At 70.7% G+C, this 55,965-nt stretch carries 54 protein-coding genes and 2 pseudogenes (2 of these 56 running past the window's edge); 31 read left to right on the forward strand and 25 right to left on the reverse strand.

The features are described 5' to 3' along the window. Positions 1 to 95 carry the beginning of a copper resistance protein CopC gene (locus ACIA8K_RS02945; protein ID WP_396054258.1) on the reverse strand. It extends 499 nt beyond the left edge of the window, so 95 of the gene's 594 nt are visible here — the first part of the coding sequence; the start codon lies at positions 93 to 95; its stop codon lies beyond the left edge, outside the window. A 177-nt stretch (positions 96 to 272) separates the two neighbouring features. Here ACIA8K_RS02945 and ACIA8K_RS02950 point away from each other — a divergent pair, with 177 nt between their 5' ends. After that, positions 273 to 911: a hypothetical protein gene (locus tag ACIA8K_RS02950; RefSeq protein WP_396054260.1), complete on the forward strand. Its 639-nt coding sequence runs from the start codon at positions 273 to 275 to the stop codon at positions 909 to 911. Here ACIA8K_RS02950 and ACIA8K_RS02955 read toward each other — a convergent pair. The 3 genes from ACIA8K_RS02955 to ACIA8K_RS02965 form a co-directional block, all read right to left on the reverse strand. After that, entirely contained in the window at positions 894 to 1,808 is a 915-nt protein-coding gene (locus tag ACIA8K_RS02955; RefSeq protein WP_396054262.1) for a diacylglycerol/lipid kinase family protein, read from the reverse strand. The genes ACIA8K_RS02950 and ACIA8K_RS02955 overlap by 18 nt on opposite strands. A gap of 196 nt (positions 1,809 to 2,004) precedes the next feature. Further along, positions 2,005 to 2,769 carry an ABC transporter permease subunit gene (locus tag ACIA8K_RS02960; protein ID WP_396054264.1) on the reverse strand — a complete coding sequence of 255 codons (765 nt, stop codon included), beginning with the start codon at positions 2,767 to 2,769 and terminating at the stop codon, positions 2,005 to 2,007. Further along, positions 2,766 to 3,674 carry an ABC transporter ATP-binding protein gene (locus ACIA8K_RS02965; protein WP_396054266.1) on the reverse strand — a complete coding sequence of 303 codons (909 nt, stop codon included), beginning with the start codon at positions 3,672 to 3,674 and terminating at the stop codon, positions 2,766 to 2,768. The genes ACIA8K_RS02960 and ACIA8K_RS02965 overlap by 4 nt, the downstream gene beginning before the upstream one ends. An 84-nt stretch (positions 3,675 to 3,758) precedes the next feature. On the opposite strand from ACIA8K_RS02965, the gene ACIA8K_RS02970 reads away from it, so the two are divergent. The 3 genes from ACIA8K_RS02970 to ACIA8K_RS02980 are packed head-to-tail and all read left to right on the forward strand — an operon-like array spanning position 3,759 to position 5,816. Further along, on the forward strand, positions 3,759 to 4,517 hold the full coding sequence (locus tag ACIA8K_RS02970) for a putative protein N(5)-glutamine methyltransferase (protein WP_396054268.1): 759 nt from the start codon (positions 3,759 to 3,761) through the stop codon (positions 4,515 to 4,517). Between the two features lie 9 nt (positions 4,518 to 4,526). Further along, positions 4,527 to 5,006: a GNAT family N-acetyltransferase gene (locus ACIA8K_RS02975; RefSeq protein ID WP_396054270.1), complete on the forward strand. Its 480-nt coding sequence runs from the start codon at positions 4,527 to 4,529 to the stop codon at positions 5,004 to 5,006. An 18-nt stretch (positions 5,007 to 5,024) separates the two neighbouring features. After that, positions 5,025 to 5,816 (forward strand): MBL fold metallo-hydrolase, encoded by a 792-nt coding sequence (locus tag ACIA8K_RS02980; protein WP_396054272.1) that lies wholly within the window; start codon positions 5,025 to 5,027, stop codon positions 5,814 to 5,816. 31 nt (positions 5,817 to 5,847) lie between these two features. On the opposite strand, the gene ACIA8K_RS02985 is transcribed toward ACIA8K_RS02980, so the two are convergent. Beyond that, positions 5,848 to 6,660 (reverse strand): hypothetical protein, encoded by an 813-nt coding sequence (locus tag ACIA8K_RS02985; RefSeq protein ID WP_396054274.1) that lies wholly within the window; start codon positions 6,658 to 6,660, stop codon positions 5,848 to 5,850. 135 nt (positions 6,661 to 6,795) lie between these two features. Here ACIA8K_RS02985 and ACIA8K_RS02990 point away from each other — a divergent pair, with 135 nt between their 5' ends. After that, positions 6,796 to 8,010 (forward strand): molybdopterin molybdotransferase MoeA, encoded by a 1,215-nt coding sequence (locus ACIA8K_RS02990; protein ID WP_396054276.1) that lies wholly within the window; start codon positions 6,796 to 6,798, stop codon positions 8,008 to 8,010. A 39-nt stretch (positions 8,011 to 8,049) separates the two neighbouring features. Here the strand turns inward: ACIA8K_RS02990 and ACIA8K_RS02995 are convergent, their stop codons facing one another. Further along, entirely contained in the window at positions 8,050 to 8,466 is a 417-nt protein-coding gene (locus ACIA8K_RS02995) for a DUF2000 family protein (RefSeq protein ID WP_396054278.1), read from the reverse strand. Between the two features lie 50 nt (positions 8,467 to 8,516). Here ACIA8K_RS02995 and ACIA8K_RS03000 point away from each other — a divergent pair, with 50 nt between their 5' ends. Continuing rightward, positions 8,517 to 9,338 carry an AraC family transcriptional regulator gene (locus ACIA8K_RS03000; protein ID WP_396054280.1) on the forward strand — a complete coding sequence of 274 codons (822 nt, stop codon included), beginning with the start codon at positions 8,517 to 8,519 and terminating at the stop codon, positions 9,336 to 9,338. Between the two features lie 27 nt (positions 9,339 to 9,365). Here ACIA8K_RS03000 and ACIA8K_RS03005 read toward each other — a convergent pair whose 3' ends face one another. Next, positions 9,366 to 10,625 carry a serine hydrolase domain-containing protein gene (locus tag ACIA8K_RS03005; RefSeq protein WP_396054282.1) on the reverse strand — a complete coding sequence of 420 codons (1,260 nt, stop codon included), beginning with the start codon at positions 10,623 to 10,625 and terminating at the stop codon, positions 9,366 to 9,368. A 532-nt stretch (positions 10,626 to 11,157) separates the two neighbouring features. On the opposite strand from ACIA8K_RS03005, the gene ACIA8K_RS03010 reads away from it, so the two are divergent. From ACIA8K_RS03010 to ACIA8K_RS03020, 3 genes are all read left to right on the forward strand, one after another. Further along, entirely contained in the window at positions 11,158 to 12,081 is a 924-nt protein-coding gene (locus ACIA8K_RS03010; protein WP_396054284.1) for a helix-turn-helix domain-containing protein, read from the forward strand. 61 nt (positions 12,082 to 12,142) lie between these two features. After that, positions 12,143 to 12,328, forward strand: a complete 186-nt coding sequence (locus ACIA8K_RS03015; protein ID WP_396054506.1) for a DUF397 domain-containing protein — start codon at positions 12,143 to 12,145, stop codon at positions 12,326 to 12,328. Positions 12,329 to 12,500: 172 nt separating this feature from the next. Beyond that, complete coding sequence (locus tag ACIA8K_RS03020; RefSeq protein WP_396054286.1) at positions 12,501 to 12,695, forward strand: DUF397 domain-containing protein; 195 nt, start codon at positions 12,501 to 12,503, stop codon at positions 12,693 to 12,695. 45 nt (positions 12,696 to 12,740) lie between these two features. On the opposite strand, the gene ACIA8K_RS03025 is transcribed toward ACIA8K_RS03020, so the two are convergent. Together ACIA8K_RS03025 and ACIA8K_RS03030 are read right to left on the reverse strand one after the other, a co-directional pair. Beyond that, complete coding sequence (locus ACIA8K_RS03025; protein WP_396054288.1) at positions 12,741 to 13,298, reverse strand: TetR/AcrR family transcriptional regulator; 558 nt, start codon at positions 13,296 to 13,298, stop codon at positions 12,741 to 12,743. 54 nt (positions 13,299 to 13,352) lie between these two features. Beyond that, positions 13,353 to 13,616, reverse strand: coding sequence for a hypothetical protein (locus ACIA8K_RS03030; RefSeq protein ID WP_396054290.1), 264 nt, complete (start codon positions 13,614 to 13,616; stop codon positions 13,353 to 13,355). 202 nt (positions 13,617 to 13,818) lie between these two features. On the opposite strand from ACIA8K_RS03030, the gene ACIA8K_RS03035 reads away from it, so the two are divergent. From ACIA8K_RS03035 to fabF, 5 genes and pseudogenes are all read left to right on the forward strand, one after another. Next, a complete protein-coding gene (locus tag ACIA8K_RS03035) occupies positions 13,819 to 15,063 on the forward strand; it encodes a PucR family transcriptional regulator (RefSeq protein WP_396054292.1) in 1,245 nt (414 codons plus the stop codon). A gap of 98 nt (positions 15,064 to 15,161) precedes the next feature. Further along, positions 15,162 to 16,094: pseudogene (locus ACIA8K_RS03040) on the forward strand (ACP S-malonyltransferase); the annotation flags it as partial. 13 nt (positions 16,095 to 16,107) lie between these two features. Beyond that, positions 16,108 to 17,052 (forward strand): beta-ketoacyl-ACP synthase III, encoded by a 945-nt coding sequence (locus ACIA8K_RS03045; protein WP_396054294.1) that lies wholly within the window; start codon positions 16,108 to 16,110, stop codon positions 17,050 to 17,052. Positions 17,053 to 17,096: 44 nt separating this feature from the next. Further along, a complete protein-coding gene (locus ACIA8K_RS03050) occupies positions 17,097 to 17,342 on the forward strand; it encodes an acyl carrier protein (RefSeq protein ID WP_396054296.1) in 246 nt (81 codons plus the stop codon). Next, positions 17,339 to 18,565 carry a beta-ketoacyl-ACP synthase II gene (fabF, locus tag ACIA8K_RS03055; protein WP_396054298.1) on the forward strand — a complete coding sequence of 409 codons (1,227 nt, stop codon included), beginning with the start codon at positions 17,339 to 17,341 and terminating at the stop codon, positions 18,563 to 18,565. Before ACIA8K_RS03050 ends, fabF begins: the two co-directional genes overlap by 4 nt. Before the next feature lie 53 nt (positions 18,566 to 18,618). On the opposite strand, the gene ACIA8K_RS03060 is transcribed toward fabF, so the two are convergent. After that, the gene (locus ACIA8K_RS03060) at positions 18,619 to 20,367 is read right to left on the reverse strand and encodes a glycoside hydrolase family 3 protein (RefSeq protein WP_396054300.1); all 1,749 of its coding nucleotides are present in this window, start codon (positions 20,365 to 20,367) and stop codon (positions 18,619 to 18,621) included. 97 nt (positions 20,368 to 20,464) lie between these two features. Then, positions 20,465 to 20,956 carry a DUF3145 domain-containing protein gene (locus ACIA8K_RS03065; RefSeq protein ID WP_396054302.1) on the reverse strand — a complete coding sequence of 164 codons (492 nt, stop codon included), beginning with the start codon at positions 20,954 to 20,956 and terminating at the stop codon, positions 20,465 to 20,467. A 225-nt stretch (positions 20,957 to 21,181) separates the two neighbouring features. Here ACIA8K_RS03065 and ACIA8K_RS03070 point away from each other — a divergent pair, with 225 nt between their 5' ends. The 3 genes from ACIA8K_RS03070 to ACIA8K_RS03080 all read left to right on the forward strand — a co-directional run bounded on the left by ACIA8K_RS03070 (position 21,182) and on the right by ACIA8K_RS03080 (position 24,901). Beyond that, a complete protein-coding gene (locus ACIA8K_RS03070; protein ID WP_396054304.1) occupies positions 21,182 to 21,508 on the forward strand; it encodes a hypothetical protein in 327 nt (108 codons plus the stop codon). Positions 21,509 to 21,647: 139 nt separating this feature from the next. Continuing rightward, the gene (locus ACIA8K_RS03075) at positions 21,648 to 22,628 is read left to right on the forward strand and encodes an alpha/beta fold hydrolase (protein WP_396054306.1); all 981 of its coding nucleotides are present in this window, start codon (positions 21,648 to 21,650) and stop codon (positions 22,626 to 22,628) included. Between the two features lie 155 nt (positions 22,629 to 22,783). Further along, complete coding sequence (locus ACIA8K_RS03080) at positions 22,784 to 24,901, forward strand: HelD family protein (protein WP_396054308.1); 2,118 nt, start codon at positions 22,784 to 22,786, stop codon at positions 24,899 to 24,901. A 1,528-nt stretch (positions 24,902 to 26,429) separates the two neighbouring features. Here the strand turns inward: ACIA8K_RS03080 and ACIA8K_RS03085 are convergent. Continuing rightward, positions 26,430 to 27,362, reverse strand: coding sequence for an SMP-30/gluconolactonase/LRE family protein (locus tag ACIA8K_RS03085; protein ID WP_396054310.1), 933 nt, complete (start codon positions 27,360 to 27,362; stop codon positions 26,430 to 26,432). Positions 27,363 to 27,503: 141 nt separating this feature from the next. On the opposite strand from ACIA8K_RS03085, the gene ACIA8K_RS03090 reads away from it, so the two are divergent. The 3 genes from ACIA8K_RS03090 (at position 27,504) to ACIA8K_RS03100 (ending at position 31,861) form a co-directional block, all read left to right on the forward strand. Further along, entirely contained in the window at positions 27,504 to 30,017 is a 2,514-nt protein-coding gene (locus ACIA8K_RS03090; RefSeq protein ID WP_396054312.1) for an ABC transporter permease, read from the forward strand. Between the two features lie 516 nt (positions 30,018 to 30,533). Further along, on the forward strand, positions 30,534 to 30,863 hold the full coding sequence (locus ACIA8K_RS03095; RefSeq protein WP_396054314.1) for a MerR family transcriptional regulator: 330 nt from the start codon (positions 30,534 to 30,536) through the stop codon (positions 30,861 to 30,863). An 86-nt stretch (positions 30,864 to 30,949) separates the two neighbouring features. Further along, entirely contained in the window at positions 30,950 to 31,861 is a 912-nt protein-coding gene (locus tag ACIA8K_RS03100) for a cation diffusion facilitator family transporter (RefSeq protein WP_396054316.1), read from the forward strand. Positions 31,862 to 31,865: 4 nt separating this feature from the next. Here the strand turns inward: ACIA8K_RS03100 and ACIA8K_RS03105 are convergent, their stop codons facing one another. After that, positions 31,866 to 33,011 carry a cellulose-binding domain-containing protein gene (locus tag ACIA8K_RS03105; protein WP_396054318.1) on the reverse strand — a complete coding sequence of 382 codons (1,146 nt, stop codon included), beginning with the start codon at positions 33,009 to 33,011 and terminating at the stop codon, positions 31,866 to 31,868. A gap of 149 nt (positions 33,012 to 33,160) precedes the next feature. On the opposite strand from ACIA8K_RS03105, the gene surE reads away from it, so the two are divergent. Beyond that, complete coding sequence (gene surE, locus ACIA8K_RS03110) at positions 33,161 to 33,961, forward strand: 5'/3'-nucleotidase SurE (protein ID WP_396054320.1); 801 nt, start codon at positions 33,161 to 33,163, stop codon at positions 33,959 to 33,961. Positions 33,962 to 33,987: 26 nt separating this feature from the next. Here the strand turns inward: surE and ACIA8K_RS03115 are convergent. Continuing rightward, positions 33,988 to 34,716 (reverse strand): annotated as a pseudogene (locus ACIA8K_RS03115) (serine/threonine-protein kinase); the annotation flags it as partial. A 91-nt stretch (positions 34,717 to 34,807) separates the two neighbouring features. After that, complete coding sequence (locus ACIA8K_RS03120) at positions 34,808 to 35,167, reverse strand: STAS domain-containing protein (RefSeq protein WP_396054322.1); 360 nt, start codon at positions 35,165 to 35,167, stop codon at positions 34,808 to 34,810. 715 nt (positions 35,168 to 35,882) lie between these two features. Here ACIA8K_RS03120 and ACIA8K_RS03125 point away from each other — a divergent pair. The 5 genes from ACIA8K_RS03125 to ACIA8K_RS03145 all read left to right on the forward strand — a co-directional run bounded on the left by ACIA8K_RS03125 (position 35,883) and on the right by ACIA8K_RS03145 (position 38,143). Beyond that, the gene (locus ACIA8K_RS03125) at positions 35,883 to 36,296 is read left to right on the forward strand and encodes a hypothetical protein (protein WP_396054324.1); all 414 of its coding nucleotides are present in this window, start codon (positions 35,883 to 35,885) and stop codon (positions 36,294 to 36,296) included. A 120-nt stretch (positions 36,297 to 36,416) separates the two neighbouring features. After that, positions 36,417 to 36,683 (forward strand): transcriptional regulator, encoded by a 267-nt coding sequence (locus tag ACIA8K_RS03130; RefSeq protein ID WP_396054325.1) that lies wholly within the window; start codon positions 36,417 to 36,419, stop codon positions 36,681 to 36,683. Positions 36,684 to 36,716: 33 nt separating this feature from the next. Continuing rightward, a complete protein-coding gene (locus ACIA8K_RS03135; protein WP_396054327.1) occupies positions 36,717 to 37,523 on the forward strand; it encodes an ABC transporter ATP-binding protein in 807 nt (268 codons plus the stop codon). A gap of 54 nt (positions 37,524 to 37,577) precedes the next feature. After that, positions 37,578 to 37,877: a type II toxin-antitoxin system Phd/YefM family antitoxin gene (locus ACIA8K_RS03140; protein ID WP_396054329.1), complete on the forward strand. Its 300-nt coding sequence runs from the start codon at positions 37,578 to 37,580 to the stop codon at positions 37,875 to 37,877. Further along, positions 37,874 to 38,143: a Txe/YoeB family addiction module toxin gene (locus tag ACIA8K_RS03145; protein WP_396054331.1), complete on the forward strand. Its 270-nt coding sequence runs from the start codon at positions 37,874 to 37,876 to the stop codon at positions 38,141 to 38,143. The genes ACIA8K_RS03140 and ACIA8K_RS03145 overlap by 4 nt, the downstream gene beginning before the upstream one ends. Positions 38,144 to 38,151: 8 nt before the next feature. On the opposite strand, the gene ACIA8K_RS03150 is transcribed toward ACIA8K_RS03145, so the two are convergent. Further along, complete coding sequence (locus ACIA8K_RS03150; protein ID WP_396054333.1) at positions 38,152 to 39,474, reverse strand: MFS transporter; 1,323 nt, start codon at positions 39,472 to 39,474, stop codon at positions 38,152 to 38,154. Positions 39,475 to 39,586: 112 nt separating this feature from the next. Between ACIA8K_RS03150 and ACIA8K_RS03155 the strand changes: the two genes are divergently transcribed. Then, on the forward strand, positions 39,587 to 40,201 hold the full coding sequence (locus tag ACIA8K_RS03155) for an allophanate hydrolase subunit 1 (protein ID WP_396054335.1): 615 nt from the start codon (positions 39,587 to 39,589) through the stop codon (positions 40,199 to 40,201). Then, on the forward strand, positions 40,198 to 41,058 hold the full coding sequence (locus ACIA8K_RS03160; RefSeq protein WP_396054337.1) for a biotin-dependent carboxyltransferase family protein: 861 nt from the start codon (positions 40,198 to 40,200) through the stop codon (positions 41,056 to 41,058). The genes ACIA8K_RS03155 and ACIA8K_RS03160 overlap by 4 nt, the downstream gene beginning before the upstream one ends. Here ACIA8K_RS03160 and ACIA8K_RS03165 read toward each other — a convergent pair. Then, positions 41,036 to 41,929: an AraC family transcriptional regulator gene (locus tag ACIA8K_RS03165; RefSeq protein ID WP_396054339.1), complete on the reverse strand. Its 894-nt coding sequence runs from the start codon at positions 41,927 to 41,929 to the stop codon at positions 41,036 to 41,038. The two genes, ACIA8K_RS03160 and ACIA8K_RS03165, sit on opposite strands and share 23 nt — an antisense overlap. An 89-nt stretch (positions 41,930 to 42,018) precedes the next feature. On the opposite strand from ACIA8K_RS03165, the gene ACIA8K_RS03170 reads away from it, so the two are divergent. After that, positions 42,019 to 43,044, forward strand: a complete 1,026-nt coding sequence (locus ACIA8K_RS03170; RefSeq protein WP_396054341.1) for an acyl-CoA dehydrogenase family protein — start codon at positions 42,019 to 42,021, stop codon at positions 43,042 to 43,044. Here ACIA8K_RS03170 and ACIA8K_RS03175 read toward each other — a convergent pair. From ACIA8K_RS03175 to ACIA8K_RS03190, 4 genes are all read right to left on the reverse strand, one after another. After that, positions 43,041 to 43,457, reverse strand: coding sequence for a hypothetical protein (locus ACIA8K_RS03175; RefSeq protein WP_396054343.1), 417 nt, complete (start codon positions 43,455 to 43,457; stop codon positions 43,041 to 43,043). The genes ACIA8K_RS03170 and ACIA8K_RS03175 overlap by 4 nt on opposite strands. Before the next feature lie 44 nt (positions 43,458 to 43,501). After that, the gene (locus tag ACIA8K_RS03180) at positions 43,502 to 44,251 is read right to left on the reverse strand and encodes a TIGR03089 family protein (RefSeq protein WP_396054344.1); all 750 of its coding nucleotides are present in this window, start codon (positions 44,249 to 44,251) and stop codon (positions 43,502 to 43,504) included. Between the two features lie 12 nt (positions 44,252 to 44,263). Beyond that, the gene (locus ACIA8K_RS03185; protein ID WP_396054346.1) at positions 44,264 to 44,959 is read right to left on the reverse strand and encodes a GntR family transcriptional regulator; all 696 of its coding nucleotides are present in this window, start codon (positions 44,957 to 44,959) and stop codon (positions 44,264 to 44,266) included. A gap of 100 nt (positions 44,960 to 45,059) precedes the next feature. Continuing rightward, positions 45,060 to 45,251, reverse strand: a complete 192-nt coding sequence (locus ACIA8K_RS03190) for a hypothetical protein (RefSeq protein WP_396054348.1) — start codon at positions 45,249 to 45,251, stop codon at positions 45,060 to 45,062. Between the two features lie 17 nt (positions 45,252 to 45,268). On the opposite strand from ACIA8K_RS03190, the gene ACIA8K_RS03195 reads away from it, so the two are divergent. Then, complete coding sequence (locus ACIA8K_RS03195) at positions 45,269 to 45,931, forward strand: hypothetical protein (protein WP_396054350.1); 663 nt, start codon at positions 45,269 to 45,271, stop codon at positions 45,929 to 45,931. A gap of 58 nt (positions 45,932 to 45,989) precedes the next feature. Here ACIA8K_RS03195 and ACIA8K_RS03200 read toward each other — a convergent pair whose 3' ends face one another. Beyond that, positions 45,990 to 48,731, reverse strand: a complete 2,742-nt coding sequence (locus ACIA8K_RS03200) for a cellulose binding domain-containing protein (protein WP_396054352.1) — start codon at positions 48,729 to 48,731, stop codon at positions 45,990 to 45,992. Positions 48,732 to 50,018: 1,287 nt separating this feature from the next. Next, complete coding sequence (locus ACIA8K_RS03205) at positions 50,019 to 50,441, reverse strand: hypothetical protein (protein WP_396054354.1); 423 nt, start codon at positions 50,439 to 50,441, stop codon at positions 50,019 to 50,021. A gap of 189 nt (positions 50,442 to 50,630) precedes the next feature. Here ACIA8K_RS03205 and hrpA point away from each other — a divergent pair, with 189 nt between their 5' ends. Continuing rightward, on the forward strand, positions 50,631 to 54,572 hold the full coding sequence (gene hrpA, locus ACIA8K_RS03210) for an ATP-dependent RNA helicase HrpA (RefSeq protein ID WP_396054356.1): 3,942 nt from the start codon (positions 50,631 to 50,633) through the stop codon (positions 54,570 to 54,572). Positions 54,573 to 54,578: 6 nt separating this feature from the next. Here the strand turns inward: hrpA and ACIA8K_RS03215 are convergent, their stop codons facing one another. Further along, a complete protein-coding gene (locus ACIA8K_RS03215) occupies positions 54,579 to 54,836 on the reverse strand; it encodes a hypothetical protein (protein ID WP_396054358.1) in 258 nt (85 codons plus the stop codon). Positions 54,837 to 54,868: 32 nt separating this feature from the next. Beyond that, positions 54,869 to 55,965: the 3' portion of an adenylosuccinate synthetase gene (locus tag ACIA8K_RS03220; RefSeq protein WP_396054360.1), read on the reverse strand. Its footprint extends 253 nt past the window's final position; 1,097 of the gene's 1,350 nt are visible here — the last part of the coding sequence; its start codon lies off the right edge, out of view; its stop codon occupies positions 54,869 to 54,871.

Consider the following 55,965-nt stretch of genomic DNA (forward strand, 5'->3'; position numbering starts at 1 on the left):
AACGAGTTGTGGGCGAGGGCGGGCGACGCACCCACCATCGCGCCCAGCAGCCCGGCGCAGACCGCGAGCGCCCAGCGCATGCCCCTGTGACCCATGAGATACCTCCAGCTGGTTACGATGCGGCGGCCGATCAAGGATTTCCCCCGGTTGGTCGGCCGCGAGTCGCAGATGGTTCCAATTCCGGCCAATACCGATGCACCATTGTGCGTGTCCTGCGAACTCTAGATGGATAGGCACCACAGGGGCCTCGATCCGACGGAACGGCGGGTTTCATGGTCACAGCGAACGTGCGGCGGCTCGGGACGGCACTTCTGCTGATCGTGACCGCGCTGCTGGCGAGCCCGCTCCCGGCGCTCGCCGACGACGCGGCACCCACCGCGGTGGTCCTCTCCGGCGACGATCTGACGGAACCGATCGAGGTCACCGCCGCGGACGAGGGCGACGAGTTGTTCGCCGGGATGCTCAGCCAGGTCAGCTGGCTCACCGGGAACAGCGGCCGGTCCCCGGTGCCGGACGAGTCGAAGCTCGGTCCGAAGTACACGGTCGTGGTCCGGTACGGCGACAAGGACCGGTACTCGTACGACCTGTATCCGCTGGCCGAGGGCGGTCCGCGGGTGTTCCGCCCGGCCGAGCAGCCGGACGGCAGGACGACCGCAGCCTGGTTCTTCGGCCGGCTCAACATGACGAACGCGTTGCGGCTGGCCGGCGCGCCGCTGCCGGACACCACTGATGTGATGACCGGCGGCATCGGCGGCGGCGAGCGGATCAACGCGCAGGAGCCGGTGGACCCGGCCGGTGACCTGTTCAAGGGCATGGGCGGGCTTGGCGGCATGCTGCTGATCAACGTGGGCGTGCTGGTGCTGATCACCGGCGGGCTGGCCGGGATCGCGTTTCTAGCCCGCCGTCGCTGAGTCCTCCTCCTTCTCCTTCGGCACCCGGACCGTCACGCCGCCCGGTACCACCGTGACCTTGAGCTTGCGGGTCATCTCCCGGTCGCCGCCGTCCAGCTCATAGAGCGTCGGCTCGGCGAACGTCACCTCGACCCGCTTCGCGCGGGTGATCTGGACGAACGGCGACGAGTCCGAGCGGCCGAACGCCATCCGGCCCAGCGTGCGGGCCCACTCGATCGCGTTCTGCGAGGTGGCGACGCCGACCTCGATCCAGCCGTCGTCCGGCTTCGCGTCATCGAACGCGTGGATGCCGCCGGTAATCGTGCTGACGTTGCCGAACAGCACGCAGCTGGCCTCCCCCTCGAACCAGGTGTTGCCGTCCACCTTGATCTTCGTGGGCGACGGGTCGTCCTGGATGTGCCGCAGCCCGGTCCAGACATAGGCGAGCTTGCCCATCTGGTCCTTCGCGCCCCGGTCCGCCTCGGCGATCAGGTGACCGTCGAAGCCGGCGCCGGCCATCACCGCGAAGTGCTCGCCGTTGATCCGCCCCAGGTCCAGCTTCTTCTTCTTTCCGTGCAGCCCGATCCGGACCGCCTCCGGCAGATCCTCGGGAATGCCGAGGTTGGTGGCGAACAGGTTCGCGGTACCGGCCGGGAGGATGGCCATCGTGGTGTCCGTGCCGGCGAGCGTGTCCACCGCGCGCTGCACCATGCCGTCCCCGCCCCACACGAAGATCGTCTTGGCACCCTTCTTGAGCGCCTTCCGGATCATCTTCGGCGACTTCTTGCTCTTCGGGACCTCGTACCAGATCAGCTCATCGGAGATCTCGTCCGTGAGCAGCTTGCGCAGCTCGTCGAGCCCGCCGCCGAGCACCTTCCGCTGATGCGCGATCACCGCCACATCACTCTTTTTGGCCATGCGAGGTTCCATACCCGGATGTCGGTGGCCGCCAATCCTCGTCCATGTCAGCCGTCATCTTCCGCCGGGTCTGGCCCTGGCGCCCACGGCACCGGCTCCGAGCGACGTGCGGAGCGCCAGCGGAGCCCGGCGCGAGGTTTGCCCGCGGGAGCATGCGGGCTGCACCCCGGCGGGAGCGGGAAGATGATCTGAGGGTTTAGGCCGCCTCGGTGCCGACGTCGCGCTTGTGGAAGCCGTGAACGGCGACCGCGAGCAGCGCGGCGGTCAGCGCGATCATCAGGAGTTCGTAGCTGCCGGGCCGGAGCGGGTGGGAGCCGGCGCCGCTCAGGTGATGGTCGAGTGGGGAGAGCCAGCGCATGGCGCGGGCCTCGCCTGCCGTGCCGGCCAGCGCGCGGAGGCTGAAGGCGACAGTTGCCAGGCTTCCGGCCAGCATCAACGCGATCGCGCGGTCGCCGGTGAAGGCGCCGGCGGCGAAGGACATCGAGCCGAAGAACAGGCCGAGCAGGACGATGCCGGCGCAGGCGGCGGCCACGTCGGCGGCGTCGATGCGGAGTCGGCCGATGAAGACGAACCACTGCACGGCGGCCCAGATGATCAGGCCGACCACGGTGATCGAGAGGGCGAAGCCGGCATAGCGGGTGAGCACCAGCCGGCGGCGGTCGATCGGGCCGGCCAGCAGCAGTTCGAGTTCGCCGCTCTCCTCCAGGCCGGCGACGGCCCGGGCGCCGAGCCCGATCGCGCACAGCACCACCAGGAGCGGTGGCGTCAGCCCGTAGACGGTCGTCTCCAGGTAGCTGGTCGTGGGCACCTCCACCAGGTGCCGCATGTTCGGCGTTTTCCGTATAGCTACCGTGAAATCGCTATATATCCGCACATAGCCGAGGGTGAAGATGCCTGCCACCACGGCCCAGCCCAGCGTCCGCCTGTGGAATTCGGCGAGCGTACGAAGCAACAGGCTCACGCGACCGACCCGAACGCCTGGTGGGTGGCGGCGTAGTAACGGTTGATCAGCGCCTCGCTCGGCGTCGGCTCGGTAATGATCATGTCGATGACGGCGTGCCGCGCGGCCGCCTTGATCAGCGGGTCAAGCGGGCCGTCCACCATGCACCAGAGCACCCGGCCGTCCAGCCCCAGCTCGGTGACGCCGGGCAGGCCGAAGAAGTCCGCGCGCGGCACCGGGTCCGCGAAGTGCACCTGCACCCGGCGCGGCGGGCGGCGCGCGGTCCGCTGCTCCACCCGCTCCACGCCCACCAGGCGGCCCTCGTGAAGCACGCCGACCCGGTCCGCCACCTCCCACGCCTCGGTCGCCTGCCGCGCGCAGAGCAGCACCGTGCGGCCTTCCGACCGCGCCTGCCGGATCAGGGAGACCAGCTCGGCGCGCCCGGCCGGGTTCAGCGCGGACGCGGGCTCGTCAAGCAGCAACAGCTCCGGATCGTGCATGAACGCCTGGACCAGCGCCAGCCGGCGGCGGTTACCGGGCGACAGCGTGCGCACCTTCCGCCCGGTGTCCAGGCCCAGACGATCAGCGAGGGTACGCATCCGCGCCGCATTCCGCCCGCCGCGGGCGCGGTCCAGCCCGCGCAGCAACGACAGCACGCTCTCCCTGCTCTCGAACACCACGTCCGCGGGCACGTAGCCGATCCGTGCCCGCACCCGCGCGGAGGACGGCGACTCGCCAAGCACCGTCACCCGCCCGGCGGTCGGCCGGACCAGGTCAAGCAGCATGCGAAGCGTGGTGGTCTTGCCCGCGCCGGACGGGCCGAGCAGGCCGAACACCTCGCCGACCGGCACGGACAGAGTCAGGTCGTGGACGCCCCGCAGGTCCGCGAACTGCTTCGTCAGGTGTTCGGTCTCGATGGCCCCCATGCCTGACAGGATGCGTGCCGGACCGGCACCCCGCACAGGCGGAAATGCTGGGCGTTTGCTGGCAGTTTCCGGTACCGTCCGCGCGTGATCGACCTGGTGGGGCGGCTGCGTGCGGCCGGATGCGTGTTCGCAGAGGACGAGGCCCGGCTGCTGAGCGGCGCGGCCGGCACACCTGCTGAGCTGGAGACGCTTGTCGCACGCCGGGTGGCCGGGGAACCGCTTGAGCACGTGGTCGGCTGGGTGGAGTTCGCCGGGCAGCGGTGGGCGGTGGACCCCGGCGTGTTCGTGCCCCGGCAGCGCAGCGAGCTGCTCGTTCGTACCGCGGCGGCAGAGGTTGTGAAGGACTCGACGATTCTTGACCTCTGCTGCGGTTGTGGCGCGCTCGGTGGCGCGGCCGCGCTCGCGATGCCCGGATCCCGGCTGGTCGCGGCCGACATCGACCCGGTTGCGGTGGCCTGCGCCGACCGCAATCTCGCGCCGCTCGGCGGTACCGCCCACGCCGGTGACCTGTTCGCGCCGCTTCCCCCGGACCTGCGCGGCACGGTGACGGTGCTGCTTGCGAACGTGCCCTACGTGCCGACCGACGCGGTCGCGCTGATGCCGCCGGAGGCCCGGGACCACGAGCCCCGGTACGCGCTGGACGGTGGCCCGGACGGCCTGGACCTGCTGCGGCGGGTGGCGGCCGGGGCGCGTGACTGGCTCGCGCCGGGCGGGCGGCTGCTGACCGAGACGTCCGCCGCGCAGGCCTCGCTCGCGGTGTCGATAGTGCGGGAGCACGGCCTCGACGCCCACGTCGTGGAGGACGATGATCTTGGGGCTACCGCGGTCGTCGCGCGCCGATAGGCTGTGCCGATGGAGATCAGAACGGCGACGGACGCGGACTGGCCGGGCATCTGGACGATCCTCAGCTGGGTCGTTTCGACAGGCGAGCACTTCACCTGGGGCCCGGACACCACTGAGGAGTGGGCGCGAGCCAAGTGGACGGCCGGCGCGACAATCGTCGCGGTCGACCCGGACGGCACCGTCGTCGGCACCGCGTACACCGCGCCGAACCAGCCCGGCCACGGCGCCCACGTGGCGAACGCGGGCTTCGCCGTCTCCCCCGGCCACGGCGGCCGCGGCATCGGCCGGGCACTCGGCGAACGCGTGCTCGCGGACGCGAAGGCCGCCGGCTACCACGCCATGCAGTTCAACGCGGTCGTGGCCACGAACGCGCCCGCCGTCAGGCTGTGGACCTCACTGGGCTTCGACATCCTGGCGACAGTGCCGTCCGCGTTCCGGCACCCGGCCGAGGGTTATGTCGGCCTGCACATCATGCATCGAACCCTGTAGAAGACTAGGCTTTTCCTGGTGACGGAGCTGCCGATCTGCCGCACCTGCGGGGTGCAGTACGGTGCCGCGAGCTTCGACGCCCGGACCTGCGCGATCTGCGCGGACGAGCGGCAGTACACCGGTTGGGACGGCCAGCACTGGACCACCCTGGCCGGCCTCTCCGCCGCCGGCCACCGCGGCGTCGTCCGCCCGGAACCGCCGGGTCTGACCGGCGTCGGCGTCGAGCCGTCAGTCGCCATCGGCCAGCGCGCACTTATCGTCCCCGGCGACGGCGGCAACGTGCTCTTCGACTGCGTGCCCTACCTCGACGACCGCACGGTCGCGGAGATCCACCGGCGCGGCGGCCTGGCCGCGATCGCCCTCTCCCACCCGCACTTCTACGGCGCCATGATCGAGTGGAGCCGCGCGTTCGGCGACATCCCGGTCTACGTCCATGCGGCCGACCGTCAGTGGGTCAAACGCCGCGGCAACGTCCGCTTCTGGGACGGCGACACGCTTGAGATCCTCCCCGGCCGCACCCTGATCAACTGCGGCGTCCACTTCCCCGGCGGCACGGTGCTGCACTGGCCCGGCGGCCTCTGCACCGGCGACATCTTCACCGTGGTGATGGACCGGCGGTGGGTGAGCTTCATGTACTCCTACCCCAACTTCATCCCGGAGAGCCCCGCGGTGATCACGCGCGCGCTCTCCCTGGTCGAGCCGTTCGACTTCGACACGATCTACGGCGCCTGGTGGGGCCGCGTGGTCACGAGCAACGCCAAGGCGGCCCTGGCAGCCTCGGCCGACCGCTATCTGCGCCACCTCCACTGACGCAAACCACCACCCCTCCAGCGGGGTACGACTACCGCAGGCGCCCGATCTTCGCGAGTTCGCCGAGAAGCGTCGCCCTGTCGACCTCGCCGGTCTCGTTCACCTCGACCTCGGTGGTCACATTCTCGTCGCCGACAGCGCTGTCCCAACGCCGCAGCGCGTCGGGCATCGTCGTGGAACGTCCGAACGCGACGATCTCACCGGCGCCGGACTCGGCCTGTGCCATCAGGTCCCGCATCAGGTCAGAGCCGAGATCCAGGCCGGCCTCCGACCTCCAGCTGATCATCGCGGACTCCGGCTTCGTCTCGCTCAGCAGCGATGCCACACGCGATGGATGCCCCTCCGGGCCGGGCGCCTGATCCAGTCGGAACCGGATCTGCGTGACCTGGTCGACCTGCTGCCGCCAATCATCGAATGACGTTCCGGCACCTGGCAGCGCCGTGACGTTCCATCCGTCACCGGCATCCATCCTGAGCATCGATCGCAGCGCGCCGACAAAGGAGATCGGGCGGATCGCCTGCCTCCTGGGCTGGTAGACGACGACAAGATCAACCATTCGCACCACGAACGGCGCCGCCGCACCGCTCTTGGTCGGCAGATTCTCGAAATCGTCGATGTCGTTCTGCCATAGATCCGCGTTCTCGGTACGGTCGAACCCCAACCGGCCGTAGAGATGTTCGCCGTCGTACGTCACCTGCCCGAGATGCCAGAGCCGGCCATACCGATCAGCCTTCCGGCCCTGCTTGAGCGCGTTCCGGACGAGCTTCTCCTCCGCATCGAAGAGGTCCAGCTGCCCTGACGCCACGATTCTCGCTCGGGCCACCCGCCCCGGCTGGATCGACATGCACAAATAGTACTCAATGCGTATTCACCTGATAACCCTTAGCAACTAGACGAGAAGGTGTGCCGTTTGGGCAACCATGGCGGCCGGGACGATACTCAGCAGAAGATCACTTCGAACGGATCTGAGGTCATCGCCGTGTCGACGTCGCCGGGCATTGACGCCAACCTTCCTGCGCAGCTGCCACGCGTCGAGGCGGACATGGCGTGGGCGCGGGCGCACCGGCTGGCCGGGACGCTGCCGCGGGCGCTCGGGGCGGAGCGGGTGACGCTTGCCGGTGCGCACGGGCGCACACTCGCCGAGGACGCGCGCTCGGCGGCACTGCTGCCGGGGACGGACACCGCGGCGATGGACGGCTACGCGGTCGCCGGGCCGGGACCGTGGCGGACGGCCGGGCAGGTTCTCGCCGGCCGGCTCGCGGACGGGCTTCCCCGGCTGGAAGCGGGCACCGCGGTGGAGATCGCCACTGGCGCGCCGGTCCCGGGTGGCGCCGATGCGGTGATCCCGATCGAGATCTGCCGGGTCGACGGCGACACGGTCCGGCTCGGCGAGGAGGCGAGCCCGGACCGTACCCACATCCGGCGTGCCGGGGAGGACCTCACGCCGGGCATGCTGCTCGCGCCCGCGGGCACGCCGGTCACCGCCACGCTGGCCGGTCTGGCCGCGCACGCCGGACTTGATCACCTGATGGTCAGCCGCAGCCCGCGGGTACGCCTGACCGCGACCGGCGACGAGGTCATCGCGGCCGGCATACCCGCGCCGGGGCAGGTACGGGACGCGCTGTCCCCGCTGCTCACGGCGCTGCTCGGCCACACCGGCGCGGCACCGGCCGGAACGGCGCACGTGCCCGACCGGGCCGAGCTGCTTGACGCCGCGATCGCCGCGCCGGACTGGGACGTGATGGTGGTGACCGGATCGTCGTCGGTCGGCCGCGCTGATCATCTCCACCCGGTGCTGAACGGGCAGGGCGCGCGCTGGCACGTGGACGGCGTGGCCTGCCGACCGGGGCATCCGCAGGCCCTGGCCGAGCTGCCGGGCGGCAGGTGGGTGGTCGGGCTGCCGGGCAATCCCTATGCCGCGCTGGTCGGTGCGGTCACGCTGCTCCGGCCGCTGCTCGACGCGTTGCAGGGCCGGACCCCGCGCGTGCCGCTGCGCTTGCAGGTGACCGGCGACATCCGGCCCTATCGGGCTGGCACCCGTCTCCTCCCGGTCCGGATCGAGGGCGGCCACGCGGCTGTGGTGCCCGGGTCCCGCCCGGCCAGCCTGCTCTCCGCCGCCACCGCTGACGCACTCGCGGTGATCCCGCCCGATTGGACTCCGGGCACGGCCGCGGACCTGCTGACCGTGCGGTGACGCGCCCGCCGCGCGACAACCCGGCTGGCCGCGGATCTGCTATCCGTGCAGTGACGCGCCCTTCACGATCTTGTCCACCGCGTTCCGCGGCGCGTGCAGGCCGATCCCCACCAGGTTGAGGTCGTCCCGCCGGACCGCCGCCACCGCCTCCCGGTTCGCGGCGTCGTGCCCGGTCTTGAACAGCTCCTCGGTGAAGATGGCCAGCGTCACGCCGCGGGACAGCGCCCGCTCATGTGCCGTCTTCAGCAGCGCCGCATCTCCCGCGAAGACCATCACCGGCTGCCCGAACATCGGCAGGTAGTCCGTTCCGTCACGATCCGCGTAACGCTCGCCGAGCAGGTGCGGAGCCGCGCCCGCCAGCCCGCTGATCAGGAACGCTGTCACGTTAAGCCGCTGCCAGGTGAGCAGGTCGTCCCGCAGCAACACGGCGATCTTGGTGTCGAACCTCGTACTCATGAACCAAGCCTGGCAAGAGTCTGCACCGCAGATCTTGTACGTTTCTCACCATGCGTGAGCTGGTCACGGCCTGGCGGCCGAGCGTGCCGGGCGTGCGGGAGGTGTTCCACGCGCACTTCGTCGCGCACGCCTACCCGGCGCACACGCACGATGCCTGGACGCTGCTGATCGTTGACGACGGCGCCATCACGTACGACCTGGAGCAGGCGCATCACGGCACGGTCGGCCCGATGGTGACGCTGTTGCCGCCGCACGTGCCGCACGACGGCCGCGCCGCCACCACGCACGGTTTCCGCAAGCGCGTGCTCTACCTGGACACCACTGTGCTCGGCGAGGAGCTGATCGGCGCGGCCGTGGACAGTCCGGGGCTTGCCGACGCGCTGTTGCGCCATCGCATCGGGCAGCTGCACGGGACGCTTGCGAGCCCGGGTGACGCGCTGGAGAGCGAGAGCCGCCTGGCGCTGATCCGGGACCGGCTCCGCGCGCACCTGCTGCCGCACGTCCCGGCCGGCCCGCCCGCGCCGAAAGGACTGGCCGGCGACCTCCGTGCGCTGCTGGACCGGGACACCGCCGCCGGGTTGACGCTTCGTGACGCGGCCGCGGAGCTGCACGCGCATCCCAGCCACCTGGTGCGCGCGTTCAGCCGCGCGTTCGGCCTGCCGCCGCACCGCTACCTGACCGGCCGCCGGGTCGACGCGGCCCGCCGGATGCTGCTGGCCGGGCTGCCACCGGCGGAGGTCGCGACAGCTGCCGGCTTCCACGACCAGTCGCATCTGAGCCGCCACTTCACCCGGGTCCTGGGCGTGCCGCCGGGCCGCTACGCCGCAGGGGCAAAGGCACGATCACAAGCAGCTTCCGGGGGTACGCCGTGAGCGCGCACGGCGTACCCCCGGAAGGCTCTAGTTCTTGATCGTGATCGCGGTCGGCAGCAGCGGCGGCGTGTTCCCGCCGGCGGTCCGGAGGCGGTCCGCGCTCGCGCCGGTCTGCGGCTCGCACACCGCCGTGAGGAGGACGTTTGCGAACGCCTCGGACTGCTCCGGCGTGGCGCCGAAGTTCAGGCCGTAGGCGAGGCCCACGGCCACCTGGGTGCGCCCGTCACCGGACGTGAGCACCTGGGTGACCTGGCCGATCACGGCGCCGTCGTGGCCGTAGAACGTGCCGCAGGGCAGCTGCATCGCGTAGACGCCGAGGCCGTACCGGACCGCGTCCGGCGCCTCGGGGATCATCGGCAGCGCGCCGTCGAACAGCGCCTTCTGCTGGGCCGGCTTGAGCAGGCGGCCGGTGAACAGCGCCCGGTGGAACGTGTTCAGGTCGTTCATCGTGGAGATGATCTCGCCCGCGGTCCACGCCCAGGTCATGTTGTAGACGCTGAAGTCGCGCAGCGCCACCTCGCCGGTCTGCTCGTCCGGCCAGGCCACGTAGGCGCCGGCGTGCGGCCCGCGGATTTGCGGGTCATTGCCGGGGAAGTACGTGTCGCGGAGCCCGAGCGGCCGGATGATCCGCCGGTTGATCTCCCGCTCCACGTCGTTGCCTGTCACCTTCTCGATGATCAGCCCGGCCAGCACGTAGTTGGTGTTCGAGTAGGAGAACACCTCGCCCGGCGCGCCGGTGGCCGGGAACGACTGGCCGAGCCGGACCAGCTCGTCCGGCGTGAACGTGCGGGTCTGCCAGTCCAGTACGGCGTAGTAGTCAAGCGCGGACGTGTAGTTCCCGATGCCGCTTGTGTGATTGAGCAGCTGGCGCACGGTGATCGCCGGGTCGAGGTCGTACTGCGGCAGCAGCCGGTCCACGCTTGTGTCGAGCGACAGCCGCCGCTCGCCGACCAGCTGCAGCACAGTGGTCGACACGAAGGACTTGGTCACGCTGCCGATCCGGTGCCGGGAGTCGGGCCGGGCCGGCGCACCGCTCTCGACGGACGCCACGCCTGACGCACCGTTGAACGTCTTCCCGTCCCGGCGGACCTGCGCGTACGTGCCGGGTATGCCGGTCGCGACAAGCGCGTCGAGCGTGGGCTGCACCTCGGCCGCGAGCGGGTTGGTCTTCGGTGCGGCGAACGCCACAGCCGTGTGGGTAAGCGCTGCGGTGCCGGCCAGGACGATCGCCGCGACGGCCGCGCCGGTCCGGGCCCACAGAACTCTGTTACGCCATGGTTTCGACATATGCACATCCTTTCGGGTCCGAAGAGGACGTGCGTCGGCCGCGGAGCGGAACGGGGCATCCGTCTCGGGGCGGACGCGCACGGCGTGACATCCCCGTACAGGAGGAGATTCGTCTCGGCCAGCCCGCGATCAGCCAGGTCGCAGATTGGGGGTTGGCACACTGCTGAGCGCGTGGGAGACTCGAGACACGGTTGGAGTGGCACTGCAGATCGGTATTAACGGGCAGACCAACGGGTCCGGCGCACGGCCCCACGGATTGCCGGCAAGAGAGCAAACGAGGGCACCTGGCGGCAACCGGGTGCCTTCGTAGCGTCCAGGTCAAGGTCAACTTTCACCGCTCACGCCTCCCTCCCCTCTCGCCCCGCGTGGCTCGGCCCGCGGACGTCTCCTATAGCGGAAAACTCGCCTGGTCACCAGTCAGATCGGCGAGTCGGTACCACGCGCGCCCGCAACGAGTCGTATGATGGGTCGCAAGCTGCGACCTCGCAGATCGGTGTTTGCAACGGGTTACCTTCCTACATAGAGGATCTGTATGACCACGCCCCCGCCGGCTGAATCACCCGCGGTCGCGCGGCGCCGGCTGAGGCTCGCGCTGCGACGCGCGCGCGAGGAAAAGGGCTTCACGCAGCATCAGGTGGCGGAGGAGATGGAGTGGTCCATCTCGAAGGTCATGCGCATCGAGAGCGGCGAGGTCACCGTCTCGGTCAACGACACCAGATCCCTGCTGACCTACCTGGGCGTCACCGACTCCGATGAGGTCTCCCGCCTCGTGCAGTCCGCGCGCGACGCCCGCAAGCGTGAGTGGTGGGACGAGGCGCGCTACCGCGAGCACGTACCTCCTGCGCTGCGCCGTCTCATTCAGTTCGAGACCGAAGCGCGTGCCATCCACTACTTCTATCCCATGATCATTCCGGGTCCGTTGCAGGTGGAGGACTACGCCCGCGCGATCCTTCGTTCGCATTTCGGCACGTCCGACACCGCCATCGGCGAGGTGCGCCTAGAGGCACGGCAGCGCCGCCGTCAGGGATTCCTCGGCCGCCGCGACGACCCGCTGGTGCGCCTCCTGCTGGACGAGTCCGTGCTGTACCGGACGCTCGGAGACTTCAACCTTCTCTCGAAGCAGCTGTTCGATCTGCACTCACTGACCGCCCAGAGCCGGATCACGGTGCGCATCATCCCCTTCACCGCCGACATCGCTTTCCCCCTCCTCGGCACATTCGAGATCTACGGACTGTCCAAGTCCGACATGGACTCCGCGGACGGCATCGACGATGCCGTGATGTACCGGGAGAGTGATCAGCTCGACGAGCTGGTCGAGGACCAGGCAGCCGTCAGCCGACATCTGACGGTGTTTGAGGTCATGTGGGCCGGTTCGCTCAACGAGGCGACTTCAACCCAGATGATCTTGGAAGCAGCGCAAAATGCCGCCTCCAAAGCGAGCAGAGCAGGGATGTAAGGGGTGAACCCGGGTCGCCGGGAGCCCGCACCAGAGAGGCAAAACAGTGACAGCGGACGCTATGCCTACCGGATGGCGCAAGAGCACATTCTGCGGCAGCGGGGCATGTGTCGAGATTGCGACAGACAGCGCACACCGATACATGAGGGATGCAAAAGAGATCAACAGCCCGATTTTGGCCTTCTCCAACACGGCCTGGGCTTCCTTCGTCAGCAGCGTGAAGTCGGATCAGATCAGCTCTCTGTGACGAAAGACTGAGGGGGGTGCGAGCGCGCGCCGCGATCGCACCCCTTCCGGATGGACAAATCGGGCCGGTCTACCACGTATTACTCCCACTCAGTGCTCACTCATCGCCACTTGTTCCCTACTGTGCGCTCATGCACCTATGGTGGAGAGCGAGGCATAGGGAGGGAGCACCCATGCAGTCCGATCCGCAGTTGCGGTGGCGTAAGAAATGCGGTACCGCTGCATGCGTAGAGGTGGCGACCACGTCCGCCGCTACGTATGTGCGCGACTCCGAGGCACCCGAGGGCGACCGACTTGCCGTGTCGGCACCCGCCTGGAGTTCGTTCATCACCGCCGTCACCGACGGCGGCATTTCAACCGTCCACTAGTGCGCCAAGCGGGGGCGGGGCCCAGGCCGCCCCTGACCTACACGCTCAGCCGGGCCGTCGCTCCGCGGTCCGTTCGATCAGACCCAGCAGATCCTCCAGGTCCGCCTCGAAATCAGCCGCCCGTTCCTCAGCCGACCCGGCCACGAACCGCCCGGTCACCTCAGAGGCCCCGTAGCCCAGCGCGAACGTCGACAGCATCCGCTGCAGGCGCAGCACCTCCGCTCGCGCCACGCCCGCGTCCCGCAGCGCGTCCCGGATCCGCTCCTGCACCCGGTCGGCGTCGTCACCCTCCTCGGCGGCCGGACGTGCCACCAGCAGCGGGTACGCCCCCGGGTGAGCCTGCGCCAGGTCACGCGCGGCGCGGGCGATCGCACGCAGCCGGTCCCGCCAGTCGCCGTCCGAGTCGGACGAGTCGTTCAGCTCCTCAAGCAACTGCCGGACCAGGCCGTTGAGCAGCGCCTCCTTATTACCCACGTAGGGGTAGAGCGCCATCGAGCTGAGCCCGACCCGTCGTCCGACCGCACGCATCGAGACCGCGTCCAGGCCGGCCTCGTCCGCGAGCGCCATCGCCTGCCGCAGGATCACCCGCTGCTTCTCGTCCACCTCACCGAACGTAGAGCGAAGTCCCCACGAATGCGGCCGAACGGGCCAGCGGGCTCAACACCAGCGGCGGGGCGGGCGGCCGCGGCCGGTCTTGGGGCGGCGGGGTCGGACCGCGCCGTGCAGGTGGGCGCCGGCCCAGCCGTTGAGGCGGGTCTGGCAGCCGCCGGCCCGGGCAGGGCCGGGGAGCGGCGCGTCGTCGACCGGAGCGGCCGGTGGCTCGTCGGCGTGCCGTGGGGAGCGGGACTGGCGGGGCACCACCCGGCTGCCGCGACGAATGTCGTCCGGCTCGGGGAGATCCGCTGCAACCTCCTCCGCCATGTTGCCCTCCTTGCTGCGCTGTTCCGTACGGCGGCGCACGCAAGAGACGCTCGCCCCCGCGTTCGCACCCGTCGAGAGTAAGCGGTTTCAGGCGGCGTGGGGACTACACACGCTGCGGTGAACATCACTCGCGTCTCGGCCTTGATCAGGTAATTCATGGTCAAGAAGAGGCGTTCCGCGCGGCTCGTGGCAGGCTTGGCCGGTGGCGAATGCGGCGGGCGGTACGGGAGTCGACGACCCGGAGGACGGCGAACTGGCCGCCACGGTCCGGCGGATCGAGCGGAGCGCGGGCGGCCTGGCCACCGCGTCGATCACCCGGATGGACGAGACGCTCCCCTGGTTCCGGGACCTGCCGGCCGATCAGCGGTCCTGGGTGATGCTCGTCGCACAGGCCGGTGTCCGCTCGCTCGTGGAGTGGCTTCGCGCCGGCGGCAACACCCAGGAGGTGTCGGACGAGGTGTTCGCGACCGCGCCCCGCGCGCTGGCCCGGACGATCTCGCTGCAGCACACGGTCGCGCTTGTCAAGGTGACGATCGACGTGGCCGAGGAGCAGGTCGCGGAGCTGGCCGCACCCGGCGAGGAGGTCGCGCTGCGGGAGGCGATGCTGCGGTTCTCCCGGGAGATCGCGTTCGCGGCCGCCCGGGTCTACGCGCGCGCGGCCGAGTCCCGCGGCACCTGGGACGCCCGGCTGCAGGCGATGCTTGTGGACGCGCTGCTGCGCGGCGACTCGTCCGACGTGCTGGCCAGCCGCGCGGCCGCGCTGGGCTGGGCGGACGCGGCCCCGGTGGCGGTCGCGGTGGGCAGGTCGCCCGGCGGGGACCTGGCCGCGATCCTGCACGGCTTCTACCGGGCCGCGCGGCGGCTCGGCGTGGAGTTGGTCGGCGGCGGCCACGGCGACCGGCTGGTGTTGGTGATCGGCGGTGCGGCCGATCCGGTGACTGCCGTGCAGCGGCTGCTTGACGGGTTCGGTGACGGCCCGGTGGTGGTCGGCCCGGCGGTGCCGAGCCTGGACGCGGCGACCGACTCCGCGCGCGCGGCGCTGACCGGCTATCGCAGCGCGGTGGCGTGGCCCGCGGCGCCGCGCCCGGTCGCGGCGGACGATCTGCTGCCGGAGCGGGCGCTTGCCGGTGACCCGGAGGCGCGGCGCACGCTGCGGGACTCCGTGTACGGTGCGCTGACCCGGGCCGGCGGGGAGCTGATGGAGACACTTGACGCGTTCTTCGCCGCGGGCGGCGTGCTGGAGAGCGCGGCGCGCGCGCTCTTCGTGCACCCGAACACGGTCCGGTACCGGCTGAAGCGGATCACCGAGGTGACCACGTTCTCGCCGCTGAACCCGCGGGACGCGTTCGCGTTGCGGATCGCGTTGACGATCGGCCGCCTCGATCCGCCGAACGCGGTGTTGCCACCGTCACGCGCAACCCCACGTCAAACGGACACGAAGGCATAACCACCATCTATCTTTGTAGGTATCCCACAAAAGCGTTAGTGTGGATTGGTGCCTGTCAGCAGCGATAGACAGCGGCGGCATCCCGCAGAGTGTCAACCGTGCTAGCCGTTCTCTCCCCAGGGCAAGGTTCCCAGAAGCCCGGCTTCCTCAAGCCGTGGCTCGAGCTCCCCGACGCCGAGGCCCGCCTCGGCGCGTGGTCCGAGCTGGCCGGCGTCGACCTGGCGCGCCTCGGCACCGAGGCGGACGCCGAGGAGATCAAGGACACGGCACGCACGCAGCCGCTGCTCGTCGCGGCCGCGTTGCTGGCCGCGGAGCAGCTGACGCTGAGCGAGGCGACAGTGGTGGCCGGGCACAGCGTGGGCGAGCTCGCGGCCGCCGCGATCGCCGGCGTGCTCACCCCGGAGGCCGCCGTGACGCTTGCCGGCGTGCGCGGCCGGGAGATGGCCGCCGCCTGTGCGCTCGAGCCGACCGGCATGGCCGCGGTGCTCGGCGGCGAGCCGGACGACGTGGTGGCCGCCATCGAGTCGTACGGGTTGTTTGCCGCCAACCGCAACGGCGCCGGGCAGATCGTCGCGGCCGGCGCCAAGGACGCGCTTGAGAAGTTCGCCGCCGATCGCCCGGGCGGCCTGCGCGTCATCCCGCTGGCCGTGGCCGGTGCGTTCCACACGCCCTTCATGGCCCCGGCCGAGGCGGCGCTTGCCGTCGTCGCGGCGGACGTCGTGACCGCGGACCCCTCGCGGGTGATCCTCTCCGATTTCGACGGCGCGGCCGTCACCGACGGCGACGACCTGCTGTCCCGCCTGGTCCGCCAGGTCACCGCGCCGGTCCGCTGGGACCTGGTGATGCGGACGCTGGCGGGGCGGGGTGTGACCGCGGTGATCGAGCTGGCTCCGGCCGGCACGCTCGCCGGACTGATCAAGCGCGAGCTCAAGGGCCCCGGCCTCCCCGAGATCCTCACCCTGAACACTCCGGACGACCTGCCCGCTGCGGTCGACCTGATCGCCCGGCACGGAGCCACCACGAGTCCCGAAGGACAGAACTGACATGGCAGGCAGCCGCATCCTCGCCCTCGGCCACTACCAGCCGTCCCGGGTCGTCACCAACGAAGAGCTCTCGCACACGATCGACACCAACGACGAGTGGATCCGGGACCGGGTCGGCATCGCCGAGCGGCGCATCGCGGACACCGAGTCGGTCGCGGACATGGCCACCTTCGCCGCGGAGAAGGCGCTTGCCAACGCGGGGCTGACCGCTGCCGACATCGACCTGGTGGTGGTGGCGACCTGCTCCGCCGAGGACCGCTGCCCGAGCGTCGCGGCGATGGTCGCGGCCCGGCTCGGCATCAACGCGCCCGGCGCGTTCGACCTGAACGCGGCCTGCTCCGGCTTCTCCTACGCGCTTGCCACCGCGGACCACGCGGTCCAGGCCGGCGCGTCCCGCAACGCGCTGGTGATCGGCGCGGAGAAACTCTCCGACGTCGTGGACTGGACCGACCGCACCACCGCCGTGCTCTTCGGCGACGGCGCGGGCGCGGCTGTGATCACCGCGACCGCCGACGACGAGCCGTCCGGCATCGGCCCGGTGCTCTGGGGTTCCGCCCCGGAGAAGGGCGACGTGCTGACGATCGCGGGCTGGCGGCCGTACATCAAGCAGGAGGGTCAGTCGGTCTTCCGCTGGGCCACCACCGCGATCGCGCCGGTGGCCCGGCAGGCGTGCGAGAAGGCCGGCGTCGCGCCGGAGGAGATCGCCGCGTTCGTCGCCCACCAGGCCAACACCCGGATCATCGACGGCATCGTAAAGCGGCTCGGCATTCCGAACGCCGTGATCGCGAAGGACCTGGTCGAGTCCGGCAACACCTCCGCGGCCAGCATCCCGCTGGCCCTGTCCAAGCTGGTCGAACGGCGCGAGGTGCCCTCCGGTGCCCCCGTGCTGCTGTTCGGCTTCGGCGGTGGCCTGACCTATGCAGGTCAGGTCGTTCGCTGCCCGTAAGGCCCCGGTAAACAGTAAAAAAACCCGAAAGGACCATCACGCACATGGCTTCCCGCGAAGAGATCACCGCCGGCCTCGCCGAGATCCTGAACGAGCTCGCCGGCGTCGAGGCGGACGACGTGACCGAGGAGAAGACCTTCACGGACGACCTCGACGTCGACTCGCTCTCCATGGTCGAGGTCATCATGGCGGCCGAGGACAAGTTCGGCGTGAAGATCCCGGACACCGAGATGCAGAACCTCAAGACCGTGGGTGACGCCGTCTCCTACATCGAGGCGAACCAGAAGTGACCTCTGTCGACGTCGTCGTCACAGGGCTCGGCGCCACGTCCCCGCTCGGCGGGGACGTGGCGTCCACCTGGGACGGCATGCTCAACGGCCGCTCCGGGGTCAGCAGGCTGACCGCGGACTGGGCGGCAGAGCTGCCGGTGCAGATCGCCGCGGCGCTCGCCGTCGACCCATCCGAGATCATCGAAAAGCCGAAGCTCCGCAAGATGGACCGCTCGGAGGCGATCGCGCTCATCGCGGCGCGCCAGGCGTGGGCCGACTCCGGCCTGGCCGACTCCGGGCTGGACCTTGAGCGGCTCGCCGTGAGCATCGGCACCGGCATCGGCGGCGCCACGACGCTGCTCAACCAGGACGACATCCTGGAGGCGCAGGGCGCGCGGCGGGTGTCCCCCCACACCATCCCGATGCTGATGCCGAACGGCCCGGCCGCGTTCGTCGGGCTGGACCTCGGCGCACAGGCGGGCGTCCACTGCGTCGCCAGCGCGTGCGCGACGGGCGCGGAGGCGATCGCGCTCGGCCTCGACCTGATCCGGGCCGGCCGGGCCGACGTGGTCGTGGCCGGTGGCACCGAAGCCGTGATCCACGCGCTGCCGATGGCCGGCTTCGCCTCGATGCGGGCCATGTCCACCCGCAACGACGACCCGGAGCGGGCCTCCCGCCCGTGGGACAAGGGCCGCGACGGCTTCGTGCTCGGCGAGGGCGCGGGCGTGCTGGTGCTTGAGCGCGCCGACCACGCGATCGCCCGGGGCGCGACGATCTACGCCCGGCTGGCGGGCGCGGGCATCACCTCGGACGGCTACGACATCGTGCAGCCGCACCCGCAGGGCGCGGGCGCGATCCGCGCGATCACCAAGGCGCTGCGGGACGCCGACCTGACCGGCGCCGACATCGTGCATGTGAACGCGCACGCCACGTCCACGCCGGTCGGTGACGTGGCCGAGATCGCGGCGCTGCGGGCCGCGGTCGGCACCCACCCGGTGGTCACCGCCACCAAGTCGATGACCGGGCACCTGCTCGGCGCGGCCGGTGCGCTGGAGTCGATCGCGACGATCCTGTCGATCCGGGACAGCATCGTCCCGCCCACGATCAACCTGGACGACCCGGACGACGCGCTGGACCTGGACGTGGCCGCGCACAAGGCCCGTCAGCTGGAGATCCCGGCCGCGCTGAACAACTCGTTCGGCTTCGGCGGGCACAACGTGGCGCTGGTCTTCACGCGCCCGTAAGCAGCACAGGAAAAAGGGGGCGGCCCAGCACGGGCCGCCCCCTTAAACCATGATCAGCACACGGTACGCGGCAGCCCGTCCACCTCGACCGGGGAGCTGCCCTGCGGCTTGGCCTTGCCCGCCAGCACGTTCGCCAGCGCGGTCAGCTGGGCGCCGGAACTGGAGTAGGTGGCCATCAGCACCGGCGAGCTGGACGAGGCCAGCAGGTACGGCAGGTGCATCGCCACCGTCACTCGTGCGCCCGATGACAGGTCCGCCGGGCCGTCGCCGTACCCGACGAGGTGGACAGTGGTCTGTCCCCCGCTCGCCGCGACCTGGACGCCGGCCGCGCGCAGCGCCTCCTCAAGCGTCTTCTTGGACTCGCCGCGGCCGTCCGCCGCCGTCACCGTGACCGGGCCGGCCAGCGGCGCGCCGTCGCAGGTGCCGCGCAGCATCGTGATCGACCGGGCGGCAAGCGTCGCCAGCGGCTCCGCACCGCTGCGCGCGCCGACCTCGGTGACCGGCGGCGTGGCGTTCCGCGCAAGCGTGAGACGGAGCGTGAGCACCCGCGTGACGGCCTCGGTCAGCCGCGCCCGGGTGAGCGACCCGTCGCGCAGCGCCGCGAGCAGGCCGGCGTGCGCGGCCGGCAGGTCCGGCGGCATCAGCAGCAGGTCGTTGCCCGCGTTGAGCGCGCGCACCGCGGCCTCGCCGGCCGGCCAGGCCATCGCGGGCTCCATGTTGAGCGCGTCGGAGACCACCACGCCCTTGAACTTCATCTCGGTACGCAGCAGGTCGATCAGCACCTTGCTGGAGAAGCTGGCCGGGACGCCGGGGTCGATCGCGCGCACGTCGAGGTGCCCGGACATGACCAGGTCCGCACCCGCGTCGATGCCCGCCTGGAACGGCGGCAGGTCGCCCGTGCCGAGCGTCTTGCGGTCCTGGTTGAGCACGGGCAGCAGGTCGTGGCTGTCGCCGGTGGTGTGCCCGTGGCCGGGGAAGTGCTTCAGCGCGGCCGCGACGCCGCCGGACTGGAGGCCGCGCACCGCGGCGGAGACCTGCTCCGCGACCGCGGCCGGCTGGTCGCCGTAGGACCGGGAGCCGATCACCAGGCCGCCGGGGCCGCCGAGCACGTCCGCGACCGGCGCGAAGTCGGTGTTGATGCCCATCGCGGCCAGGTCGCCGCCGGCCACCGCCCAGGCCTTCTCTGTCGCGCCGATGTCGCCGGCCGCGCCGAACGCCATGGCCGCGGGCAGCATGTTCACGCCGGAGCGTATCCGGGTGACGACGCCGTACTCCTGGTCCGTGCCGATCAGCATCGGCGCGGCGCCGGCCGGCAGCTTCGCCTGGGCGGCCTGCAGCCCGTCGGTGAGCGCGCGGACCTGCGCCGGGTTGTCCACGTTTGTGGTCGGCTGGTTCTTGCCGGTCGGGTCGTCCGCGCTGAAGCCGACCAGGATGAGGCCGCCCAGCCGGTACTTCTCCACCATCTGGGCCGGGGTGTCCACGCCCGCGAGCCCACGGTTGCCGGCCTTGGACCCGCCGGAGACCTCGGTGGCGGACGCGCCGTAGGCGTACGGCATCAGCACCTGACCGACCAGGTCCTCGTCCTTCAGCGCGGCGACCAGCGCGGCCGCCTGGGACGCGGGATCGGGCGCGGCCGACGGCAGGCTCAGCGGGGTGGCGCTCGACTCCGGCGCCGCCGGTCCCGCCGGGGGCTCGGTGCCACACCCCGTCACGACGAGCGACAGAAGCAACGTGGGTACGGCGAGGGCGCGCCACCGGCCGAAGCGGTGAGCGCGTGAGGGGATGACCGGCACGCGCGTCATTCGACCAGGCATGCCGGTTTCCCACAACCTCAGCCGTAGCCACCGCTCCGGCGGCCCACCCCTGAGCTGTCCAAAGTCTTCCGCTATATCACTCAAATCACCCAACGCGCGTCAAAAGCATGTTCGGAGCGCCGTCGCCGGCGTACCGGTAGGGCTCCAGCTCGGCGTCCCACTGGGTGCCCATCGCCTTGTCGAGCGCGTGGGACAGCGCCTCGGGACCACGTGCCGAGGACATGATGGCCCGTAGGCGGTCCTCACCCAGCTGGATGTCGCCCGCGGCGCCGCAGGTCGCACGGAACAGGCCGCGACCTGGCACGTACATGAAGCGCTCGCCGTCGACGCCCGGACTGGGCTCTTCCGTGATCTCGAAACGGATCATGGGCCACTGCCGGAGCGCAGCCGCGAGCTCCGCCCCGGTGCCTGGCCGCCCGCTCCACCCCGACTCCGCCCGGCGGGCGCCGGGATCGACGGGCTGCGCGGACCAATGCAGCTTGACCGGCGCGGTGAGGACGCGCGCGATCGCCCACTCGACGTGCGGGCACACGGCGAGCGGGGTCGAGTGGACGTATATGACGCCACGCGTTGGCACGGTGACCTCCCGAAGACACGAGGTGCGTCTTCCCCTACGACCTCGATCTCCACGGTCGGCCGGGTTTCATGATGCCGTCTGTGACAGATGGTGCGCCAGGGAATCGGCCAACTCTGTTCGGTGGATCGGGCCTTTTTCTGTGCAAGACATGCCTGGTGTAAGCTCTGATGAGGGCGACTGTGGTCGCCTTCTCTACTTTCGGAATGTCGTTCAAGGAGTACCTCCGTGGCGAGCAGTACCTCAAAGACCGCGCGCGCATCAGTCCGCGCTGGACAGGCACAGGGTGCCGCCCTGAGCGTCCTGGGCGAGTTCAAGTACCTGATCCCGCTCAACAAGGGCAAGCACGTGTACGTGCGTAACCTGACCAACGCCAAGACGACGCATCTGAGCACCAGCTCAGACGCGTTCGTCGAGGAGATCCGGGTGCTTGCCGCCGCGGGTCACGGCGCCAAGATCCGTGCCGAGCTGGTCGCGCTGAACGAGGCGCACCCTCAGGACGGCTGGGCCACCACCGAGAAGAAGCTCGCCGACGCGGGCATCTTCGAGGGCTGATTCACGCACCTTCCATGAAGGCCGGCACCGTGACGGTGCCGGCCTTCATGTTTACCTCCTGGAAATGTGCGTCTCCGCGCGTAATGATTGTTACCCGCGGGTATGAGGTGCGCCGCGGCGAACCATCGCGGAGGTGCCCATGTCGCAGCGCCAGACCCTCCCCGCCAGTGCGGAGGTCCTTCTGCCCGACGGCGTACGGCTGCACGCCGAGACCGGCGGCGACCCGGACGCGCAGCTGACCATCGTCCTGCTGCACGGCTGGACGCTCGACGCCCGCAGCTGGCACCGCGTGCTGACAGCAATGGACACCGGCGCTCGGATCGTCGCCTACGACGCACGAGGTCACGGCCGCTCCGACGCCACCCCGCTCGACTGCGCCACGCTCGGCCAACTCGGCGACGACCTGCGGCACGTACTCGACGAACTGGTCCCCACCGGCCGGATCGTGCTCTGCGGCCACTCCATGGGCGGCATGACGATCATGGAGTACGCGCACCGCCACCCCGAGCACTTCGCGTCCCGGATCGCCGGCCTGGTGCTCGTCTCCACCTCCGCCGAGGGCACCTCCCGCACCCACTACGGCCTGCCCGGCCCGCTCGCCACGCTGCTCCGGCTGGCCGAGACCACAGGTGCCGGCGTGCTCGCCCGGTGCGGCGCCCGGCATCCGCACCGCGCCGTGCTGCCGGTGCTCGGGCCCGGCGTCCGCTGGCTGCTCTACGGCGACCGCTGCGACGGCTCCGACCTGCGCCTCACCCTCTCCAGCGTGGGCCGGTGCTCGCTGCGGTCGATCGGCGGCTTCCGCACGTCGATCGGCACCCAGCAGCGACTGGAGACGCTTGCCACACTCGGCGACGTACCGGCCGCGGTGCTTGTCGGCACCCACGATCGGCTGACGCCGCCGGCCTGCGCGGAGGCGATCGCGGACGCGCTGCCCGGCACCGAGCTGACCCGCTGCCCGAACGCCGGGCACATGTTGATGCTCGAGCGACCGTCCGAGGTCGCGTCTGCGCTGGCCACGGTCACACTCCGGGCGGCGGCGAGCACGCCGTTGCACGCGCCCGGGCGGCATTCTCGGCGTACGCCGCAGCAGCGCTCCCCCGGCACCGCCCAGGCCGCCTGAGCCGAGCGGGTCCCGGGGCGGCACCCGGCGGACTACGATCGAACTTTGCGTACGGCACGGCCTGACTACCGGCCGGTAGGGCGCAGCGTCGACACGCGCCCGGGCCAGGGGGTAGGTTCGATGGCCGCACCCAAAGCTCAGGAGCACAAGACCCGGTGACCGACGCCAATATCCTGCAACAAGAGATCGCCATCGAGCAGCGCCACGTGGACATCGTCTACGCGCGGCTGGCGGAACTGCGCGACCAGGCGGCGAAGGCCGAGAAAGCCGGCTACGGGCTCGCCCGGGTCGGCAACTTCGGCGCGCTCGTCGAGCGCGACGCCATGGTCTTCCACGCGGCCCGGCGCCGGCGGACGCTCGACTCCGAGCACGAGGGCCTGGTCTTCGGCCGCCTCGACCTGAACACCGGGCAGCTCTACTACGTGGGCCGGCTCGGCATCCGCGGCGAGGGCTCCGAGTCGCTTGTCGTCGACTGGCGCGCCCCGGCCGCCGCCGCGTTCTACCAGGCCACCGCGAAGGACACGCGTGACGTGGTCCGCCGGCGGATGATCCGGTCGACCGGCGAGCGGGTGACAGGCGTCGAGGACGACCTGCTCGACCCGGAGGCAGCGCCGGCCGACATGCACATCGTCGGCGACGGCGCGCTGATGGCGAGCCTCGGCCGCGCGACAGGCGCCGGCATGAAGGACATCGTCGCCACCATCCAGCAGGAGCAGGACGAGGCGATCCGGGCACCCGCCGCCGGCGTGACGATCGTGTCCGGCGGCCCGGGCACCGGCAAGACCGCTGTCGCGCTGCACCGCGCGGCCTACCTGCTCTACTCGGACCGCAGCCGGTTCGCCGGCGGTGGCATCCTGGTGGTCGGCCCGTCCGGCGTCTTCGTCAACTACATCGCGACAGTGCTGCCCGCGCTCGGCGAAGACTCTGCCACGCTGCACTCGCTTGGTTCGCTGATCCCCGGTCTGAACGCGGTCCGGGTCGATCCCGCCGCGGTCGCCGCCGTCAAGGGTTCGCTTCGCATGCGCAAGGTGCTCGAGCGCGCGTCGCACGACGCGGTCCCGTTCGGCCCGACGGAGCTGCGCCTGCTCTACCGCGGCACGCTGCTGCGCCTGACCACGGAGGACCTGAACCGGGCGCGCGAGCGGGCACTCCCCCGCGGCGCGCGGCGCAACGAGGCACGCCGGTCCGGCTTCGACAACATCTTCCAGGCGCTCTGGACGCAGGCGCAGCGACAGCGCGTGTCGACGCTGCCGCTGCGACCGGAGTTCGAGGCCGAACTGTCCGAGCGCGACGACTTCCGCGACTTCCTGCGCTCCTGGTGGCCGCAACTGCGCCCGAGCACCGTGCTCGCCTGGCTGGCCGACCCGGAGCGCCTGCGCAAATACGCGCACGGCATCCTGTCGAATAACGAGATCAAGCTGCTCCGGGACGCGTTCTCGACCCTCGCCGCGGACGGCCCGACGATCGCGGACGTGGCACTGCTCGACGAGCTGGACTCGCTTCTCGGCCAGCCGCGCAAGCCCCAGCAGCGTAACCGCAACACATTCCACGCGGGCGGCGGCGTGCAGGAGGTCACCACGTTCGCGGACCGGCAGGCGGCATCCCGGGTCACCGAGCGGCCGGAGGACTACCGGGACTACGCGCACGTGATGGTCGACGAGGCGCAGGACGTGTCACCGATGCAGTGGCGCATGCTCGGCCGCCGCGCCTCAATCGCGTCCTGGACGATCGTCGGCGACCCGCTGCAGGCCGCCTGGACCGGCAACCCCGCGGAGCTGTCCCAGGCCCGGGACCAGGCGCTGGGCGGCAAGAAGCGGCACGAGTTCACGCTCAGCACCAACTACCGGAACTCGCGCGAGATCTTCGAGGTCGCCGCATCCGTCATCCGGCGGGCGTTCCCCGGCGAGGCGCTGCCGACCGCCGTGCGCTCCACAGGCGTATCCCCGATCGAGCGCACGGTCCGCGTCGACGAGCTGGCCGACACGGTCCGCGAGTCCGCCGCCGAACTGCTCAAGCAGGTCGAGGGCACAGTCGGCGTGATCACCCCGGTCCCCCGCCGCGCCGAGATCGCCGCCTGGGTCGCCTCCCTTAGCGACGAGCGCGTCCAGGTCGTCACAAGCCTCCAGGCCAAGGGCATGGAGTACGACGGCGTCGTGCTCGTCGAGCCCGAAGAGATCCGCACCGACTCCGAATCCGGCGTCCGCACCCTCTACGTCGCACTCTCCCGCGCCACCCAGCAGCTCATCACCGTAGGCACCCGCCCATACCGGTAACCGAACCCACGATCACCAGGCATACCTTCCGGCTTCCGCGGTAGTCCAGCCCGCCGCTCCCGACTTTGTTGCCATGTCAGGGCGCGGCTCGACCATCGCTTGATCAGACCCCGCTCCTGCCGGAAATATCGGGAAAAGTCCCCCGCCGCAGGCAGGGTGTCGCTGCTATCAATCAGCAATCGCCGATAGATCAGCGGCCAGGTGAGGCATGTGCACGTCATTCGCGACGAATAGCGTGCTCATGCCTCACCTGACGCCCTCCACCCTCACCGCTTCTCCGCATTTCACCCATATCCCCCCAGCGCGACCCAGCGCGACCCAGCCCAGCCCAGCGCAGCCCAGCGCGACCAGCCCAGCGCGGCCCAGCCTGACCCAGGCGCGACCAGCCCAGTGCGACCACCCCAGCCTGACCCACCTAGCCCGCTTGCCGACAGCATCAGCAGACTGCTGGCCGCGGCCGCGCTGTCCACGTTCCCGAGCACGATGCTTCCAGCCCGGTCCAGCCCGGTCCAGCCCAGCCGGGCACCGCCCCGCCCGCCCCGCCTTTGATCTTGTGTCGTGTGCGAAGCACACAAAGGTGACCGCCTGGCTGCCCCGTCTGCCATCGACCCGCCCATCGGGGAGCAGATCATCGGCAGGGCCGCCACCAACGAACAGATACCAACACCGCGAAGCGCAACCAGAAACACGCGCCCACCCACGAGACCGCAGCCCGGCGCACCCACCGTGACCAGCAGACTCGCGAGGACCGATCAAGCCGCCGCCAACACCACCCAGCCTGGCGGCCCTGCCGATGATCTGCTCGGCTCTGCCCGGGTCGATGACAGACGGGGCAGACAGGCCACACGAAACCCGACCACAGACAAAGCTCTACCAGCGAAGCTGACAGTACTTTCGGTTGCCCCGGAGCCGGAGCACTCCCCCCGGAGGGCCGCCGGAGGCAAAAGAACCGCAGCCAACCCGTCCCACGTCACCAACAGACAGAATGCCGGGGCAAGCCGCGCACCGCGGCCGGCCGTCACCCGACAACATCTCGGCCGCACCGCGCCACCGCGCCCGACGCCACAAGGCTCCCGATCCCGCACCACGCCCGATCCCGCACCACGCCCGATGCCGCACGGCTCCCGACGCCACACAGCACCGACGCTGGACCTGACCGCAGACTGCCCGCAGGGGTAAGTAAGTCATAAAATTTCGGGCGCGTAGCGCCCGACACTCGCCCCGCGCCCCTCACCCCTCGCCCCTCGGATAGGCGCCAAAATCGCTCCCGCGCGCACCCTCGCGGCGGGCAAAGACCCCACTCGCGCTCCGCTTTCTTCGCCGTATCGGAGCCGGTTCCGCCGTAGTCCGGACAAGCAGGCCAGCCGATCTCATTGCCGCCGGCCGCCCGGTCCGGTACCGGCGGGCGGTGGTCGCGGCAAGAGCGGCGACCACCGCCCGCACAGGTCTTGATCTGCCCGGCCACGGCGGGGCTGGGGCCCGCGGGAGCAAGCGGGCCGGACCACCGCGTGAGTGGGAAGATCGAATTTTAGGGCTTTTGGATTGAAACGGCCGTATAGGTGGTCTCTGGGGTGGGTGGCGTGGTGAAGCGCGCGTTCGGGAGCCAGAGGCGGTTGCCGTAGGCGGCGATGGTGGCGGGGACGTCGAAGGCCGGGTCGGTGAGCCGGGTGAGTACGCGGCCGGTGGTGCCGTCGCGGGACAGGCGGACGACCGCGACCTGGTTGAGGCGGTTCTGGACCGCGTAGAGCGTGCGGCCCTCGCGCAGCAGGCCGTCGCCGTTGACGAGCGTCTCGCCGGCCAGGTCGACAGGGGTGGCGGCGCCGGTACGGGGATTCACCCGGTAGAGCACGCCGCTCGGTGAGTGGATCACGAGGAGCGCACGGCCGTCCGGGGTGAGCGTGAGGCCGTTGGTGTTGACGCTGCCGGCGGTGAACGGGATGCCGGTCAGCGCCAGCGGCGTGGTGGCAGCGGGGAGGCTGCCGCGGCGTCCGAGCGTGAGCCGGTGCAGCACCGGGTTGTAGGAGTCGGTGAACCAGGCGCCGTCGCCGGTGAGCAGCACGTCGTTGATGAACGCGGCGCTCTCGGCGAGACGGTAGGAGCGCAGGACCGTGCCGGTGCGGGCGTCGATCACGCGCGCGTCGCCGCCGGTGCCGCCGGCGGCGAAGAGCCGGTCGCGGTCGTCGAGTTTCAGGCCGAGCGACGGCGTGCCGGGGCCGCGGCTGAACACCGAGCCTTCGCCGGTACGCAGGCTGGCGCGGTAGATCGATCCGTCGACGCGGGAGCCGAAGTAGGCGTAGGGGCGGTCGCCGATCGCGATGCCCTCGGGCTGCCAGCCGGCCGGCAGGTCGAGCGTGGTGACCTGGCGGGGGCCACCGGCCTGTGCGGCGCCGGGCGCGATCCCGGCGGACGCGGCGGCCATCGGAACGACGGCGGCGATCGAGAGAACAGTGCGGCGTTGCATGATCAACTCCATCCATGGACGTCTCTGACTGGTACCGAATCATGCCTGCGCCCGGGGGTTCCCGCAGATGTTCGCCTATTTGTTGGTTCAACGTTGAGGGGACACACTTGGCGCCGTGCCGCCTGCCGATCGTGAGTCGTCGTGAGATATCCGCTGCTCCGCACCGCGCTGGCGGGCCTCCGGGCGCACTACCTCCGGCTGCTGATGACCGCTGCCGCGATCGTTGTCGGCGTGAGCTTCCTCGCCGGGTCACTTGTCTACGGCGACACCGCCCGCGCCGCGTTCTACGACGATCTGGCGAAGTCGTCGCGGAACGTGGACGTGGTGGTGCAGTCCGGCTGGAGCCTGCTTGACCGCGGCACGCTGGACCGGGTGCGTGCGGTCGACGGCGTGGCCGCGGCGGACGGCCGGGTGATCGCGAACATGGGCATGCTCGGCGCGGACGGCAAGCTGCTGATCACCAGCGGACATGTCGGATATGGAATATCAATACCTACCGTCGCGGATCTATCGCGTTTCGATGTGGCCGAGGGCCGCGTGCCGGCACGGCCGGGCGAGATAGCCGTGGAGAAGCAGACCGTGGAGCAGCAGGGCTTTCCGCTCGGCGGCACGGTGCGGCTGGTCGGCCGGGACGGCACGCCTGTAGCGTTCACCCTGGTCGGCGTGCTGGACCTGGGTGTAAACAAGCTCTTCGGCGGCTCCTCGGTCGGCGCGCTCACCGACGCCGACCTGCTGCGGATCACGAACACCGACCGCTATACGCAGGTGGTCGCGACGGCCGCCCCCGGTGTCGGCCAGGAGGAGTTGCGGTCGCGGGTGCGCGCTGAGGTCCCGGACGGCTGGACCCGGACCGGCGGCGAGCTGGCGGAGGAGCTCGCCACCGAGGCCGCCAAATACGTCGACGGCTTCCTCTCCGTGCTGATCGGTTTCGGCCTGGTCGCGCTGACCGTCTCCGGCTTCGTCATCTACAACACGTTCGCGGTGCTTGCCGCACAACGCGCCCGCGAGCTGGCGCTGTTGCGGTGCGTGGGCGCGTCCCGCCCGCAGGTGCTCGGCCTGGTGCTGATCGAGGCGTCAGTGCTCGGCGTGCTGGCGTCGCTTGGCGGCGTGCTTGCCAGCCTTGTGGTCGGCTGGGGGCTGCTGCTCTCGCGCGAGCTGGTCGCCACCTCGATCCCGGAGCACGCGCTCGTGCTGCGCTTGCCGACAGTGCTGGTCGCGGTGGGCTTCGGCACCGCGCTGACGCTGCTGGGGGCGCTGGTGCCGGCCGTGGCCGCGAGCCGGGTGCCCCCGCTGACCGCGTTGCGCGACGCCGGCACGTACGAGCACCCTTCCACCGGACAGCGGCCGAGAGTCGTCGCCTGCGCCTCACTGACCGGGCTCGGGCTGCTCATCCTGGTCGGCGGGCTGGGGCTGGAGTTCGCCGGGCTGCCGCTGGTGCTCGGCGGCGCGATGCTGATGTTCCTGGGAATGACAGTGGGCGCGCCGCTGGTGATCGGGCGGGTGATCCGCGCGGTGGGCTGGCTGCCGTCCCGGGTGTTCGGGCTGCCGATGCGGCTGGCCACGCTCAACGCGTACCGCAACCCGCGCCGGGTCGCCGCCACCACCACCGCGCTGATGATCGGCGTGACGCTGATGTCGCTGTTCAGCGTGCTGCTGGCCACCGCCCGCGACCAGACCGGGCGGGAGCTCGCCGAGAACTTCCCTGTCGACTTCGTGCTGACGCCGAAGCGGGTGAACATCGACGGGCCGGTGACCGCGGCGGACGGCGTGCCGCAGACCGCGATCGACGCGCTGACCGCTCGGCCGGAGCTGGCCGTGGTGGCGCCGGTCCGGCTGGCCTCGCGCGAGACAGACCCGCGCTTCTTCGGCGACGCCGCGGTATGGGCCACGTCCGGTGCGGTCCGGCCCGAGGTGATGGACGGCGATCTCGGCGCGCTGACGATCGGGACCGCTGCCGTGCGGCGTGACTACGGCGCCGCGCTCGGCGACCGGATCACGCTGCCCCGGGGCGGCACTGTCACTGTCGTCGCGCTCTACGACGACGCGCCGCTTGACGCGCAGATCATGCTCTCCTGGGACGGGTTCGCCGCGGCGTACGGCACCGGGCAGCCGAACCGCGTGCTTATCGACGTGGCGGCCGGCACCTCGACCGCGACCGCGCGCCAGGCCGTCGACGCCGCGCTGGCCGGATATCCGCTGATCCAGGTGGAGAGCGCGGCGGACCAGGCGGAGTCGCTGTCCGCCTCGCTTGACGAACTGCTGGCCATCTTCGCCGCGCTGCTCGGCATGTCGGTGCTTATCGCGCTGTTCGGGATCAGCAACACACTCTCGCTCTCCGTCTTCGAACGCACCCGCGAGTCCGCCACGCTTCGCGCGCTCGGGCTGACCCGCGCCCAGCTGCGCGCCACGCTGCTCAGCGAGGCCGCGTTGATGGCGCTGGTCGGCGCGCTGGCCGGCATCGTGTTCGGCGCGGCGACCGGGTGGGCGGCATCGCTCGGGCTGATCAGCGCGTACGGGCACGGCCTGCCGGTGCTGCCGGTCGGTCAGCTTGCCCTCTTCGCGCTGATCGCGGCCGGGTCAGCGCTGGTGGCGGCCGTGCTTCCGGCGCGGCGGGCGGCCCGGGCGTCAGTGGTCTCCGCTCTTACCGACAGCTGAACTGTTGACCGTTGCACTAAAAAATCTCTAGTGCCGGGTCTAGATTTTTGCTCGTGACGGATCTAGGCTTCAGGGAGAAAGCCCGCTCGCAATGACCGAGAGCATGGCGATCGGGCACGAGGCGCCGGTGTCGCCTCCGCACCGCCGAGAGGCGTGAGCGTTCAGGTGCCCCGGCTCTGCAAGCCGAGTTGGTAAGGAGGGCGACGACATATCTCAGGTATCTGAAGCAATCCCGTCCCCAACCGACGAAGGGGTGGTCGCCACGAGCGCTGCCTTGGCCGATTTCGGTCGGCTCACGAGATTTGGGTAGTTTTCCGTCGCCGGGCCGCGAGCCCTCCCGCCACAGGGAATGCTCCGCGAGCACGATCACCCGGCAGATCGGATTGTTTCGCGCGGCGCCGTTCGTCATCGTGGACTCGTTCCCGGCAGCGGACGACGATCGAGTAGAAACGTGTCTGCCCCGGGCCCCGGGACGCTGAGCGTCCCGGGGCTCTTACGCGCGAAAGGCCCTCGCAGGTGGCAACCCTCTCCAGCCACGTCCACGACGAGAACTACCCCGCCTACACCATCGGCACGGCCGCGGACCTTGTCGGTTCCACCCCGGCGTTCCTGCGGGCACTCGACGACGCGGGGCTGGTCACCCCGCAGCGCTCGGCCGGCGGTCACCGCCGCTACTCCCGCCATCAGCTGGATCTGGCCGCCCGCGCCCGCGAACTTCTCGACGAGGGCCTCCCACTCACCGCGGCCTGCCGGATAGTCAGGCTTGAGGACGAGCTGGCCGACGTCCGCCGCCAGCTCGCCGAGCTCCGCGCCACCATCCCGCCGCCGCGCGCGCCGCTGGACTGACAGCGATTCCCAGTGCCATGTTTGCATACATAGCAATACGAGCATATATTGCGTGCGTGAGGACGGCACGACGGAAGGTGTAGCTCGTGGGGGCAGGACACGACCACGGACACGCGCTGGCCGACGCCGGGCAGAAGCACCGCGGGCGGCTGTGGGCGGCCGTCGCGCTGCTCGCCGGATTCCTGGTTGTCGAGGCGGTCGCGGCGATGCTCAGCGGCTCGCTCGCGCTGCTGTCCGACGCCGGGCACATGTTCACCGACGTGCTCGGGATCGGCATGGCGCTGGCCGCGATGACCGCGGCGGCCAAGGCGGCCGGCGGTGACCAGCACACGTTCGGGCTGTACCGGCTGGAGGTGCTTGCCGCGCTCGCCAACGCGCTGCTGCTCACCGGCGTCGCGGTCTACGTGCTGATCGAGGCGGTCCTCCGGCTCGGCACACCGCACGAGGTCGCCACCGGGCCGATGCTGATCGTCGCGATCGGCGGCCTGCTGGTCAACCTGGTCGCGTTCGCGCTGCTGCGGTCCGGCGCCAAGGAGAGCATCAACGTGCGCGGCGCGTACCTGGAGGTGCTCGGCGACCTGTTCTCCTCGGTCGGCGTGATCGTGGCCGCGCTGATCATCATGGCCACCGGCTGGTGGTACGCGGACCCGCTTGTCGCGGTCGTGGTGGCGGTGCTGATCGTGCCGCGCACCTGGAAACTGGGCATGGCCGCGCTCCGCATCCTGGTCCAGGCCGCGCCCGCACATCTGGACGTGGCCGCGGTCCGGACCCGGCTGGCCGAGGTCCCCGGCGTGTGCGACGTGCACGACCTGCACGTCTGGACGCTCACCTCGGGCATGGACGTGGCCAGCGCCCACCTGCGCCTGGAGCCGGCCGCGGAGGCGACGACGGTGCTGACCAGCGCGCGTGAGGCGCTGCACCACGACTTCCACATCGACCACGCCACGCTCCAGCTGGAGCCGCAGACTCCGACGCCCTGCGGCCCCAGCTCCTGGTAGTCGGTTAACAGCCGATCCGGGACGCGCCGAGCGCCACGTCGTCGTACCAGAGCGTGTCGGCGCCGTCGCCGTAGCCCTCCCAGCCGAGGCGGAAGTCGGTAAGTGCCGGCCGCCACGTCTTGGTCAGCCACTGCCGGTCCACGTCCGGCGTGGGCACGCCGTCCACCCGCAGGCCGGTCACCTCGGCGCCGTCGACCCAGGTCTGCAGCTGGCCCGCACCGTCGACGCGGAACTCCACGCAGGTCCAGGCGTTGAGCGGCAGCGGGCGGCTGAGTGCCACCCCGGCCGGGCTCTGCTCGGGCAGCGTGGCGTCGTCTGACTGCCGGTTCCACTGCAGCGCCGCGTTCTGGCCGCCCATCCGCAGGTCGGTGTTGCCGTCGTTCGTGTCGCGCATGGCCAGGAACGTGACGTGCGCGGCCGGGAGCGCGGTGGTGTGCCGGACGTAGAAGCGGCCGAAGCTGAAGGCCCCGGGCACGGTACGGATGAAGACGTGGTTGCAGTAGCCGGCCGCGCCGGTGACCTTGATCGACCGGGTGCCGCTGTGGGCCGCCGACGAATCCACCGTCGCGGTGCCCAGCCCCGAGCAGTCCTGGGACGAGACGGCCCAGGCGCCGGCGGGCGCGGTGCCGGTCTGCGACTCGAAGTCGTCACAGAGCACGGTCCCTGTGCCGCATCCGGTGCCGGGAGACGGCGTCGGAGTGGGAGTCGGCGTCGGCGTCGGCGAGGGCGGTGTGGTGGGCGTCGCGCCCCCGTTGCAGGGAACGCCGTTGAGCGTGAACCCGGTCGGCGCCCCGTTGCCGGACACGAACGTGCCCTGCACCCCGAACTCGGCCGCCCCGTTCGCCGGAATGCTGCCGTTCCAGGCGAGGTTGGTCGCGGTGACCGCGGTACCGGTCTGCGTGACCTGGGCGTTCCACGCGCTGGTGATCCTCGAGTCGCCCGGGTACGCCCAGGTGACGGTCCACCCGGTGACCGCGGCCGATCCCGGGCTGACCCGGACGTTTGCGGTGAATCCGCCGGACCACTGGTTGACGGTGTAGTCGACGGCGCACCCCGCGGCGGCCTGTGCCACCGGAGCGAGCGCCCAGCCCGCCCCGATCGCGACCAGAGCCGCGACGAGACCGGCGAGGAGATGACGTGCTGAAGCCAAGGAAGGATCCTTCCGGATGGCCGGCCGTGGACACGGCGGGCCGAAGCTGACGAGGACGGCTGCCCGGCTCCCAAATCCATCGACAGTCATCATTGTAACCCAGGCGTGGGGAACAGCATGCCGGCCTACTCCCGGCGACAATTGAACCCATGCGGATTCTCATCACGAACGACGACGGGATCAACGCCCTCGGGCTCCGGGCGCTGGCCAGGGCCGCGGTGAAGGCGGGCCACGAGGTGGTGGTGGCCGCGCCGCGCACGGAGCACAGCGGGTTCAGCGCCGCGATGATCGCCACCCCGGACGAGAACGGCCAGATCGTGGTCGAACCGCACGAGTTCGACGGACTGCCGGAGGTGAAGGCCTACGGCGTCGCCGCCTCCCCCGCGTTCATCGTGGTCCTGGCGCTGCGGGACGCGTTCGGCGCCCCGCCGGACGTGGTGCTCTCCGGGCCGAACCGGGGCGCGAACGCCGGGCATGCGGTGGTCCACTCCGGCACCGTCGGTGCGGCGCTCACCGCGGCGGCCGGCGGCGTGAGCGCGATCGCGGTCTCGCTTGACGTGATCTCGCCGCAGGCCGGCCGCCGCTCGCTGCGGGCGCTGAGCGACACCGGTGATGCGGCGCGCAACTGGGACGTCGCCTCCGACGCCGCGGTCGGCCTGCTGGACACGCTCGCCGGTCTACCGGCCGGCACGGTCCTGAACCTCAACGTCCCGGACGTGAAGAGCGAGGACCTCAAGGGGGTACGCCGTGCCGCACCCGCCGGTTTCGGCCAGGTGACTGTCACGCTCGACGAGGCCGGCGAGGGCTACCTGCGGACCCGGATGCGGATCAGCGACGAACGCGGCGAACCCGGCACCGACCTGGCGCTGCTTGCCGACGGCTGGGCCACCGTCACGCCGCTCACCTCCGTGGACGACGACCGCGCGGTGGAGCTGCCCGAGCTCTCGTAACCGCGCCAGAGCGCACCGGCCAGCTCGTCAGCGGTGGGCCGTTCCGCAGGCCGTTTGCGCATGCTCCACCGGCAGGCCTCCGCGACCGAGGACGGCAGCCCGTCGATCGGCAGCACCGGCGTGGGCGCGAGCCCGTGCATCGGCCCGGCGAGGAGCGCGCCGGACCGGGCCCCCGGGTACGGCGACCGGCCGGTGAGAAGCTGGTAGAGCAGCACCCCGGCCGCGTAGACGTCGTCGGCCGGGGACGGTGGCGGGCCGAGCCGGGTCGGCCGCCGCCCCTCCGGCTCGATCAGCGCGGCCAGCCCGAAGTCGACGATCTTGATGCCCTGCGAGGTGAGCATGACGTTCGACGGGTTGAGGTCGCGGTGCACGACGCCGCGACGATGGGCGGCCGCGAGCACGCCGGTGACCGTGGCGGAGATCCGGACCGCCTCGCGCCAGGGCAGCGCGCCGCCGGCCACCCTGCCGGCCAGCGTGACGCCTGTGAGCAGCTCCATCGCCACGTACGGCATGGTGCGGCCGTCGGCCACCGCATCGCCGTAGTCGTAGACGCGTGGCACGCCGGGATGGACGAGCCGCGCGGTGATCCGCGCTTCGAGGCGCACGCGCTCGCGGACCCAGGGGTCGCCGGAGCCGAGCACCTTTACCGCGGCCGGACGCCCGTGCAGCGTGTCGATCGCGTGGTAGACCGTGGACACGCCACCCCACGCGACGGGGCCGATCAACACGTACCGGCGGGCGAGTGCGGTGCCCATCCGCAGGGTTCGCCCGGCGCTGGGAGCCAGCTGGGAGGAGGCCACGGATGGACTCTCCCGCAGCGGGTCGCGCCGGGCAAGACCTGCGGTGTCAGGCTCCCGCGGGAGCTTCCGGCACGGCGTCCGCGAAGTAGGGCTCCGGGGCGCCGAACAGGCCGAGCAGCCCGGTCACCCAGAGCTGACGGTGGACGAACCGGCTGGGTTCCGTCACCGCCAGTTTGCAGCCGCTCACCTCGGAGGCTTGAAAGCCGGAGACGAGCGCGCTGATGCCGACCGAGTCGATGAAGCTGACCAGTCGCATGTTCAACTCGATGCGGGACGGGCGTCCCTTGGTCAGCACCGCTGAGACCGCTTCGCGGATCTCATGGGCTGTGTCAACATCGATTTCTCCGCGCGGAGCGATCTCGACGACATCATTGGGGAGCATGGTCGTGATGATCGACAGGCTCACGCGAGCACCTCCACCCAACACTGTGCTTCAACAGGGGTCTCATCAGACAGGTGCCGCTTCCGGCAGATGCCTCTTCAGTGCGCGGGCCGCGACCGAGCGTATTCCGCCGCGAAGCCCGGTCGCTAGTCCTTCGACGCATGGCATTTTCACGGATGTGCAGCGTGAACCCCCGGCGCCACATCAGAAAAAACGCCCAAAGTGCAGGTAAAGCGGCCTAATGTCGCGGACACGACCCCGTCCCGGCCCGCGACCCGCATCACCATAGCGACAGCGAACCAAGTTCGCCTGTGTAGAAGCTGAGTGGCGAATCGGAAACGAGGTCTCCATGTGACTGACGGTGACAGAGGTTAGCAAGGGACACCTGGTGTCCACCGCCCCATTTCACACGCGCTGCGAATAGTTCCGGCGACCGTGCTGTCACTCGATCGAGGTCTGGAATCCGCCGCGGGGGGACCCGATCGGGGTACCACCCACGCGGCGGTGCTCGGCGCCAAGGGTCCGGCAGCCGAAACCAACGGGAAACATAACCCGCTCTGCTCCGGCGTCCGCATCCGACCTGCGCATACGTGACGCCGCACACGGCCGGTGTCAATCCGCGCAGACTGGTTTGCCCAGGCCGGTCACCGGGCACCAACCTCGCAGGGCTCACGCGAACGAGTTGCACGGGCGCCGCTTCTTCTGGTGGCCGGCACGCACCTGGAGGAGGTAGAGCTACATGGGAATCAACCTGCTTAACCGAAAGACCAGGACCGAGAGGGCGACCCAGCAGGCCTGGGATTACCTGAAGCACACGGTCGAGTCGGCCGGGGACCTGGCCGGCAGCACCCGCAGCACGGTCAGCTCCGCACGGAGCACCGTCAGCTCCGCCGCCGGCACGCTCGGCGCGGCCGGCAGCGAGGCCAAGTTCCGCGCCAACGCCGCCCTCGACGCGCTTGCCGGTCGCCGCCCGTCCATGCCCTGGACGTGGATCGCGGGCGCGGCCGTGATCGGCGCCGTGGCCGGCTTCGCGGTGACAGTCGCCGCGCGCCGGACACTCGCCGAGCGCCCGGCCGACGACGAGATCGCCGAGGCCGACGAGGTCGTGGCGATCTACACCGGCGACCGGACCCCGGTCGGCCTGAACGACTGACGCACACGATGCGGAAGGGGACGCCACGGCGTCCCCTTTCTCATGCCCGGAGAAACTCCAGCTGCCACCCGTACCCCCGACGGCTTCTGATCGTGATTTCGGGCCGATACGGTGTGGACCATGGCGCGGCAGCAGTCCCCAGAGGAGATCGTCCAGACCCGGCAGGTGTCGGCCGGCGCGGTACTTGAGGGACGCGCGGACCTGCGCGACTACCACTACAAGCACCTGGCGCTGCTCTCCGACGGGTCGGTGGAGCCGGAGCGGCTGGCCCGGCTGATGGCCGCCGTGGAACACCTCGACGCCTACGGCTGGGAGCTGGTCACCCTGTCGCCGTCGACCGACGCACGGCGGCTGATCGCTGTCCTCCGGCGGCGCTTGTTAGGCTAGCCTCACCTGAGTCTGTAGTGAGGGGTAGGCACCGTGAGCAGGCTTCGCGCCGATGGGCTGACGCTGGCGTATGACGCCCGCACGGTGGCCACCGGCCTCAGCGTCGAGATTCCGGACAATTCGTTCACCGTGATCGTCGGGCCGAACGCGTGCGGCAAGTCCACGCTGCTCCGCGCGCTGTCCCGGATGCTCAAGCCGCGCACCGGCACCGTGCTGCTCGACGGCAAGGGCATCGGGTCGTACCCGGCGAAGGAGGTCGCCCGCCGCCTCGGCCTGCTCCCCCAGACCTCGATCGCGCCGGACGGCATCACTGTCGCGGACCTGGTCGGCCGCGGCCGCTTCCCGCACCAGCGCCTGCTCCGGCAGTGGTCCCGCGAGGACGAACGGGTGGTCGACGAGGCGATGGCCGCAACAGGCGTGTCCGAACTGTCCGGCCGGGTCGTCGACGAACTCTCCGGCGGGCAGCGGCAGCGGGTGTGGCTGGCGATGGCGCTGGCCCAGCAGACCGACATCCTGCTGCTTGACGAGCCGACCACGTTCCTTGACATCACGCACCAGATCGAGGTGCTCGACCTCTGCGCCGACCTGCAGGAGGCCGGCCGCACCATGGTCGCGGTGCTGCACGACCTCAATCAGGCCTGCCGGTACGCCACCCACCTGATCGCCATGCGCGACGGCGCCATCGTGGCCCAGGGCGCCCCCGCCGACATCATCACGGCCGAGCTGGTCCGCGACGTCTTCGGCCTCCAGTGCCGCGTTGTCCCCGACCCCGAGTCCGGCACCCCGCTCGTCGTCCCGGCCGCGCGCCGCCGCTCCGCCCCGGTCACAGTCGCCGCCTGACGCCTGATCGCGATTCACCTTGACGGGGCCACGCACGTACAGAATCCTGTACTCATGCGCATTTTCAACTATACGGAGGCCAGGGCCAACCTCGCCGAGGTGCTGAACAGCATCGAGAAGGATGCCGACGCGGTCACGATCACCCGCGCCGGGCATGATCCGGTCGTCGTCATCTCCCAGCGGCTGTACGAGTCGTTCATCGAGACCGAGCACGTGCTCGGCAATCGGCACCAGGCTCGCGAGTTGTTCGACCGGATCGACGACATCGAGGCCGGACGCACGGTGCAGCACAGCCTGGAAGAGATGTACGACATCACCGAGGAGCCCGCCCACCCGTCCGGCGCGGCCGCGTGAGCAAGCTGATCGCCTGGCAACACTCCGCCTGGGCGGACTACGTGTTGTGGCAGACCCGCGACAAGCGGATCGCACGGCGCATCAACCAACTCGTCGAGGATGTGTTCCGCAACGGCCACGAGGGCATCGGTAAGCCCGAAGGATTGCGCGGACCACTGGCCGGCTGGTGGTCCCGGCGCATCGACGAGAAGCACCGGCTGGTGTACCGAATCCTCGACGACCGCATCGAGATTGCGGCCTGCCGGGACCACTACAGCGACCATTGACGACCTGATCAGGCCGCGAGCGGAGTCTTTGTGCCGGCGGCCGGATCCTCGTCGAGCGTCGGGAAGCGGGAGGTTTCCGGGGCGAAGGCGAGGGCCACCAGGGTGAGCAGCAGGGCCAGCGCGACGTAGACGGAGACGGCGAAGGCGCTGCCGGTGGTGGCGACGAGCTTGATCGCGATGATGGGGGCGAGGGCGCCGCCGAAGATGCCGGCGATCTGGTAGCCCATGGAGGCGCCGGAGTAGCGCAGGCGGGTGGAGAACAGCTCCGCGACGAACGCGGCCTGCGGGCCGTACATGGTGGCGTGGGTGGCGAGCGCGACCACCACGGTGAGCACGATGATCAGCGTGTTGCCGGTGTCCAGGAGCGGAAAGAACGCGAAGGCCCAGATCGCGGCCGCGATGGCGCCGGCGGCGTAGACCGGGCGGCGGCCGACCCGGTCGGAGAGCGCGCCGAAGTACGGGATGAGCAGCAGCTGCAGGCCGGACGCGACAAGCACGCCGGTCAGCGCGACAGTGCGCGGCAGTCCCACGGTGCCGGTGACGTAGGTCAGCACGTAGAGGCTGAACGTGTAGAACGCGACGTCGGTGCCGATCCGGGCGGCCATCGCGACGAGCAGACCTCGCGGGTGGAGCCGGAGCACCTCGATCAGCGGGAGTTTCGCCTTCGCGCCCTGCGACTCGACTGCCGCAAACGCCGGCGACTCCGAGACCGAGACGCGGATCCAGAGGCCCACAAGCACAAGCAGGCCAGACAGAAGGAACGGAATGCGCCATCCCCAGTCGAGAAAGGCGCCCTCCGAGAGGGTGGCGGAGAGGATCCAGAGCACGCCTGACGCGAGCAGGTTGCCGGCCGGCACGCCGACCTGCGGCCAGGACGCGGAGAGGCCGCGCCGCGCCGGGTCGCCGTGCTCAAGCGACATCACGACCGCGCCGCCCCACTCGCCGCCGAGGCCGAGGCCCTGCAGGAATCGCAGGGACACCAGGAGGACTGGGGCGCCGACGCCGAGGGTGGCGTGGGTCGGCAGCAGGCCGATGAGAAACGTGGCACCGCCCATCAGGATCAGCGTCACCACAAGCACGCCCTTGCGGCCGGCCCGGTCGCCGAAATGGCCGAAGACGATGCCGCCGAGCGGGCGGGCGACGAAGCCCACCGCATAGGTGGCGAACGCCAGCAGCGTCCCGGTGAGCGGCTCGAACGTGGGGAAGAACAGCTTGCCGAAGACCAGGGCCGCGGCCGAGGCGTAGAGGAAGAAGTCGTACCACTCGAGTGAGGTGCCGACGAGGCTGGCGATGATGACGCGGCGGGATTCCTTCGGATTGCGGGTGGTCATGTCGGGCTCCTGTGTGAGTTCCGATGTGCCGTATGCCACACTGTAGAAATCGTAGAACGATCCTGCAATCCTTCAATATGAAGATGGTGTAAACGACAAAGGGGCGACCACCATGCACGTTCGCCGGGCCGGACCGTCGGCAATCCTGATCGAACTTGCCGGCACCGAAGCCGTGTTCGCCGCATATGAGCTGCTCACGGCCGCGCGGGAGCGGGGCGAGCTGACCGCGGAGGAGATCATCCCGGCCGCGCGCACAGTGCTGCTCGACGGCGTGCCGGACCCGGACCTGGTGTTCCGCCTGCTCCCGGCCGGCGACAAGCTCCCGCCCGCGCCTGCCGAGGAGCCGAAGACCATCATGATCAGCACGCGGTACGACGGCGAGGACCTGGACGACGTGGCACGGCTCTGGGACACCGACCGAGCCGGAGTGGTGGCGATCCACACCGGCACCGAATTCCGCGTGGCGTTCTGCGGGTTCGCGCCCGGCTTCGCCTACCTGACCGGGCTCGGGCCGCGCCATCACGTGCCGCGCCGCCCGTCGCCGCGGACCCGGGTGCCGGTCGGGACCGTGGCGCTGGCCGGGCCGTACAGCGGGGTTTACCCGACCGCGTCGCCGGGCGGGTGGCAGCTCATCGGGCGTACCCGGGAGAAGCTCTTCGATCTTGAAAAGGACGAGCCCGCTCTGCTTACACCGGGGGCGACAGTGCGCTTCGTTGAGGAAGCATGAGTCTGGAAGTCATTCGGGCCGGCGTCAGGACCACGGTGCAGGATCTCGGGCGGCCGGGCCTCGCCCACCTCGGGGTGCCGCGCTCCGGCGCGCTCGACCGCGGCGCGCTGCGGTGCGCCAACCGGCTGGCCGGCAACCCGCCGGACGCGGCCGGGCTGGAGATCACGCTCGGCGGGCTGCGGGCGCGCGCGACGCGGGCGATGACGCTCGCGGTCACCGGCGCGCCCTGCCGGATCACTGTCGGCGGGCGGGCGGCCGACCCGGGGCTGCCGCTGGCGGTCCGCGCCGGTGCGATGATCGACATCGGGCGTGCGACCGCGGGCCTGCGCGTCTACCTGGCGGCCGGCGGCGGGATCACTGTCGCGCCGGTGCTGGGCAGCCGGTCCACTGACACGCTCTCCGGGATCGGGCCACCTGTGGTCGCGGACGGTGACGCGCTGCCGGTCGGGCCGGCCACCGCGCTGCCACCCGGCGTCGACCTGTCTCTCCTCACCCCGCCGCCCACCGCGCTCGGCCTGCGCGTCTGGCCCGGCCCGCGCGACGACTGGTTCACCGCTGACGCGGCCCGCACGCTGCTGACCGCCGAATACCGGGTCTCGGCGCAGACGGACCGGGTCGGCGCGCGGCTGACCGGCCCGGCGCTGGACCGCGCGATCACGGACGAGCTGCCCAGCGAGGGTCTGGTGCTCGGCGCGATCCAGGTACCGGCGGACGGTCAGCCGCTGATCTTCCTGGCCGACCACCCGACGACCGGCGGCTACCCGGTGATCGCGGTGGTGGACCCGGCCGACGTGGACCTGCTCGCTCAGGCGCGGCCGGGCACAAGCATTCGGTTCAACTCAGCAGCGGCTCGGTGAGCTGACGGAACCGGCCCGGTGAGATGCCGAACTCGCGGCGGAACGCACCCGCGAACGCGAACTCGGTGGCGTATCCGACCCGGCGGGCGATCGCGGCAAGCGGCGCGTCCGTCTCGCGCAGCAGCTGGGCGCCCCGGTGCAGGCGCCGGCCGATCAGGTAGGTCATCGGCGGCGTGCCGACCATCGAGGTGAATCGCCTGGTGAACGCGGTCCGCGACATCCCGGCCGTGCGGCTGAGCCGGTCCACTGTCCACGGCGACTGCGGGCTGTCGTGGATCTCCCGCAGCGCGGCCGCGATCCCGGGGTCGGCGAGCGCGTCCCAGGCCGGCGCGCCGGTGCCCTGCCGTGCCTGCCAGAGCCGCAGCGCGTGCACAAGCACCAGGTCGACGAGCGCGGGCCTGGTCACAAGCATGCCGTCCCGGGGCGCGTCCAGGTCCTCGGTGAGCAGCTCGATCAGCGCGGCCAGCCGGTGATCCGGCGAGATCAGCACCACGTCCGGCAGGGAGCGCAGGAACCGGTGGACGCTGCCGCCGCGCTCAAGCCGGTAGATGCCGCAGATCATGTCCACCGGAAGCGGGGTGGGCGGCGGATCCTGCAGGCCCATCGGCGCGGCCGGCAACGCGTCGAGCGTGCACGGCTCCGGGGCGAACCCGTGCGCGGCGCCGTGCGGGATCAACGCCATGTCGCCGGGGCGCATGGCGATCGGCGCCTCCGACCCGGAAATCAGCCAGCCCTGGCCGCGCAGCATCACGTGGAAGCCGACGCCGTCGCAGGCGTCGAACCGGCCCGCGAACACGGCCGGCACCTGGGCACGGCGCCCGTAGACCTGACCGATGCGCAGATCGTCGATGGCCTCGCTTATCACGTCCACCCGGCGAATGGTATCCGGCGCACAGACGCGTATCGCCGGGGTCCGCTCGCGCATGGCCGCGGCGTACCCCCGCTGATTGGCTGTTGATCGTGAGTACAGAGCTTTTCGCCGCGCAGGCGGCAGACGGTGAGACACGGGACCGGCTGACACCGGAGACGATCGAGGCACTGCGTGCGGCAGGTGACTTCGCGCTGGCCGTGCCGGTCGCGCACGGCGGCCGGGGCGCAAGCGCGGAGACAATCCTGCGCCGGTTGATCGCGGTGGGCCGGGCGGACGCGTCCGCGGCCTGGGTGGTGGGCGTCGGCGTGGTGAGCAAGACGCTTGCCGGCCGGATGGCCACCGAGGCGACGCAGAAGGAACTGTTCGCCGACCCGGACGCGCTGATCTGCGGCTCCGGCCGGCCGGACTGCGGCACGAGCGACGGTGCCACCATCACCGGTGCGTGGCCTAACGTCTCCGGCTGCGAGGACGCGACCTGGGCCGGGCTGGCGGTGATGGTGGACGGCGTCCCGCACTTCGCGCACGTGCCACTTGCCGAGCTGCGGATCGACAAGACCTGGCAGGTAGCAGGCATGCGCGCGACAGGCAGTCACTCGGTTGTCGCCGAGGGCCTGGGGATTCCGGACGGGCGGCTGGTCCCGTTCCGCCCGTTCGCCCTCAACGACGTGCTGCTCTTCGGCCTGACCGCGCTCGGACCGGTGATCGGCGGGGCGCGCGGCGCGCTCGACGCGACGGTCGCCATGTTCGGCACCGGGCGCAAGCCGTTCATGACCGCCTACACCTCGATGGGCGAGTCGCCCGGCGCGCGGCACTGGCTGGCCGAGGCCACCCATCTGATCAAGCGGGCCGAACGTACCGCGTTTGCCGTGGCGCAGGCGTCTGACGGCGACGACGTGCCCGCGTCCGACCTGGCGCGCTGGCACCTGGAGGAGGCGTCCGCGGCGCGCGACTGCCGGGCCGCCGTGGACCTGTTGCTCGACCTGCACGGCGCGGGCGGTTTCGGCACGTCGAACCCGGTGCAGCGGCACTGGCGGGATGTAGCGGTGGCCAGCCGGCACCCGCACCTCAACCCGTACCTGGGGGTCGAGAACTACGGGAAGGCGCTCGTCGCCTAGGCGAGATCCCGCTCGTCGTCCGCGACCGGGCCGCCGGGCTCGCCGGACCCGTACCTGTCGAGGATCTCCAGGACCCGGCGGCCCCAGCGCTCGTGCGCGGCCTGCCGGCTGGTCCCGGCCGCCTTGGCGATCATCTCCCAGGTGACGCCCCAGCGGCGCAGGCCGAGCACGATGAGCAGCGGGTCCAGGTCGGCGGCGAGGCTGAGCCGCAGTTGGACGAGCTGGTTGGCAAGCTCCCACTCGGCGGCCTCGTCGCTGCCCTGCCACTGCTCCCAGCCGGGGTCGCCGGCGGCCTTACGGCCACCGAGCAGCGCGTCGGCCTGGCGGGAGACCTCGAGCACGGCGGCGGAGCTCACGGCGGCTGTCGCCGCGGTGAGGTCGACCGCCAGTGCCGTCTCGGTTGCATTCCTCATGCTGTCAAGGTTGCCCTGACACGGCCACGCTGTCAAGGCAGCCCTTACAGAATCCGGGTCACCCGCTCCGACTCCGCGCGCGCCGCAGTTTTCGCGGGGTCCGCGTTCGCGCAGAGCACTATCGACGCGCCCGCGGCCAGCGGCGCCAGCAGCCACTGCATCGGCTGCTCGTGCAGGCCCGCGTCGATCAGCACGCGGTCGCCGGGCTTCAGGCCCATCTCACCGGCGATGTGCCCGATGATCTCGCCCCACGCACCGAACGTGGTGCCGTCCGGCGTGGCCGGGGTGGCCGGCGACGGCAGCGCGGACGGCCGGAAAACGTCGCCGAACACGCGCACCTCCGCGTTGAAGTCCCGGTAGCCGTCCGGCACCTCACGCATCGGCATCCCGAACGGGTGCAGGCTCAGCACGAACCGCTCGTCCGCGTCCGGCACGTCCTCGAGGAAGCTGCGCTGCCGCTCATGCGAGACGAACACGACGTCCGGCTCGCCCTCCGTGTGCGCCGCCAACCCCGCGGTCGACCACGGCCGGTAGCCAACCGTCAGGCCCGCGGACCACGACGCCAACAGGATCGCCGCGGTCTGCCAGTGCGGCGGCAACAGCAGGTCCGCACGGCCGCCCGGCCCCAGGCCCAAGCCGTCCACAAGCAGGTTCGCGGTCTTCGACACCCAGTTGCCGAGCGTCACACCCGACAACTCGGTGCGCTCGCCTGTCGCGTCGTCGTAGTAGGTGAGCAGCGGGCGGGCGGGATCAGCCGCCACCGCGGCGGCGAAGATCGCCGGAACATCGGACACTGTGCTCTCCTGTCAGGCGTTGACCGCGGCATACGCCGCGAGAAGCTGTTTCTCGGCATCGTCGAAGTACCGCTGCAACGCCTCCTCGGCGCCGCGCACGTCACCGGCGGCAAGCAGGTCGTAGAGCGCACGGTTGCCCGCCACATAGGGCTCGTGCAGTTGCCTCGGATCCGCCACCACAAGGAATACCAGCCGCAGCTCGGCAAGGAGGGCGCGCACCGCATCGGCCACCCGCCGGCTCCCGGACAGATCCGCGATCGCCTGGTGGAACCGCATGTTCGCGGTGCCGACCGCGCTCCAGTCCGCGCGCGCCGCCGCCTCGTCCGCCGCCTCGATCGCGGTCTTCAGGCCCGCGACCACAGGCGGCGGCACCGCGTCGAGATTGCGCAGCGCGCCGCACTCAAGGATCCGCCGGATCGCGTACAGGTCACGGATGTCCGCGCTTGTCAGCAGCCGCACGAACACGCCGCGGTTGAGCTGGTGCTCGATCAGCCCCTCGTGCGCGAGCAGCCGGAACGCCTCGCGCAGCGTGTTGCGCGAGATGCCAAGCGCCTCGCGCAGGCTCTCCTCGCTCAATCGCGTACCGGGCCGGAACACACCCTCGGTGATCCGCTCCCGGAGGATGTCCGCCACCCGCTCCGCGGTGCTCCCGCGATCGAGCAGCGCCCGATCGCCCGCCAGCCGCGCACCCCACTCGTCGTCGGTCACGCCCAGATCGTAGAACAATCTTTGGCTTTACCCACTCACGCCGTGGTCCGGGCCGTTTGCTCCCGCGGGCTCACCGCCCGCGACGGGTCGCGTCCAGACCTCAGGAGTCCTGAATCTCCGCATGCCGTGCACGGAGACGGTCCTTGATCTCTTCGGGCGTATAGGAACGCCTGCGGCGCTCCGCCCGGGCCACGACGATGCCGGTGGCGGCCACGCCGACCACGCCCGCCACGCCGAGGATCTTCCAGAAGGGGAGTGCCTTGCCGGTCTGCCGCACCTTGGACCACTGCATCCACATAGAGTAGTTCGATGGCCGAAGGGACGAGCATCACCCTGGACGAAGCAGTCGATCTCGCTCGTACGGGTGACATGTGGGTGTTTCGCGGGCGCAGCGCGGCCGACCGCGCTATTCAGACCCTGACCAACAGCCCGGTCAACCACGTGGGGATGGCTGTGGTCCTCGACGACATGCCGCCGCTGATGTGGCATGCGGAGCTGGGACGGTCGCTTACCGACATGTGGACCGGCGCACACCAGCGCGGCGTGCAGCTGCACGACATGCGGCAGGCCGTGACCGTGTGGGGCATGCGGTACGGCCAGCGCGGCTGGCTGCGGCAGTTGGAGCCAGGTGTGACGCGCCAGATGGAGGACGCGGTGCTGAAGACGATCGCGCGGCTGGACGGCACGCCGTTCCCGTCGACGGCGCAGCTTGCCGCGCGATGGGCGAAGGGCCGCGTGCCGAACATCCGCTTCCGGAAGAGCGAGCAGCAGGAGAACGAGCTGGAGAAGGCGTACTGCGCCGAGGTGGTGGCGGTGACCTACGAGGAGATGGGCCTGCTCGCGCCGGGCAAACGGCCGAACTGGTACGACCCGGGCAGCTTCTGGTCCGGTGACGACCTGCCGCTACGACTCGGCTACAAGCTCGGGGACGAGATCGCGGTCCGCATCCCGGGCACCGACGACGAGGACTGAGACCGGGGCGCCCTTCTGCCGGAGGGCGCCCCGTCCCATGGTTACGACCTGGCGCAGGTTACGACCTGGCGCAGGTCACGGCCGGGACCGCGTTGGCGCCGGTCCACGAGCCGAGGAAGCCGAACGTGGCCGACGCGTTCGGGGCGAGCGCGCCGTTCCAGGACACGTTCCGTACCGACACGGCAGTTCCGGTCTGGGTAAGCGTGCCGCCCCAGGCCTGACTGACCGACTGCCCGTTCGCGAACGTCCAGTTCACGGCCCAGCCGGTGGTGGCAGTGCTGCCGGTGTTCGTCACGGTGACCTCGCCCTGGAAGCCGCCGGTCCACTGGCCGGTGACCTTGTAGGCGGCCGCACAGCCGCCGGCCGGGGTCCCGGTCGGGCTACCGGTCGGGGTCCCCGTCGGGCTGCCCGTCGGCGTGCCGGTGGGGCTCGCGGTCGGGCTGACGGTCGGGCTCGCGGTCGGCGTCGGGGAGGACGGGCCGGTCGGCGTGGCCGTGGCGGTCGGCGTGGCCGTGCTGTTCCGGTCCGCGTAGAGGATGCCGCGGCCGTTCGTGCCCAGGTAGACGCGGCCGAAGATCCGCGGGTCGCCGGTCAGCGCGTCGCCGGCGTTGCCGTACTGGTGGGCGTCGTCGTTGATCCGAACCCAGGCGCCGCCCGCGTTGTCCGAACGGAACACGCCTGTCACGCCGTCGACAGTGCCGACCAGATAGACCGCCTGGTACGAGCCGCCGGGCGCCGCCTTGCCGAAGCCGACGTTGATCGCCGAGGTGACAGTGGAGACCTTCGTGAACGACGCGCCGGAGTTCGTGGACCGGAACAGGCCCTCGTCCCCGGTGATCCAGATGTCGCCCTTCGCACCGGCCACGGCCTTGACGTTCACCCGACCGGCCGCCGGCACCGTGGCGGACGAGGCAGTGAAGCTGGCGCCGGAGTTGGTGCTGACGTAGAACACGCCGCCGGACCAACCGTAGAACGTTGCCGGGTTGACCCGGTCCGCCTCGATCTTCGCACCGGCCGGAATGCCCGTCGACTGCGTCCACGAGCTGCCACGCGTGGTCGAGTAGTGCACGTTCGTGCCGTCCGGTGCCCAGACCACGGCGCTGGCGTCCGCGTTGATCGCGACCTTGCCGCCGCCTGTGACGCCGCCCGGCTCCTGGCCCTGGTACCAGGTCTTGCCGCCGTCAGTGGAGACGCCGATCCGGTTGACGTTCGGGTAGTCGGTCTTGTTGACGTTGCCGACCCGGACCATCACTGACGGGTTCAGCTCCGCGAAGTCGAGTCCGGTGGTGCTGCCGAGCGTCGGCGACAGGTGCATGTCGGCCGGGACCGCGTCGAGATTCGCGTGGTGGAAGCCGCCGATGTCGCCGAGCGCGGAGACAAGCGGCGCGCCGGTCGGCGGGCTGACCAGGTCGAGGACAGCGGTTTCCTCCAGGCCCTTCACGAAGGGCTTGATGGTGAACGTGGAGCCGGTGTCCCAGTTCGTCAGCTGCGTGGTGCCGTAGATGGTGGCGCCGGTGCCGTACAGCATGCGGTTGGAGTTGAACGGGTCGATCTCGATTGACTCGTTCATCCAGCCCAGCTTCGGCGCCTGTGAGGGTGCGGTCGGCGTCTCGCCGAAGTCAAGCCAGGGCGCGGAGGAGATGTCCATCGTGTACTTGTTGACCCGGTTCGGATAGCCGTTGTAGTCCCAGATCCGGGTCCAGCTGGCGCCACCGTTCGTGGACCGCCAGAAGATCGCGTCCGGCCACCAGGAGATCTGCGAACCGACGATAAGCGTGTTCGGGCTCTGCCTGTCGATCGTCAGGCCGGAGTAGCCGAAGTACTGATCGGCCGACGACACCGGGACCGGTGAGATGTCCGTCCACGTCCCTGTCCCGGTGCCGAACTTCCAGACCTGGCCGTGACCGCCGTCGTACGGCCCGCCGGTATCACTTGTCGCCAGGTAGAGCTGGTCGTTGACGGTGTCGAGCACGCCCTTGTGCGCGAGATATCCGGTCGGCGAACCGGGCAGGCGCTCCCAGGTCGTACCCCCGTTGGTGGTGCGGTAGACGGGGTTGCTCTTGTCTGCCACGCCGACGTAGATCGTCTGGGTGGCGCTGCCCGCGCTGCCCGTCGACTCGTCGAACGTCACCCAGGTCACGCCCTGGTTGTGGTTGAGATAGCCGTTCGGGTCGGCCGGATCCTGGGCGTAGTTGCCGACGTTGGGGAAGTTCGCAACCTTGGCCCAGGTGACGCCCTGGTCTGTCGAACGCCAGAGCCCGTTGCCGTCCTCCGCGCCGAAGTAGAGAATCTTGTTGTTGTTCGGGTCGATGGAGAGGCGCTCACCCTGGCCGCGGCCGGGCATGTTGCCGCCGACCTTGAACGGCAGCGGCGTGACCTGCCAGGTGGCGCCACGATCGGCCGACCGGATGATCGCGCCGTTGTTCGGGTCCCAGGAGTTGGTGTACATGCCGACGGCCGCGTAGACCCGGTTCGGGTCGACCGCGTCCGTGGCGATGCTCAACACGCCGTTGTAGCCCCAGTTGTTCTGCCCGACCCAGTCGAGCAGCGGCACCCAGTTCTGCCCGGCCTCATTCCACCGGTACGCGCCGCCGATGTCGGTGCGCGCGTAGATCAGGTTCTTCTCCGTGCGGTTGAACACGATGCCCGGCACGAAGCCGCCACCGTCGATACGAACATTTTTCCAGGTGTACGGGTCGGCGGCGGCCGCAAAGGCCTGCTGACCCGCGGCCTGCGTGATCACGGCCACCGCACCGGCGGCGACCACGGCCGCGAGCACGCTTGCGAGTTTCCTGCGCATTGCGGAAGTCCTCTCTCACCCGGCATCCAGCGAACGGCGGGTGACTGACGGATGCGGAGCAGATGAGGATGCGGCGGCGCCTTGCCCAGGGCCGCTGTCGCACCGGTGATGTGGCTCCCGCACCGGTCAGAAAGTGAGATTCACACGCACCCGAAGCGCCTGTCAATAGTTTGCCGAGCCAACAAAAGCTTTCGACACTTTTCGATGGGTTGTCGTGGGCCGGCGCAGCAGCGGACCGTTTTATAGGGATATTTCTGGCGCGAGGCGCGAGGCGCGAGGCGCGAGGCGCGAGGCGCGAGGCTTGGCCGGAACCGCGACGGCGGTTGCGGTCTACCGGCCGGCACGGCCTCGCGTCAGCGGCGGTCGGGGCTTGGCCGCAGGCTGGGCGATCGCAAGGACGGGCAGCGAAGGCGGAGTCCCGAAGGGGTCCAGTCGATCTCGCCTCTTGCTGTCCAGGCCGCGCGGTTCCCGTTCCCAAACCGCGAGACCGCCTCCCAACTGGTGATATCGGGAAAATAGGGCATGAGCGCCCCTGCGCATCGGCCTCAGACCGACGCGAGCCGAAGAGCCGGAACCAGTCGCCATTCCCGCACCGCTGCCGTCGGTTTCGGCTCTTGCGATCACCTCAGCGGACCCCGCGCTGATCATCCGCCGCTGACGCGGCACCTGCTGTGTCCCTACATCCCGACCCGCCTCATGACGCACGTGGCCGCCGACAACCCGACCGGCCGGACTCTCGCCTTCGACGCCGGCCCTTGCGGCCACCCGACCGCAGCCGCAGCGCCCCACCCCCGCTGACGCGGGACCGGCGCGAGCCCCCGCAGACCGCCTGCGCACCGGTTCCCGCTGGACGGCGGCGGTCGCGTGCTCCACGCAGACCGCCTGCGCACCGGTTCCGCTGGACGGCGGCGATCGCGTGCTCTTCCCCGGCCCCAGCGACACCGGCGCGAACCTCCAGCAAGACCGCCCTGCGCACCGGTTCCGCTGCACGGCGGCGATCGCGTGCTCTTCCCCGGCCCCAGCGACACCGGCGCGAGCCCCCGCAGACCGTCTGCGCACCGGTTCCCGCAGGACGGCGGCGGTCGCGTGCTCTTTCCCGGCCCCCGCGGGACCGGCTCCGAGCCGCCCGGCAAGCGGAGCGCCAGCGGAGTCTTGGTGGGCGGCGAGGTTTGCCCGCGGGAGCGTGCGGGCTGGGCCACCGCGAGAGCGGGAAGATCTGGGTTGAGGTCTGTCGTCGCCCTCAGGTGAGCGAAAGCGCCCACGGAAGCAGGCGGGAAGAGCCGGGGCTCAGGCCGCCAGGCTGGGGTCGGCGCCGGGCTCGGGGGAGGCGGACGGTGTCGGGGTGTGCTCGACCGGCGGCGGGCTGAGCGAGGCCGAGGGTGTGATCGAGGCCGACGGCGAGGGGGAGGCGGACGGCGACGCGGTGGTCGGCGTCGGGGAGGGCGTGGGGGAGAGTGACGGGCTCGGGGAGAGCGACGGCGACGGCGGGACCCATGCGTCCGAAATGTCGGAAACGTCAGAGAAGTCGGGAGCGTCGGACGGCTGGACCGCCACGTAGATCGTGCTGATCGACACGACCGGCACCGGCTGCGGCGAACCGCCGGGCACCGCGTCGGCCTCGGCCGTCGCGAACGTGCCGCCGATCCACACGGCCGGGCCCAGCCCGAACGCCACTATCGCTCCGAAGAATAATGCCGGGCCTCGCTCCATGACCTCTCCCCCGCTTCGGCTCCGACGGATGATCATCGCCATCCTTCAGAGTAGATACCGCGTTCCACGCTCGGCGAAGCATTTTTCGGTGAACGTCTGATGTGTGACACGCGCCGCACTACTCACCGGTTCGGCCGGGCGGTAAACAAGTCGGGAAAAGCCGGGGTCCGGCCTATCCTTGACGGCGGTATGCACACGAACCCCGCCGCCGCCCTGCAGCAGCGCCTCCCCCACCTGATGCTCCGCGACGAGCGGCGGCTCCGCCGTCGGCTCGACGGTGTCCGCAAGGTCCGCGACCCGGAGTCCCGGGCGAAGGTCCTGGCGAACATCACCGCGGAGGTCGAGGCCGCGGAGGCGCGCATCGCCGCACGCACCGACAGCCGCCCGGAGATCACCTACCCGGAGCAGCTGCCGGTCAGCGCGCTGCGCGAGGAGATCAGCGCCGCGATCCGGGACAACCAGGTGGTGATCGTGGCCGGTGAGACCGGCTCCGGCAAGACCACCCAGCTGCCCAAGATCTGCATGGAGCTGGGCCGCGGCGCGCGCGGGCTGATCGGGCACACGCAGCCCCGGCGGCTGGCCGCGCGCACTGTGGCGGAGCGCATCGCGGAGGAGCTGAAGACCGGGCTCGGGCAGACCATCGGCTTCAAGGTCCGGTTCAGTGACCAGGTCAGCGACGCCTCGATGGTGAAGCTGATGACTGATGGCATCCTGCTGGCCGAGATTCAGCACGACCGGAATCTGACACAGTACGACACGCTGATCATCGACGAGGCGCACGAGCGCAGCCTCAACATCGACTTCATCCTGGGCTATCTGCGGCAGCTGCTCCCCCGCCGGCCCGACCTCAAGGTGATCATCACTTCGGCGACGATCGACCCGGAGCGGTTCGCGACGCACTTCGCGGACGCGGACGGCAAACCCGCGCCGATCATCGAGGTGTCCGGCAGGACCTATCCGGTCGAGGTCCGCTACCGGCCGGTCGTGGACCCGGACGACGAGGACTCGGACCCGGACCGCGACCAGACGTCAGCGATTCTGGACGCGGTGCGTGAGCTGCAGGGTGAGGGACCTGGCGACATCCTGGTGTTCCTCAGCGGCGAGCGCGAGATCCGGGACACCGCGGACGCGCTCACCAAGGCCGATCTCAAGGAGACCGAGATCCTGCCGCTGTACGCCCGGCTCTCCATCGCGGAGCAGCACCGGGTCTTCGCGGCACACCGGGGCCGGCGCGTGGTGCTCGCCACGAACGTGGCCGAGACGTCGCTTACCGTCCCCGGCATCAAGTATGTGGTCGACCCCGGCACCGCGCGCATCTCCCGGTACAGCCACCGGCTCAAGGTGCAGCGCCTGCCGATCGAGCCGATCTCCCAGGCGAGCGCGAATCAGCGCATGGGCCGCTGCGGCCGTGTCTCCGAGGGCATCTGCATCCGGCTCTACACCGAGGACGACTTCCTCACCCGGCCGGAGTTCACCGATCCGGAGATCCTGCGCACCAACCTGGCCTCGGTCATCCTGCAGATGACGGCGATCGGGCTCGGCGACCTGGCCGCGTTCCCGTTCGTCGAGCCGCCGGACAAGCGGAACGTGAAGGACGGCATCAACCTGCTGCACGAGCTGGGCGCGATCGATCCGGTCGCGTTCGACCCGGCGAAGCGGCTCACCCCGCTCGGCCGCCGGCTGGCCTCGCTGCCGGTCGACCCGCGGCTGGCCAGGATGGTGGTGGAGGCGGAGCGCAACGGCGTGGTGCGCGAGGTGATGGTGATCGCGGCCGCGCTCTCCGTGCAGGACCCGCGCGAGCGCCCGCAGGAGGCGCAGCAGCAGGCCCAGCAGCAGCATGCCCGGTTCACCGACAAGGATTCGGACTTCCTCACCTACTGGAACCTCTGGCGGTACCTGCGGGACCAGCAGAAGGAGCTGTCCAGCAGCGCGTTCCGCCGGATGTGCAAGAAGGAGTACCTCAACTACCTGCGGGTCCGCGAGTGGCAGGACATCTACACCCAGCTGCGCGAGGCGATGGACGTGCCGCGCAACGCGGTGGAGTCCGACGGCCTCGACTCGCAGAAGGTGCACGCCTCGCTGCTCACCGGCCTGCTTTCGCAGATCGGGCTGAAGGACGCGGAGAAGCCGCAGGAGTACGTCGGCGCCCGCAACGCCCGCTTCGTCCTCTCGCCCGGCTCCGCGCTGCACAAGAAGTCGCCGCGCTGGGTGATGGCCGCAGAGCTGGTCGAGACGAACCGGCTCTGGGCCCGGGTCGCCGCCAAGATCGAGCCGGAGTGGGTCGAGCCGCTCGCCGAGCACCTGGTCAAGCGCTCGTACAGCGAGCCGCACTGGGAGAAGAAGCAGGGCGCGGTGATGGCGATGGAGAAGGTCACGCTCTACGGCGTGCCGCTCGTCGCCCAGCGCAAGGTCAACTTCGGCCGGATCGATCCGGTGCTCAGCCGTGAGCTGTTCATCCGGCACGCGCTGGTCGAGGGCGACTGGGTCACTCACCATACGTTCTTCCACGCCAACCGCGCGCTCATCGGCCAGGTGGAGGAACTGGAGCAGAAGACCCGCCGCCGGGACATCGTGATCGACGACGAGACGCTGTTCTCGCTCTACGACGCGCGCATCCCCGCGGACGTGGTCTCCGGCCGGCACCTCGACTCGTGGTGGAAGAAGGAGTCCCGGGGGAACCCCGGGCTGCTCACGTTCGACCGGCAGATGCTGATCAACGCGGGCGCCGGAGGCGTGGACGAGGCCGACTACCCGGACCAGTGGGAGGTCGAGGGCCTCACGCTGCCGCTCAGCTACCAGTTCGAGCCGGGCACCGAGGCAGACGGCGTGACAGTGCGCATCCCGCTTCCGGTGCTCAACCAGGTGCCGCCGGACGCGTTCGACTGGCAGGTCCCCGGCCTGCGCGAGGAGCTGGTCACCGCGCTGATCCGCGGCCTGCCGAAGGCCGTCCGCCGCAACTTCGTCCCGGTCCCGGACCATGCCCGCGCCGTGTTGGAACGCGTCGGGCCGGACGACGGCCCGCTGCTCGAGGTGCTTGAACGCGAACTGCGCCGGATCACCGGCGTCCTGGTCCCGCCGGACGCCTGGGAGGTCGACAAGCTCCCCGACCACCTCCGGATGACGTTCCGGATCACCGACGAGAAGGGCACAGCTGTCGCCGAGGGCAAGGATCTGCGGGCGTTGCGCTCGCGCCTGCGCCCCCAGACCCGCCAGGTCCTCGCGGCCGAGGCCACCTCCATCGAGCGCACCGGCCTGACCACCTGGGATTTCGGCCAGGTGCCGCAAACCTTCCAGAAGCAGACGAGTGGGTACGTCGTGCGCGCCTTCCCCGCGCTCGCGGACGAGGGCCGTACCGTCGGCCTGCGCCTGTTCGACACCGAGGCGGAACAGCTTCGCGCCATGTGGGCCGGCAACCGGCGTCTGCTGCTGCTCGCGCTGCCCGCGCCCACCAAGTTCGTCGCGGACATGCCGAACGCCACGAAGCTCGCGCTGGCCCGCAACCCGCACGGCAGCTTCGCCGCGCTTCTCGACGACGTGATGTCCTGCGCCGTCGACAAGGCCATGACCGACTTCGGCGGCCCGGCCTGGGATCAGGCGGCCTTCGCCACGCTGCTGACCAAGGTCCGCCAGGCCGTCGGTGACGTGCTTGCCGACACCATCTCCTGGGTCGGCCGGGTCCTCGGGGCCGCCTACGCCGCCGAGCAGCGAATAGCCACCACAAGCAAGGCCGCCTCCGGTGGCGGCATGGCCGCGATGATGGTCGTGCCCGCTCTCAACGACGTGCGCACCCAGCTGGCCGGGCTGATCCATAAGGGTTTCGTCACCGAGACCGGCTGGCAGCGCCTCCCGGACCTGGTCCGCTACCTGCAGGGCATCGAGAAGCGGCTGGAGAAGCTGCCGGTCGGCGCGGCCCGCGACGGCCAGTCGCTCAAGCTGCTGGCGGAGGTGCAGAAGGAGTACCAGTGGCTGCTCGCGAACCAGCGCCCGGGCCGGCCCGCCGCCGCTGCGATCACCGAGATCCGCTGGATGATCGAGGAGCTGCGGATCAACTACTTCGCGCCGTCGCTGGGCACGCCGTCGCCCGCCTCCGACGTCCGCCTCTTCCGCGCGATGGACGCCATCCAGCCGTGAGCGGGGTTACCCGCGGACCGGCTGCCCGCACTCCGGGCAGTGCTGGTGCGGGCGTGGCACCGGCGGCGGCTGCCTGCGCCGGGCCCAGATCAGCGTGAACGACACCGCAGCGAACGGGACGAAGCTCAGCAGCACCATGCTCATGAAGTGCACCATGAACTCGTACGGGATGGTGGCGCTGAGCAGCACCGTCCAGATCGCGATCAACGGCAGGCCGATGCCCGCACCGATCGCCAGCCGCCGCGCGTCGAACTGCTCGAACACCGCCGCACCCCCTCGTTCCGCCCGGGGCAAGGCTACGATACCGGCACCCTGTCTTGATCTTCACGGGTGGTGATTTCATCCACTGTGGCCGGTTGTTTGTCGCCCGAACGTGGTCCCCACGAGGTGACCGCGACCGGCACACCGAGCGCGTCCGCGAGCAGTTCGTCCCACGGACGGTCCGGCAGGACCATCTCGGGCCGGGCCGCGTGGGCGAGCGCGGTCAGCCGCCGCTGATGGTCCAGGTCCGCGAACGCGCCCGGCCGTAGGCGGGTGATCCTGGTCCCGCCGGCACGCCAGGCCGTCGCCACCCGGAGCCGCTCGCGGGCCGCGCCGGCCGCGGTGTCCAGGTGCGTGACGGCCAGCGCGTCGAGCCCGCCGCACACCTCGGCCGCGTAGCGCAGCAGCACCAGGTCGAGATGCCCGACCCGGAACGCGCCCTGCCAGCGGCCCGTACCGTTGTGCGGCTCCGGCAGCAGCGGTGCGAGCGACGGATCCTCCGAGGGGAACGGCCCGGCGCCGTGCCGGGTGGCGTAGGTGCGGGTGACGCCGAGACGGCACACGTCACCGCGGTCGACGCCGGCCTCGGCAAGCAGATCGAGCGCGTTCGCAAAGGTGGTGGTGGACCAGGTCGTGTGCGGGTGGAAGCCGCGCCACTCGTCAAGCAGCACGCCCTGGGCCCCCTCGAAGACCAGCCGGCCGCCCGCCGCAAGTCGCGCGATCTCGCCGTCGCCGGTGAGCCGGATCCGGCGGGCGAACGACAGGTAGGCCCGGATCAGCTCGTCGACGCCGGGAAGCGGGCCGGACGTGGGGTCACCCAGCTCGCGGACCGTCGTCGCGGCCCACTCGTGAAGCGCGAGCAACCTGCGGCGCAGCCGGGACGGCGACTCCGTGTCACCGGCACGCAGCGCGAGGTCCGGCTCGTCGAGCGCGTATGCCACGGTCTCGCCCACGCCGATCCCGCAACTGCCGTGCGCGCCGCCGCCCCGGGCCGCCTCCCGCGCCCGGTTCACCACCGCGTGCAGCGGCGTGGTGATCAGCGCCCCCCGGTCCACGGAGATCAGGTCCAGCGGATCCGGCACACCGAGCGCGGACAGCGCCGCCGCCTCCCGGGCCAGCGCCAGCGGCTCCA

The organism is Catenuloplanes sp. NPDC051500 (assembly GCF_044454585.1).
Classification (GTDB): Bacteria; Actinomycetota; Actinomycetes; order Mycobacteriales; family Micromonosporaceae; genus Catenuloplanes.

What these genes read in the sequence shown, in the direction of transcription:
- ACIA8K_RS02950 (WP_396054260.1), top strand. Translation starts at nt 273, where the DNA reads ATGGTCACAGCGAACGTGCGGCGGCTCGGGACGGCACTTCTGCTGATC.
- ACIA8K_RS02955 (WP_396054262.1), bottom strand. Translation starts at nt 1,808, where the DNA reads ATGGCCAAAAAGAGTGATGTGGCGGTGATCGCGCATCAGCGGAAGGTG.
- ACIA8K_RS02965 (WP_396054266.1), bottom strand. Translation starts at nt 3,674, where the DNA reads ATGGGGGCCATCGAGACCGAACACCTGACGAAGCAGTTCGCGGACCTG.
- ACIA8K_RS02975 (WP_396054270.1), top strand. Translation starts at nt 4,527, where the DNA reads ATGGAGATCAGAACGGCGACGGACGCGGACTGGCCGGGCATCTGGACG.
- ACIA8K_RS02985 (WP_396054274.1), bottom strand. Translation starts at nt 6,660, where the DNA reads ATGTCGATCCAGCCGGGGCGGGTGGCCCGAGCGAGAATCGTGGCGTCA.
- ACIA8K_RS02995 (WP_396054278.1), bottom strand. Translation starts at nt 8,466, where the DNA reads ATGAGTACGAGGTTCGACACCAAGATCGCCGTGTTGCTGCGGGACGAC.
- ACIA8K_RS03000 (WP_396054280.1), top strand. Translation starts at nt 8,517, where the DNA reads ATGCGTGAGCTGGTCACGGCCTGGCGGCCGAGCGTGCCGGGCGTGCGG.
- ACIA8K_RS03005 (WP_396054282.1), bottom strand. Translation starts at nt 10,625, where the DNA reads ATGTCGAAACCATGGCGTAACAGAGTTCTGTGGGCCCGGACCGGCGCG.
- ACIA8K_RS03010 (WP_396054284.1), top strand. Translation starts at nt 11,158, where the DNA reads ATGACCACGCCCCCGCCGGCTGAATCACCCGCGGTCGCGCGGCGCCGG.
- ACIA8K_RS03015 (WP_396054506.1), top strand. Translation starts at nt 12,143, where the DNA reads ATGCCTACCGGATGGCGCAAGAGCACATTCTGCGGCAGCGGGGCATGT.
- ACIA8K_RS03020 (WP_396054286.1), top strand. Translation starts at nt 12,501, where the DNA reads ATGCAGTCCGATCCGCAGTTGCGGTGGCGTAAGAAATGCGGTACCGCT.
- ACIA8K_RS03030 (WP_396054290.1), bottom strand. Translation starts at nt 13,616, where the DNA reads ATGGCGGAGGAGGTTGCAGCGGATCTCCCCGAGCCGGACGACATTCGT.
- ACIA8K_RS03045 (WP_396054294.1), top strand. Translation starts at nt 16,108, where the DNA reads ATGGCAGGCAGCCGCATCCTCGCCCTCGGCCACTACCAGCCGTCCCGG.
- ACIA8K_RS03050 (WP_396054296.1), top strand. Translation starts at nt 17,097, where the DNA reads ATGGCTTCCCGCGAAGAGATCACCGCCGGCCTCGCCGAGATCCTGAAC.
- ACIA8K_RS03060 (WP_396054300.1), bottom strand. Translation starts at nt 20,367, where the DNA reads ATGACGCGCGTGCCGGTCATCCCCTCACGCGCTCACCGCTTCGGCCGG.
- ACIA8K_RS03075 (WP_396054306.1), top strand. Translation starts at nt 21,648, where the DNA reads ATGTCGCAGCGCCAGACCCTCCCCGCCAGTGCGGAGGTCCTTCTGCCC.
- ACIA8K_RS03085 (WP_396054310.1), bottom strand. Translation starts at nt 27,362, where the DNA reads ATGCAACGCCGCACTGTTCTCTCGATCGCCGCCGTCGTTCCGATGGCC.
- surE (WP_396054320.1), top strand. Translation starts at nt 33,161, where the DNA reads ATGCGGATTCTCATCACGAACGACGACGGGATCAACGCCCTCGGGCTC.
- ACIA8K_RS03125 (WP_396054324.1), top strand. Translation starts at nt 35,883, where the DNA reads ATGGGAATCAACCTGCTTAACCGAAAGACCAGGACCGAGAGGGCGACC.
- ACIA8K_RS03130 (WP_396054325.1), top strand. Translation starts at nt 36,417, where the DNA reads ATGGCGCGGCAGCAGTCCCCAGAGGAGATCGTCCAGACCCGGCAGGTG.
- ACIA8K_RS03140 (WP_396054329.1), top strand. Translation starts at nt 37,578, where the DNA reads ATGCGCATTTTCAACTATACGGAGGCCAGGGCCAACCTCGCCGAGGTG.
- ACIA8K_RS03150 (WP_396054333.1), bottom strand. Translation starts at nt 39,474, where the DNA reads ATGACCACCCGCAATCCGAAGGAATCCCGCCGCGTCATCATCGCCAGC.
- ACIA8K_RS03155 (WP_396054335.1), top strand. Translation starts at nt 39,587, where the DNA reads ATGCACGTTCGCCGGGCCGGACCGTCGGCAATCCTGATCGAACTTGCC.
- ACIA8K_RS03160 (WP_396054337.1), top strand. Translation starts at nt 40,198, where the DNA reads ATGAGTCTGGAAGTCATTCGGGCCGGCGTCAGGACCACGGTGCAGGAT.
- ACIA8K_RS03175 (WP_396054343.1), bottom strand. Translation starts at nt 43,457, where the DNA reads ATGAGGAATGCAACCGAGACGGCACTGGCGGTCGACCTCACCGCGGCG.
- ACIA8K_RS03190 (WP_396054348.1), bottom strand. Translation starts at nt 45,251, where the DNA reads ATGCAGTGGTCCAAGGTGCGGCAGACCGGCAAGGCACTCCCCTTCTGG.
- ACIA8K_RS03195 (WP_396054350.1), top strand. Translation starts at nt 45,269, where the DNA reads ATGGCCGAAGGGACGAGCATCACCCTGGACGAAGCAGTCGATCTCGCT.
- ACIA8K_RS03200 (WP_396054352.1), bottom strand. Translation starts at nt 48,731, where the DNA reads ATGCGCAGGAAACTCGCAAGCGTGCTCGCGGCCGTGGTCGCCGCCGGT.
- ACIA8K_RS03205 (WP_396054354.1), bottom strand. Translation starts at nt 50,441, where the DNA reads ATGGAGCGAGGCCCGGCATTATTCTTCGGAGCGATAGTGGCGTTCGGG.
- hrpA (WP_396054356.1), top strand. Translation starts at nt 50,631, where the DNA reads ATGCACACGAACCCCGCCGCCGCCCTGCAGCAGCGCCTCCCCCACCTG.